We start from the raw sequence: 56,763 nt of genomic DNA, 5'->3' as shown, positions 1-56,763 counted from the left end.
AGAGGAAGACCGAGTGCATCGCGCGGCGCACCGGCTCGTTGCCGCGGAACGAGAAGCTGAGATTGGAAAGGCCGCCCGAGATGTGGGCGTGCGGGCAGCGCTTCTTGATCTCCCGCGTCGCCTCGATGAAGTCGAGCGCGTAGCGGCGGTGCTCGTCGATGCCGGTGGCGACGGCGAAGATGTTGGGATCGAAGATGATGTCCTCGGGCGCGAAGCCGTCGGCGACGAGCAGCTTGTAGGCGCGCTCGCAAATCTCGACCTTGCGCTCCTTGGTGTCGGCCTGGCCGACCTCGTCGAAGGCCATGACGACGACGGCAGCGCCATAGTCGCGGCAGAGACGCGCATGGGCGAGGAACTCTTCCTCCCCTTCCTTCATGCTGATCGAATTCACGATCGGCTTGCCCGACACGCATTTGAGACCCGCCTCGATCACGCTCCATTTGGAGCTGTCGATCATGAAGGGGACGCGGGCGATGTCGGGCTCGGCGGCAATCAGCTTCAGGAAGGTGACCATCGCCGCTTCGGAATCGAGCAGGCCCTCGTCCATGTTGATGTCGATGATCTGGGCGCCGTTCTCGACCTGCTGGCGCGCGACCTCGACGGCGGCGGCATAGTCGCCGGCCATGATCAGCTTCTTGAAACGGGCGGACCCGGTAACGTTGGTGCGCTCGCCGATATTGACGAAGCTTGCGACGGATTGTGCGGTCATGATTTTCTACGCGGCGAGGATCATCGGCTCGATGCCGGCGAGGCGGGTGCGCTGCTGGGGTTTTGGCAGCTGGCGCGGCGGAAGGCCGTGGACCCGCTCGGCGATGGCGCGGATATGGGCCGGGGTGGTGCCGCAGCAGCCGCCGACGATGTTGACCAGGCCGTCGCGCGCCCACTCGCCCACCTGGGTCGAGGTGGTTTGGGGACATTCGTCATATTCGCCGAGCTCGTTGGGGAGACCGGCGTTGGGATAGGCCATGATCAGCGTGTCGGCGGTGGCGGCAAGGGTCGCGACATGGGCGCGGAGCTGGGCGGCGCCGAACGAGCAGTTGAGACCGACCGACAGCGGCCGCGCGTGGCGGATGGAAGCCCAGAAGGCCTCGATCGAATGTCCGGAAAGGTTGCGCCCGCTAAGGTCGGTGATGGTCATCGAGAGCATGATCGGCAGCTCGCGACCGACGCGGCGGGCGGCATGGATCGCCGCCTTGGCGTTCAGCGTGTCGAACACCGTCTCGATCAGCACGATCTCCGCGCCGCCTTCGACCAGCGCCTCGATCTGCTCGACATAGACGTCGCTGAGCGCGTCGAAATCGATCTCGCGATAGCCGGGATCGTTGACGTTCGGAGACAGCGACAGGGTCTTGTTCGTCGGCCCGACCGCGGCGGCGACGAAGCGCTTGCGGCCGTCCTTCTGCGCGTGGCGATCGGCCGCTTCGCAGACGATCCGCGCGGCGGCGACATTCATCTCCCGGACCAGCGCCTCGGCGCCATAGTCGGCCTGGCTGATCCGGTTGGCGTTAAAGGTGTTGGTGGCGAGGATATCGGCGCCGGCCGCGGCGAAGCTCTCGACGATTTCGGCGATCAGCGCCGGCCGGGTGAGGCTGAGAAGGTCGTTATTGCCCTTCTGGTCGCGAGCGAGGTCGCGATCGCCGCGATAATCCGCTTCCTTCAAGCGGCGCGCCTGCACCTCGGTGCCGAAAGCGCCGTCCTTGACGAGAATGCGTCGCGCGGCTTCGTCTCTAAGCTGTTGAGCAGCGGTCATTTAGAAAACTCCGTTCGTGCCGACGAACGACCTTGTGGAATGTCGATCACGCCGCTTGTTCCTGCCGGTCGGCTCTAGGGCGCAGCCCCAGCAAGTGGCAGATGGCGTAGGAGAGCTCGGCCCGATTGAGGGTGTAGAAGTGAAAATGGCGGACGCCGCCGGCATAGAGCTGGCCGCAAAGCTCGGCCGCGACGGTGGCGGCGACGAGCTGGCGGGCGGCGGGGAGATTGTCGAGCCCCTCGAACAGCCGGTCCATCCAGGTGGGGATGGTGGCGCCGCACTGGCCGGCGAACTTGCGGGTCTGGGCGACGTTGGAGACCGGAAGGATGCCGGGCACGATCTCGGCGTCGATGCCCATCGCCGCCGCCTGGTCGCGGAAACGGAAGAAGCATTCGGGCGAGAAGAAGAACTGGGTGATCGCCCGGTCGGCGCCGGCGTCGATCTTGCGCCAGAGATTGTCGAGATCGGCCGCCTTGTTGCGCGATTCGGGATGGCATTCGGGATAGGCGGCAACCGAGATTTCAAAGGGCGCGATGGCCTTGAGGCCCTTCACCAGCGCGACGGCATTGGCATAGCCGTCCGGGTGCGGTTTGAAAGGCGTGCCCGGCTCCGGCGGATCGCCGCGCAAGGCGACAACGTGGCGAATGCCGGCCGCCCAATAGGAGCGGGCCACCTCGTCGATCTCGGCGCGGCTCGCCTCGACGCAGGTCAGATGCGCGGCGGCCTGGAGCGAGGTTTCGCGCGCGATCCGCTCGACGGTGGCGTGGGTGCGCTCGCGGGTCGAGCCGCCGGCGCCATAGGTGACGGAGACGAAGCGCGGACCGAGCGGCTCCAGCGTCTTCACCGACTCCCACAGCGTCTGCTCCATCTTCTCCGTCTTGGGCGGGAAGAATTCGAAGGAGACGGCGATGTCGCCGGCCACGTCCGCGAACAGCGGCCTGTTCCTCTGGCCGGACGCGGGCGCGAGGCTGCTCATGCGACCACCTTCAGCCGCGCTTCGGAAAGCTCGCCTTCCCAGATGGTGACGGTGAGCTCGCCGCCTCGCAGATGCTCGACGACTCGGCCCTTGAGGCCTGTCGCACTCATCCATTTGAGCACCGCCTCATCGGCAAAGCCGAGTCGGGCATGGGCATCGCGGATGCGCAGCTCCTCCCGCTCATGCGGGGCGAAATCGATGATGAGCAGGCGGCCGCCTGGCGCGAGCAACCGGGTCGCCTCGGCGATGGCGGCGGCCGGCTGCTGGGCGTAGTGCAGCACCTGATGGATGATGACGGTGTCGGCGCTCTCGGACGGCAGCGGCAGCGCGTACATGTCGCCCTGGCGAAGCTCGGTCGCCGGGATACCCGCCTCGGTCAGCTTGACGCGGGCGAGACGCAGCATCTCGGGCGAGCGGTCGATGCCGAGCGCGCTGTTGGCGGCGGGGCCGAACAGCTCGATCATGCGGCCGGTGCCGGTGCCGATGTCGACGAGGCGGCCGACCGGCCGCCCTCCCTCCTCATTGGCGCCGAGGGCGCGCGCGATCGCCGCCTCCACCTCGCTCTCGGCGATATGGAGCGAGCGAAGCTCGTCCCACTCCGAGGCATGCTGCGCGAAATAGCGTTCCGCCGCGGCGGCGCGATCGGCTTTGACCGCGGCCAGACGGGCCCGATCGGCCACCGCCCACGGATCCTCGCCCTCGACGGCCGCCCAGCTGTCAAGCAAGTGGAACAGCGGCTCGACGCGCTCGGGCGGACCGAGACTGAGGAACACCCAGCTCCCCTCCTTGCGGCGTTCGGCAAGTCCGGCATCGATGAGGATCTTCACATGCCGGGAGACTCGCGGCTGGCTCTGCCCCAGCACCTGCGCCAGCTCGCCGACCGACAATTCCATGGCGCGCAGCAGGAGCACGATCCGCAGTCGCGTCGGATCGGCAAGCGAGCGGAAGATTTCGGGCACCCAGGACATGAGATAAGGATATAAAGATATCTTTATATCAGGGTCAAGGCAGTTGTCCCCTTGCCGTGCCATGGCCGCTGTGGCACCCGTGAGCAGGGGCGGGCGATATTGAGAGGGGCCGATATGCGCTTGAGCCTGCTACTTCTCCTCGCCGCGATGTTGGGCGGTTGCGCGACCTCCGGCTCGGGCGGCGCGATGGCCGAGAACGACCCCTATGAAGGCTTCAACCGCGGCGTCTGGGAGTTCAACCAGGCGATCGACACCGTCGCGATCAAGCCGGCGACGACCGTCTATCGCACGGTGACGCCGGTGCCGGCGCGGCGCGGCATCAGGGGAATACTGGCCAACCTGTCCGAGCCGTTCAACTTCATCAACAACCTGCTCCAGGGAAAGCCGGACCGCGCCTTCAACTCGCTCGGCCGCTTCCTCGTCAACTCGACGATCGGCGTCGGCGGCCTCGCCGACCACGCCACCGATCTCGGCCTGCCACCGACCGATGAGGATTTTGGCCAGACCCTTGCCGTCGCCGGCGCTAAGGAAAGTCCCTATCTCGTGCTCCCCTTGTTGGGGCCTTCGACGGTGCGCGACGCCGTGGGAACCGCGGTGGAGTTCGTCGCGGATCCGGCGCGAATCGTCATCAACGAAGAGCTCACCGCGACTCAGGAATATGCGGTCACCGGCACCCGAGTCCTGAATGGCCGATCCCAGCTGATCGAAAGCGGTGCCGAGGAATTGTTGGACAGCAGCGCCGATCCCTATGCGGCCGCCCGCTCGGCTTATTTTCAGCGCCGCTCGGCGGCGATCCGCGACGAGGAAGCCGGCGCGGCGACGCTGACCCCCGAAGAAGAAAATCAGCTGCTCGACGAAGCACTTGAGGATCCGATCGCGATCGAGCCCGCCGACCCGGAGGATAGGCTGGAGCCTGATCCGACGGCTCCGCAAGAGCCCTCCCCTTCCGGCCCCGAAACGGCTTTACTGGACAGACTTCCCGATAATGTGCTTAGGGATGACGCGGTGAGCGGAGGGGAATAACAACTAAAACGGTAGACATACTGCTGTGCCTCTACTACACCGCGCCACCGCTGGATCGTAGGGAGGATGGTCCTTTCAACGCCTCGCCCAGCGTAACAGTTGCTCCAAATGGGAGGGAAAGTGCCCGTGAACAAAATTGCTCTGACGATCGCTGCCGTTGCCACGCTCGGCCTCGCCGCCTGCTCTGAGCCGGCCCAGGACGAAGTCGCCAACGACACCAACGCCGCCGTGACCGAGATGGACGCGACGACCGACGAGGCCCTGACCGACGTCAACGCCGCCGCCACCGACGCGATGAACGCCGCCGACGCTGCGCTCGACAACGCCGCTGCTGGCGTCGAGAACGCCGGTGAGGCTGTCGAGAACGCCGCCGAGGCCGTCGAAGAGAACGCTGCTCAGTAAGCTCTCTCGAGACGATATGAAGGGGGTCGCGAGCCAGTGGGCACGCGGCCCCTTTCTTTTGCCCGCGGTCGGCCTAGTCTTCCTGCTGCAATCAGGGAGGGTCGAATGAAGATCGTGATCGGGCTTGCTGCGCTGGCGCTGCTCGCCGCGTGCGGAGAGAAAGAGGACGCGGGCGGGCTTACGGCGGAGGAATCGCAGCAGCTCAACGAAGCGGCCGAGATGCTCGACGCCGCTCCGGGCGGCCTCGCGCCGCCGGACGAGACCGGGCTGGACAACGACGCCGGGCCGGCAGCGACAGGCGACGTGCTGGTCAGCGGCGACGCCAACGCTTCTTAAGGGGCGAGGCGAGCCGAAACAGAAAGGGCCGGGGAGGCGACTCCCCGGCCCTTCTTCGTGTCTGGCTCGCACGGGCAAAGCCCGTGCTGGCGTGGGACGGGTTCGGCGACGTTTCGCGTCGCCGCCCCGCCAGCCGGACTTCGACGAGTCCGTCTCGTTAGAAGTCCATGCCGCCCATGCCGCCCATTCCGCCACCGCCCATCGGCATGGCCGGCTTGTCCTCGGGCAACTCGCTCACCGCCGCTTCGGTGGTGATGAGCAGGCCGGCAACCGACGCGGCGTCCTGGAGCGCGGTACGAACGACCTTGGTCGGATCGATCACGCCGGCCTGGACCAGGTTCTCGTAGACTTCGGTCTGGGCGTTGAAGCCGAACTTGTCGTCATTGCCATCGGCCAGCTTGCCCGCGACGACGGCGCCGTCATGGCCGGCATTCTCGGCGATCTGGCGCACCGGAGCCTGCAGCGCGCGGCGAACGATGTCGATGCCGCGGGTCTGGTCGTCGTTGACGCCCTTGAGGCCCTCGAGCACCCTGGTCGCATAGAGCAGCGCGGTGCCGCCACCGGGGACGATGCCTTCCTCGACCGCGGCGCGGGTCGCGTGGAGGGCGTCATCGACACGGTCCTTGCGCTCCTTCACCTCGACCTCGGACGCACCGCCGACCTTGATCACCGCGACGCCGCCGGCGAGCTTGGCCAGACGCTCCTGGAGCTTCTCGCGGTCATAGTCGCTGGTGGTGTTCTCGATCTGCTGGCGGATCGCCTCGACGCGGCCCTTGATGGCGTCGGCTTCGCCGGCACCGTCGACGATGGTCGTGTTGTCCTTGTCGATGGTGACGCGCTTGGCCTGGCCGAGCATGCCGATGGTGACGTTCTCGAGCTTGATGCCGAGATCCTCGGAGATCATCTCGCCCTTGGTCAGGATCGCGATGTCCTCGAGCATCGCCTTGCGGCGATCGCCGAAGCCGGGCGCCTTGACGGCCGCGACCTTGAGGCCGCCGCGCAGCTTGTTGACGACGAGCGTGGCCAGGGCCTCGCCCTCGATGTCCTCGGCGATGATGAGGAGCGGACGGCCGCTCTGCACCACGGCTTCGAGGATCGGAAGCATCGCCTGCAGGTTGCTGAGCTTCTTCTCGTGGATCAGGATGTAGGGATCCTGAAGCTCGACCTGCATCTTCTCCGGGTTGGTGATGAAGTAGGGCGAGAGATAACCGCGGTCGAACTGCATGCCTTCGACGACGTCGAGCTCGAACTCGAGGCCCTTGGCCTCTTCGACGGTGATCACGCCTTCCTTGCCGACCTTCTCCATCGCCTCGGCGATCTTCTCGCCGACGACCGTGTCGCCGTTGGCCGAGATGATGCCGACCTGGGCGATCTCGTTCGAGCCCGAAACGTTCTTCGAGCGCGACTGGAGGTCCTCGACGACCTTGGTGACGGCGAGGTCGATGCCGCGCTTCAGATCCATCGGGTTCATGCCTGCCGAGACCGACTTCATGCCCTCGCGGACGATCGCCTGGGCGAGCACGGTAGCGGTGGTGGTGCCGTCGCCGGCGAGGTCGTTGGTCTTGGACGCGACCTCGCGGATCATCTGCGCGCCCATATTCTCGAACTTGTCCTTAAGCTCGATTTCCTTGGCGACGGTGACGCCGTCCTTGGTGATGCGGGGGGCGCCGAAGCTCTTGTCGAGCACGACGTTGCGGCCCTTGGGGCCGAGGGTGACCTTCACCGCGTCGGCGAGGATGTCCACGCCCTTGAGGATGCGCTCGCGGGCGTCACGCGAAAAGCGTACGTCTTTCGCTGCCATGTTGCTTAGTTCCTTTTATTGCGCCCCGGCGAAAGCCGGGGTCCAGCCAAACAAGAATATCTGGCCCCGGTCTGGGCCGGGGAACAGGCGAGTGAAATCAGCCGATGATCCCGAGAATGTCGGATTCCTTCATGATCAGCAGGTCCTCGCCGTTGACGCGGACCTCGGTGCCCGACCATTTGCCGAACAGGATGCGATCCCCGGCCTTGACGTCGAGCGGCGTGATCTTGCCGTCCTCGGCCTTCGCGCCGGCGCCGGCGGCGACCACTTCGCCTTCCTGGGGCTTTTCCTTGGCGGTATCGGGGATGATGATGCCGCCGGCCGTCTTTTCCTCGGCCTCTACGCGGCGCACGAGCACCCGATCATGGAGCGGACGAAAGTTCATGCGTCACCTTTCTCTGAAATGGCGTCGACCGCACGCTTGGATGGTGGGCCGATCGCTGCTGTTGAACCCTGTTAGCACTCTCGGATCGTGAGTGCCAATGGCGCGGATGTAGGCACCGTTCATCCGCGGTCAAGCCTCTCTTGAAGCTTTTTTCCCGCCATGCGAGCGGGCGTCCCCGGGGCGCCGCATTTACACGCTGGCGCGAGTGGACTAGCGCGAGGGCGAGGCTGAATCGGGAGTAAGCATGCGCTTCTTGGGCAAGGTCTGGCGGCTTCTGGTCGGCGTGAAGGACGGGCTGGTCCTGATCGTCCTGCTGCTGTTCTTCGGCTTCCTCTATGCCCTTCTCTCCGCCAATCCCTATGCCGGCAGCGCCGACAGGGGCGCGCTGCTGCTCGACATCGGCGGCGCGATCGTGGAACAGCCGGCGGAAGCCGACCCGTTCGAAATGCTTTCGGGCGCCGCGGTCGTCCGCGAATATCGTCTTCGCGACCTGGTCCATGCGCTGGAAACCGCCGCCGAGGACGATCGGGTGAAGGCGGTGGCTCTCGATCTCGACATCTTCCTCGGTGGTGGCCAGGCAGCGATCTCCCGCGTGGGCGAAGCGATCGACACGGTGCGTCGGGCCAACAAGCCGGTGATCGCCTACGCCACCGGCTATAGCGACGATGCGTACCAACTCGCCGCCCACGCCTCGGAAGTCTGGCTTCATCCCCTTGGCGGCGTGCTGATCACCGGGCCGGGCGGCTCGACCCTCTATTACAAGGGACTGCTCGACAAGCTCGGGGTCACCGCCAACGTCTACAAGGCGGGCAGCTACAAGGCCGCGGTCGAGCCCTTCACGCGCACCGACATGTCCCCCGAGGCGCGCGAGGCGAATGAAGCGCTCGCGGGCGCGCTCTGGGAAAATTGGCGCGACGATGTGCGGCGGGCGAGGCCGAAGGCGAAGCTCGGCGATTATGTGAATGCGCCGGTCGAGCGGATCGCGGCCACCAACGGCGACATGGCCCGCGCCGCCCTGGCCGCTGGGCTGGTCGACAAGATCGGCGACCGAACCGCCTTCGGGAAACGGATGGTGGAGCTCGTCGGCGCCGACAAGGAGGACGTGCCCGGCAGTTTCAAGGCGATCAAATACGAGGCCTGGATAGGGGCCAATCCCGCCAGCAATCCCGCGGGTCGCATCGGCGTCGTCACGGTCGCGGGAAGCATCGTCGACGGATCCGCCTCGCTCGGCACAGCCGGCGCCGAGACGGTGACGGAGAATATCCACAAGGGGCTGAGCGAGAAGAATTTGAAGGCGCTGGTCATTCGCATCGACTCGCCAGGGGGATCGACCCTGGCGTCGGAGCGGATCCGCCAGGCGGTGCTGGACGCCAAGGCGCGCGGGCTGCCGGTAGTGGCCTCGATGGGGTCGGTGGCGGCCAGCGGCGGCTATTGGGTGGCGACGGCAGCCGATCACATTATGGCCCAGCCGGAGACGGTCACCGGCTCGATCGGCGTCTTCGGCATCCTGCCGAGCTTCGAGGGCAGCCTTGAGAAGCTGGGGCTCGGCGTCGACGGCGTCCGCACGACTCCGCTCACCGGGGAGCCCGATTTCCTGCGGGGCCCCTCCGACAATGTGGACCGGCTGATCCAGCTCAGCGTCGAGAACACCTATCGTCGCTTCATCGGCCTCGTCGCCGAGGCCCGGCACATGCCCGTCGAACGGGTCGACCAGGTCGCCCAGGGCCGCGTCTGGGACGGCGGCACGGCCCGGCAGCTGGGCCTGGTCGACGGCTTCGGATCGCTGGAAGACGCCCTGGCCGAAGCGGCCCGGCGCGCCCAGCTCGATCCGGATCAGGCGGAGGCGGTATGGCTCGAAAAGGAGCCCGGCTTCATCGAGATGCTGCTCAGCAGCCTGACCGGCAGCGGTGAGATCGAGGGCAGCTCGCGCGACCTCTTCAGCCGCCTCGCACTTGGACCAGAGCGGCTGACGATGCGCGCGCTCTTCGACGCGCGGCAGATACTCTCCGGCCCGGCCATCCAGGCCCGCTGCCTCCAATGCCCTTCGAGCGCGCTGCCGCTGCCCGCGCGTGAGAAAGCGACGCTCGGCGCCTGGCTGGCCGGGCTCATCGCCGGATGAAGCGTTATCGGCCGTAAGCCGGCAACGACCAGCCTTTCCGAATCGCCGCGCCGCGGAGCGCGAATCCGGCGAGGGCGGCGATGGCGCCGGCGATCGGCCCGGGGAGGCCCAGCAGCAGCAGCCCCACCATCAGCGCCGCCGACAGGGCGGCGGCGGTGACGTAAAGCTCGGGCCGCATCAGGATCGAAGGCTCGCCGCTCAGCACGTCGCGAATGATCCCGCCGAGGCAGGCGGTGAGCACGCCCATGCCGAGGGCCGGGAGCGGGGCGACGCCATAGGCCAGCCCCTTGGCCGCGCCGAAGGTCGCGTAGGCGGCGAGACCGAAGGCATCGAGCCAGAGGAGCGCGCTGCCCTGCCAAATCCGGGCCGGAAGGAACCAGACGATGAAGCCGGCGGCGACGCAGAGGAAGAGGAAGAGGTTGGTCTCGATCCAGAAGACCGGGGCGCCGATCAGGAGATCGCGAACGGTGCCGCCGCCGACGCCGGTGATGACCGCAAAAAAGATGAAGGTCACCAGCGTCTGGCGCTTCGCCGCCGCGACGAGGGCGCCGGACAGAGCGAACACGGCGATGCCGGCATGGTCTAGATATTGGAGCCACGGCCCGACGGCGGCGACGGTCTCGTTCATGCCCGCTTCCGCCCGCGCAGAGAGGTCAGCCGAAGCGTTCGACGCATTGCCGCATCACCGCGACGGGCTGACCCAGCTTCGCCGCCTCGGCCAGCGCCGCCCGCCGCGCCTTCTGCTGCGCGGCAAGGCCCGAGCCGATGCGCGCGGGCATGCTGGTACCCAGAGACTCGTCGAGATTGCGCGCCATGTCGCGATAATCGCCGAGCTGCGTCGCATAATCCGCCTCCTGGCTCATCAGCGCGGTGGCGATGAAATCCCCAAGCTCGTCGCAGACCAGCTGAGCCTCGAAATTGTCGGAAGGCAGCGCCACCTCGGTCCGCTGGGTAGCCGGGAAGGCGGCGGCGCAGGCGGAAACCAGCGGCTGCCATTCGCCGCCGGTGATATTCTCCTGGAGGTCGGACATGCGCCGATTGACCGCTGTCGCCGTCTCCGCCGAGAACTCGTCACCCTCGGACCCCGCAAGCAGGGCATAATGGAGAATGCCGAGCTGCGCGGTGAAGGGCAGCGGCTGTTGGATATCGGGCGTCGCCGCCCGCGCCTCGGTGGCAGCGACCACCCCGCAGGTCGCGGCGCGGTCGACAGGCTGCTCGGGCAGGGTCAGTGCCTTCGGGCCGCAGGCCGAGAGCAGGAGCGCCGCGGCGGCGGCGGCAGCGGGGGCAATCTTCATCATAGTCGCCTCGTCGGGAAACCGTTTCGGCCTCTCAACGGGCGATGCAAATGCCTGTTCCGTGCGTCAGATGTGGATCGGCTTGCCGGTGACGGCCATCGCCGCTTCCTTGACCGCTTCCGAGTGGGTCGGATGGGCGTGGCAGGTGTAGGCAATGTCCTCGGACGTGGCGCCGAATTCCATCGCCTGGGCAGCCTGGGCGATCATGGTGCCCGCGACCGAGGCGACGATGTGGACGCCGAGCACGCGGTCGGTCTTCGCATCGGCGACGACCTTCACGAAGCCGTCGGGCTCGCGATTGGTCTTGGCGCGGCTGTTCGCCATCATCGGGAACTTGCCGACGTTCACCTCGCCCCGCTCCTTCGCCTCCTCTTCGGTGAGGCCGACGCCGGCGATTTCGGGCATCGTATAGACGACGCTGGGGATCACGTCGTGGTTCACGATGCCGGTGAGGCCCGCGATATTCTCCGCGACGGCGATGCCTTCATCCTCGGCCTTGTGGGCGAGCATCGGGCCGGGCGCGACGTCGCCGATCGCCCAGATGCCCGGCACCTTAGTGCGGAAATCATGGTCGATCTCGACCTGGCCGCGATTGTTCGTCTGTAGGCCCGCTTTATCGAGCGCCAGCCCGTCGGTGTTGGGGCGGCGGCCGATCGAGACGAGCACGGTGTCGGCCTCGATCGTCGTGGCCTCGCCGCCCTTCGCCGGCTCGACCGTCAGCACCACGCCATCGCCCTTGCGCTCCGCCTTGGTGACCTTGGTGCCGGTCTTGATGTCGAAGCCCTGCTTCTTGAAGATCCTGGCCGCTTCCTTGCGGACTTCCCCGTCCATGCCGGGCAGGATCTGGTCGAGGAACTCGACGACGGTGACCTTAGCGCCGAGACGCCGCCAGACCGAACCGAGCTCCAGCCCGATGACGCCCCCGCCGATCACGACCATGTGGCCGGGCACCTTCTTCAGCTCCAGCGCGCTGGTCGAATCGACGATCGCGTCATGGTCGATCTCGACGCCCGGGAGCGGCGTCACCGACGAGCCGGTGGCGATGACGATGTTCTTCGCGCGCACCTCGCGATCGCCGACTTTCACGCTGTCCTTGCCGGTGAAGGCGGCGTGGCCCTTCAACCATTCGACTTTGTTCTTCTTGAACAGGAACTCGATGCCGCCGGTCAGGCCCTTGATCGCTTCGAGGCGCGTGCCGTGCATGGCGTCGAGGTCGAGCTCGACCCCGCCGGTCTTCACGCCCCATTTGGCGAGGGTGCCGTGCGCCGCTTCCTCATAGAGCTCGGAAGCATGAAGAAGCGCCTTTGACGGAATGCAGCCGACGTTGAGGCAGGTGCCGCCCAAGGTCTCGCGGCTCTCGGCGCACGCGGTCTTGAGGCCGAGCTGCGCGGCGCGAATCGCCGCGACATAGCCGCCGGGGCCGGCGCCGATCACCAGAACGTCAAAGTCGAATTCAGCCATTCCCAAACTCCGTTCACCCTGAGCCTGTCGAAGGGCTTTCCTTTCAACCGCCTCCCAAGGGGAGAGAGGGCTTCGACAGGCTCAGCCCGAACGGGTTCTCGAAAATCTCGTCTAAAGATCGATCAGAAGCCGCGTCGGGTCTTCCAAGGCTTCCTTCATCCGCACCAGGAAGGTGACCGCCTCGCGGCCGTCGATCAGACGGTGATCGTAGCTCAGCGCGAGATACATCATCGGGCGGGCGACGATCTGTCCGTCCACGACCACCGGCCGCTCCTCGATCCGGTGCATGCCGAGCACCGCCGACTGGGGCGGGTTGATGATGGGGGTGGAGAGCAGTGAGCCGAACACGCCGCCATTGGAGATGGTGAAGGTGCCGCCCTTCATGTCCTCCAAAGTGAGCGTGCCGTCCTTGGCGCGCTTGCCGAAATCGGCGATCGTCTTCTCGATCGCGGCGAAGGACAGCGCCTGGGCGTCGCGCAGGACCGGCACGACCAGCCCGTTCGGGGCGGAGACGGCGATCGAGACGTCGACATAGTCGCGATAGACGATCTCGTCGCCTTCGATCGAGGCGTTGACCGACGGGATGTCCTTCAGCGCCAGGCAGGCCGCCTTCACGAAGAAGCCCATGAAGCCGAGGCGGATGCCGTGCTTCTTCTCGAACAGATCCTTGTAGCGGCTCCGCGCCTCCATGACGGCCGTCATGTCGACGTCGTTGAAGGTGGTGAGGAGCGCCGCCGTGTCCTGGGCTTCCTTGAGGCGCTTGGCGATGGTCTGGCGGAGGCGCGTCATCCGCACCCGCTCCTCGCGGCGCTCGCCCGTCGCGGCTGGCCGAGCCTGCTGCTGCGGAGCTGGGGCCGGCGCCGCGGCTTCGGCCTTCTCCGCCTTGGCGGCGGCGAGGACATCGTCCTTGGTGAGGCGGCCGTCCTTGCCCGTGCCCTTGATCTTGGAGGGGTCGAGGCCGTGCTCCAGAACGACGCGGCGCACCGCCGGCGAGAGGGTCAGCGGCCCGGCCTCGCCCGCCTCCTCGGCATGGGGCGCAGCCTCGTCCTCCTTCGGCATGGGCGTTTCGCCGGGGCCCGCGGGGTTGACCGCGCCCGCCGTTTCGGCGGCTGCCTTCGCCGGAGCGCCCGCGCCCTCTTCGATACGGGCGATCAGCGCGCCGACCTCTACGGTATCGCCTTCGGCCACCACCTGCTCGCCCATCGTCCCGGCCACGGGCGAGGGAACCTCGACCGCCACCTTGTCGGTCTCCAGGCTCGCAACGGGTTCGTCGGCCTGCACCGGATCGCCCGGCTTCTTCAGCCACTGACCGAGAGTCGCTTCGGTGATGGATTCGCCCAGCGTGGGGACAACTACGTCGGTAGCCATTTTCTTCCTCTCGTTCAGCTCGCCTTGCGCCGCGGTTCGGCGTCGCTGCTATGGCCCAGCGCTTCCGCGATCAAGGTCGCCTGTTCCGCCGCATGTCGCTTGGCGAGGCCCGTGGCCGGCGAAGCGGACGCCGCGCGGCCGGCATAAACCGGGCGCTGCGGCTTCACGCCCGCTTCGACGAGGCACCGCTCGATAATCGGCTCGACGAAGAACCAGTAGCCGTTGTTCTTCGGCTCCTCCTGCGCCCAGACGACCGTTTCGACATTGGTCATCCTCTTCAGGCGCTCGGTGAGCGGCTCCGACGGGAAGGGATAGAGCTGCTCGGTCCGCACGATCGCCGTGTTCTTGTCGCCGGCCTTGTCGCGCGCCTCCATCAGGTCGTAGGCGACCTTGCCGGTGCACAGCACGAGGCGCTTCACGTCCTTGTCCGCCGGAGCGGAGGGATCGGAGAGGATGCGCCGGAAGTGGCTGTCGCCGGCAAAGTCGGCAAGGCTCGACACCGCCATCTTGTGCCGGAGCAGCGACTTCGGCGTCATGATCACCAACGGCTTGCGGAAATCGCGCAGCATCTGCCGGCGCAGCAGGTGGAAGTAGTTGGCCGGCGTGGTGCAGTTGGCAACCTGCATATTGTCCTGCGCGCAAAGCTGCAGGAACCGCTCCGGCCGCGCCGAGCTGTGCTCCGGCCCCTGGCCCTCATAGCCGTGGGGGAGCAGCATCACGAGCCCGCTGGCCCGCAGCCACTTGGCCTCGCCGGCGGCGATGAACTGATCGATCATCACCTGGGCGCCGTTGGCGAAGTCGCCGAACTGGGCTTCCCAGAGCACCAGCGTCTTGGGATCGGCGAGCGAATAGCCATATTCGAAGCCGAGCACGCCATATTCGCTGAGCGGCGAATCCCTGACCTCGAAGCGCGCCCCACCCGGAATCTTGGTGAGCGGGATGTATTTGACGCCGCTCTTCTGGTCGACCCAGACCGCGTGGCGCTGGCTGAACGTGCCGCGGCCGCTGTCCTGGCCGGAGAGACGCACGCTATAGCCCTCGTCGACCAAGGTGCCGAAGGCGAGCGCTTCCGCGGTCGCCCAGTCGAAGCCCTCGCCCGTGTCGAACATGGCGCGCTTGGCGTCGAGGATGCGGAGCAGAGTCTTGTGGGCGTCGACATTGTCGGGGACGGTGGTCAGCGTCTCGCCGATCGCGCGGAGCTTGTCCTCGCCGACGGCAGTGTGGACGTTGCGGCGCTCGGTCTCGGGCGAGGCCGGCTTGCCGAGGCCGGTCCAGCGGCCGGCGAACCAGTCCGCCTTGTTGGGCAGATAGGATTTCGCCGCCTCGAACTCTTCCTCCATCAGATGGGTGAAGCGCTCGACGTCGGCGTCGATCCAGGCCTGGTCGACGACGCCTTCCTGGATCAGGCGCGCGCCGTAGAGGGCCGAGACCGGCGGATGCTTGCGGATCTCGGCATACATTTGCGGCTGGGTGAAGCTCGGCTCGTCGCCCTCGTTGTGGCCGAAGCGGCGGTAGCACCACATATCGATGACGATGTCGCGCTTGAACGTCTGGCGATAATCGATGGCGAGCTTGCAGGCGAAGGTCACCGCCTCGGGATCGTCGCCGTTGACGTGCAGGATCGGCGCTTGGACGCCCTTGGCGACGTCGGATGGATAAGGCGACGACCGGCCGAACTGAGGCGAAGTGGTGAAGCCGACCTGGTTGTTGATGATGAAATGGATGCAACCCCCGGTATCGTAGCCCGGAAGGTCTGAAAAGCCGAAGCATTCGGCGACAATGCCCTGGCCGGCGAAGGCCGCGTCGCCGTGCAGGAGCACGGGCAGGACCTGGTTGCCGTTGATGTCGCCGACCTGGGTCTGCTGGGCGCGGACCTTGCCGAGGACGACCGGATCGACCGCCTCCAAATGGCTCGGATTGGCGACCAGCGAGAGATGGACGGAAATGCCGTCGAACTCCCGGTCCGACGAGGTGCCGAGGTGATACTTGACGTCGCCCGACCCGCCGACATCCTCCGGATTGGCGGAACCGCCGGCGAATTCGTTGAAGATGGCGCGGTAGGGCTTGCCCATGACGTTGGCGAGCACGTTCAGACGACCGCGATGAGCCATGCCGAAGACGATGTCGCGGACGCCGAACTGGCCGCCATATTTGATCACCGCCTCGAGCGCGGGCACCATCGATTCGCCGCCGTCGAGGCCGAAGCGCTTGGTGCCGACATATTTGCGGGCGAGGAACTTCTCCCACTGCTCCGCCTCGATCACCTTGGCCAGGATCGCCTGCTTGCCTTCCGGCGTGAAGTGGATCTCCGCGTCGCGGCCCTCCATCCGCTCCTGCAGGAAACGCCGCTCCTCGGTGGCGTTGATGTGCATATATTCGAGGCCGAGATGGCCGCAATAGTTGCGGCGCAGCACCGCGACGATCTCGCGGACCGTCGCCTCCTCAAACCCCAAAGTGCCGCCGAGATAGATGGGGCGATCGAGCGCGGCGCCCGAAAAGCCGTGATATTCGGGCGTAAGGTCGGCGGGTAGCTCGCGCTGGGCGAGGCCTAGGGGGTCGAGATCGGCGGCGAGATGGCCGCGCACGCGATAGGTGCGGATCAGCATCATCGCGCGGATGGAGTCGTCCGCCGCCTGCTTCACCTCGGCGTCGGACCGTCCGGCGGCGACCGCCGCCTCCTTCGCCTTCGCCGCGATCTTCTCGATCGCCATCAGGGTCGGATCGAGGCCCGCATTGACCTCGTCCAGCTCACTCAAAGGCCAGTTGTCACGCGCCCAGCTCGGGCGCTGTTCAGGCTCGATCCCGCCGAAACTATCCACGATCACTCGCTTTCCTAGTCCGCGCGTCTCCCCAAGGACGCCGATTAACTGCCCGCCCCTTAGCTCTTCAAAAGCTCGGCCAGCGTGCGACCGAGCTCAGATGGGCTCGGGCTCACGCGAATACCAGCCTGCTCCATCGCCTCGATCTTGTCCTCGGCGCCGCCCTTGCCGCCGGAGACGATCGCGCCGGCATGGCCCATGCGCCGGCCCGGAGGCGCGGTGCGGCCGGCAATAAAGCCGACCATCGGCTTCTTGCGGCCGCGCTTCGCCTCGTCGGCGATGAACTGCGCCGCTTCCTCTTCGGCCGAGCCGCCGATCTCGCCGATCATGATGATCGACTGGGTCTCGTCGTCGGCCAGGAACATCTCCAGCACGTCGATGAAGTTGGTGCCGTTCACCGGATCGCCGCCGATGCCGACCGCCGTCGTCTGGCCGAGGCCCTCGTTGGTCGTCTGGAACACGGCCTCATAGGTGAGCGTGCCCGACCGGCTGACGACGCCGACCGAGCCCTTCTTGAAGATGTTGCCGGGCATGATGCCGATCTTGCACTCGCCCGGCGTCAGCACGCCCGGGCAGTTCGGCCCGATGAGCCGCGACTTGGAGCCCGAAAGCGCACGCTTCACCCGCACCATGTCGAGCACCGGAATGCCTTCGGTGATCGCGACGATCAACGGCACCTCGGCATCGATCGCCTCGAGGATCGAATCCGCGGCAAAGGGCGGCGGCACGTAGATGACCGACGCATCGGCGCCGGTCCGGTCGACCGCCTCGCGGACCGTATTGAAGACCGGAAGGCCGATATGCGTCTGCCCGCCTTTACCGGGCGTCACGCCGCCGACCATCTGCGTGCCGTAAGCCAGCGCCTGCTGCGTATGGAACGTGCCGGTCTCGCCGGTCATGCCCTGCGTGATGACTTTAGTGTTCGAATCGACGAGAATGCTCATTCGCTTGCGGGTCCTACAGTATCTGCTTTGAGGGCAACCCCGGTGAACTTCAACGTAGCAGTGACGGGGCTACCTGGGGGAACGTGGAAGAGCTGAAAGGAATCATGTCCCGGACGGAGTCCGGGCTCCCAGTCCGAAACTTGGATTTCCGGATAGGACTGCGTTTTGGTCGGCGCCCGGCCCAGCCACCGCTGAGCCTCTTCGGTAGTGATCGCCCGCTCTTCGCCAAGATCAAACAATCTACAGCCAGTCACCCGGACATTGCCGATCAAAACTTCCGAAAGAACGATATAAACGTCCTCGCCAGCGACACCGTTTCTAAAGACGCGCATTTGATTCGACCTGCCGCCCTGCGCTTGGGCGATCTTCTCGCCTTCAACTTTTGCAAATTGAAGAAACTCGATCATCTCTTGGGGCAAGGCGCCGTCGGCCGCGACCCAACCGGCGTTAGTCACGCTGCTCACAGCGCCTTCGATATTTGGTATCGCGCCGCAAGCCTGACTGAAGGCAGCAAGCAACTGTGTCGCAGGATAGTCGCCTGCAACCTGCTGTTCAGCAGGTGCGAGAGCACCCGCCGGTGCGGCAAGTGCGACAGATGCTATTAGCGCTGCTGCCGGGAGAGGGAGGCGACTCATGCGAGGCTTTCGTCGATACCCTTGCAGGCGACGAGCAGTTCCTTCACCGCGTCGACCGAGACCTCGAAATTCTGCTTGGCGGTCTCGTCCAGTTCGATCTCGACGATGCGCTCGACGCCCTTGGCACCGATCACCACCGGCACGCCGACATAGAGGTCGTCGACGCCGTACTGGCCGGTGAGGTGGGCGGCGGCCGGAAGCACACGCTTTTTGTCCTTCAAATAGCTCTCGGCCATCATGATCGCGCTGGTGGCGGGGGCGTAATAGGCCGAGCCGGTCTTCAGCAGCGCGACGATCTCGCCGCCACCGGAGCGGGTGCGCTGGACGATCGCGTCGATCTTCTCCTGGGTGGACCAGCCCATCTTGATGAGGTCCGGGATCGGGATGCCGGCGACGGTCGAATAGGCCGGAACCGGAACCATGGTGTCGCCATGGCCGCCGAGCACGAAGGCGGTGACGTCCTCGACCGAGACGTCGAACTCCTCGGCCAGGAAATGGCGGAAGCGGGCCGAATCGAGGACGCCGGCCATGCCGACCACGCGTTCGTGCGGCAGGCCGGAGAATTCGCGCAGCGCCCAGACCATCGCATCGAGCGGATTGGTGATGCAGATGACGAAGCTGTTCGGGGCGTGCGTCTTGATGCCCTCGCCGACCGCCTTCATGACCTTCAAGTTGATGCCGAGCAGGTCGTCGCGGCTCATGCCGGGCTTGCGGGCGACGCCGGCGGTGACGATGCAGACGTCCGCGTCCGCGATATCCGCATAGTCGTTGGTGCCCTTGAGCTTCGCGTCATAGCCCTCGACCGGACCCGCCTGGGCGAGGTCCAGAGCCTTGCCCTCGGGCATGCCCTCGGCGACGTCGAACAGGACGATGTCGCCCATTTCGCGGATCGCGGCGAGGTGAGCCAGGGTGCCGCCGATCATGCCGGCGCCGATCAGCGCTATTTTCTTCCGAGCCATGCGGAGGGAGCCTTTCTTCTCTACAAGCGGGATCGGCCGCGCGCGGCCGCAAGAATTGTGGCGACCGCTTAGACCCAAGGCGCATGAGGGGCAACCGTGATTCCCGCGATTGCGCGCTCAGGCGGCCTGCGCCTCCACGCCGTGGCCCTTGGCGAGATAATCCTCGGATTGCATCTCGACGAGACGCGAGGCGGTGCGCTCGAACTCGAAGGCGCCGTCGCCCTTGGTGTAAAGCTCCCCCGGAGGCGCGTCGGCCGAGGCGAGCAGCTTCACCTTGTGCTCGTAGAGCGCGTCGACCAGCGTGACGAAGCGCGCCGCCTCGTTGCGGTTTTCCGGCCCGAGCCTCGGGATGCCGACGACGATCACCGTGTGGTAGCGGCGAGCGACGGCGAGATAGTCGGGCGCCCCGCGCGCGGCGCGGCACAGCCGCTTGAAGGAGAAGACGGCAACGCCCTTGAGGCTCTTCGGCACGTGCAAAGAGCGGCCGCCCTGGACCGGAATGTCCTCTGAGGGAACATGCGCCCTGTCTTCCGGCGGAAAGTCGGTCAGGCGGAAGAAGGCATCGCGAAGGGCTACCGTAGCGAGAGGACCGTTCGGCACATGCCAGGTCGGCATGCCTCCCAGCCGCTCCAGCCGATAATCTGTCGGGCCGTTGAGCGGCACGACGTCCATCTCCTTTTCGATCAGATCGATGAAGGGGAGGAAAAGCTCGCGATTGAGGCCGTGCTTGTAGAGGTCGCGCGGCGGCCGGTTGGACGTGGTGACGACCGTCACCCCTTCCTCCAGCAGCTTCGAGAAGAGACGCGACAGGATCATCGCGTCCGCGCTGTTGTTGATCACCATCTCGTCGAAGGCGAGAAGCCTTGCCTCGCTCGCGATGGCCTCGGCGACCGGTGGGATCGGATCGCCGCCTTGCTTCGCCCGCTCCACCCGCAGGCGTTCGTGGACCTCCAGCATGAACTCGTGAAAATGCACCCGGCGCTTCGGCGAGACGTCGATCGTCTCGAAGGCCAGGTCCATCAGCATCGATTTCCCGCGCCCGACGCCGCCCCACATATAGACGCCGCGATGTCCGTTCGGCTTTGACCCGAAGACGCGGGCGAGGAAGCCCGGCTTGCTCTGGCGCTGGAGGTCGGCCGCGACCCGGTCGAGCACGGCGACGGCCCGGCGCTGGTCCTCGTCGGGGCGAAGCTCGCCGGAGGCCAGGAGGGCTTCATAGCGGCGGGAAACGGCGGTCATGCGGCCTCCCCACAATCGTTCGTCCCGAGCGAAGTCGAGGGGCGCATGTGATGACTCCGTGCCGACGCCCCTCGACTACGCTCGGGACGAACGAATCCGCAACGGTGACTCTAGACCGCCCGCTCCACCAGCATCTTCTTGGTCTCCGCGATCGCCTTGGCGGGGTTCAAACCCTTGGGGCAGGCGTTGGCGCAGTTCATGATGGTGTGGCAGCGGTAGAGGCGGAACGGGTCTTCCAACTCGTCGAGCCGCTCGCCGGTCATCTCGTCGCGGCTGTCGGCGAGCCAGCGATAGGCCTGGAGCAGGATGGCGGGGCCGAGGAACTTGTCCGAGTTCCACCAATAGCTGGGGCAGCTGGTCGAGCAGCAGGCACAAAGGATGCACTCGTAGAGCCCATCGAGCTTGGCCCGGTCCTCCGGCGACTGCAGCCGTTCCTTGCCCGAAGGCTCGGGGCTGACCGTCTTCAGCCAGGGCTGGATCGAGGCATATTGGGCGTAGAAATGGGTGAAATCCGGCACCAGGTCCTTGATCACGTCCATGTGCGGCAGCGGCGTGATGCGCACTTCGCCCTTCACATCCTCGATCGCGGTGGTGCAGGCGAGGCCGTTGCGCCCATCCATGTTCATCGAGCAGGAGCCGCAAATGCCTTCGCGGCAGGAGCGGCGGAAGGTCAGCGTCGGGTCCTGCTCGCTCTTGATCTTGATGAGCGCGTCGAGGACCATCGGGCCGCAGCTGTCGAGGTCCACCTCGAACGTGTCGTAGCGCGGATTCTCGCCCGTATCGGGGTCGTAGCGATAGACCTTGAACTTCTTCACGCGCGTGGCGCCGGCCGGAGCCTTGTGGTCGCGCCCCTTGCCCTTGATCTTGCTGTTCTTCGGAAGCGTGAATTCGGCCATGTCTTTTCCCTTGCTGCGGCGGGGATAGCGCCTCAGCGCCCGCCGCTCAATGGCTGCCTTGCGCGTTCCCCGGCGAAAGCCGGGGTCCAGGGGGGCGATCGAACCGGACCCCGGCTTTCGCCGGGGAACAGAAATACCTCAACCTTCCAGAAGACCGTGTCGCCTCAGGCTCTCGCACAGGATGGTCTCGATCAGCTGCTCCTGGGTCCAGCCGGCGGCCTTGGCGGAGCGGCCATAGACCTTCTCCGACCACAGATTGCAGTTGAGGTTGACCTCCAGCATCCTGACCTCGCCCGTCTCCTGATCGAGCCGGAATTCGTAGCGGCCATAGTCGAACGGCCGGAACACCTCGACCATCTTGCGGGTAAGTTCGTCGATCTTCGGCTGCCATTCGCCATTGGTGAACTCGACCAGCTGATATTTCTGGGCGCGATCGACGAGGTCGCGCTTCTCATAATAGGTGCGCAGGTGCGACGGATCCGCCTGCTCGAACAGCATCATCGGCATCACCACGGGCTCACCGTCAACGGTGATGACGGGCACTTCGACATCGCTGCCGTTGAGGAAGGGCTCGACGATGGCGTCATGGCCCATGTTGTGGATCTCGGCGATGGCGCGCTCGACGCCGGCCCAATCGAAGGCATCCATCACGCCCCAGCTCGCCGACGAGGCGTTGGGCTTGATCACCATCCGCTCCGCCATCGGCGCATCGGCCTCGCGCACCGGTGCACCGCGACGGTAGATCGCCCAGGGGCTGGTGGGCACGCCGCGCGCCACGGCTTCGAGCTTGGTGAGATGCTTGTCGTCGGAGAGGCCGCGCAGGATCGGGCTCGCACCGAGGAAAGGGATGCCGTGACGCGTGCACAGCAGCGGCAGCATCATCTCGCTGTTGAGGAAACCGCCGCGGTTCAAGAGCGGGAATACGAAGTCGACGTCGGGCTTCTCGAACAGCGCCTCGTAGCGATCGGCCAGGACCAGGTTCAGCCCCAGCCCCTGGAGTATCTCGCGCACCTCGACATGATAGAGGGCGTGGTTGCCGTCCTCGGGATGCAGACCGCCGGGCCACTTGGCGTGCTTGGCGATGAACATGATCTTCAGGCGCCGCTTGGCCTCCTCGGGGATGGTGAGCGGCCGGACGGACTGGAGCACTGGCTTGCCTTTCGTGGGTGACGGCTGCGGCAGGCAGCGCCGCGCCGACGACCGGCCTCATAATGCCGAGATGGACCGCCGCCAAGGCCCGCCCTATGTTCGCGCCGATGAACAGAGACAAGCCCGCCACCAAAGCGATGACGGAAGGCGGCGATGCGCGCCTTCACCTGGACCCGAAAACGGGTCTCAACCGCTACCATTCGGCGCCGCGGCCGAGCGACGTGCTCGCCTATGCGTCCTCCACCGCGAACGACATTTCGGCCGAGGCCTTCGCCCATGTCGAGGCGACGATGCAGGCGCTGGCGCCCGCCGGGAAGCTGTCGCCCCAAGCTTATGCGGCGCAGCTGGAGCAGCTGAGGCATCGGATTCGCCAAGCCTATTCCCTGGGCAATGACGTGGAGATCGTGTTCGCGCCCTCCGGCACCGATCTCGAATATGTCGCACTGGCCGCAGTGGCGGGGAAGGGAGCGGGCGGAACCCACAACATATTGCTGGGCGCCGACGAGGTCGGGAGCGGCTGCATCCACTCGGCCCACGGCCGCTATTTCGCCGACGAGACGGCGCTCGGTGTCGCGGTTCAGGTTGGCCAGACCGTGCCCGGCCTCGACGAAACCCACGTCGACCTGATCGACATACCGGTGCGCGACGCGCGCGGCTACGGCCGCCCTTCGTCCGAGATCACGGCCGCGATAGAAGCTGCCATCGCGGCCGCCGCCGCGGCCGGTCGGCACCCGCTCATCCACATTGTCCACGGCTCCAAGACCGGGCTGATCCTCCCGTCCCTCGCCGACATCGATCGCCTGCGCGCCGCCCATGGCGACGGGATCACCTTCGTCGTCGATGCCTGCCAGGCGCGGATCACCTCGGCCGCGATTGCCGATTACCTGGCCCGGGACGCCATCGTCTTCGTCACCGGATCCAAGTTCATGGGCGGTCCGCCGTTCAGCGGCTTCGCACTGGTGCCGCCGGCGCTCGCGACCGGGATGGCGCCTCTACCTGCCGGGCTTGCCACCATCTTCCGCCGTGCCGAGTGGCCGCAAGCCTGGCCCGGCGTCGATCAGCTGCCCGACGGCGCCAATCTCGGCCTGACGCTGAGGCTGGACGCCTCGATTTTCGAGCTGGAGCGGTTCCAGGCCCTCTCGCTGGAACAGGTGACGCGCGTCGTCCTCGCCTTCCACGCCGCGGTGCGCCAGGCCATGATCGGGCCGCTGCCCATTCGCCGCGTCGCCCCCTATCCACAAGGCGACCGAGCGGAGGCCGACAGCCACCCGATCGAGATGCGCACGCTTTCGACCCTCGATCTTTCCCACCTGGGCGAGCCCGCCACGTTCGAGGATGCCCAACGCTGGCACCGCGACCTGCTCGCCCACGACATCCGGCTCGGTCAGCCGGTCAAGTGCGTGAAGCTGCCGGACGGCCGCTGGGGCGCGACCCTGCGGGTCGGCCTCTCAATGCCCAACATCGTCGCGCGGGCGGCCTTGTCTGACGCGGCGCTCAAACGCGCGTTCGAGGCCGACATGGACCGCATCGAGCTGGCCCTCGCCGCCGTCTCCGGCCAGCACAGCGCTTCGCCGCTTGCCGAAGCCTGCTGACTGTTCATGCCTCAAGCGTTTGCCGCGCTCCCCAGTTGAGGTTGCGGGTGAGATACATCACCGCCGCCAGCGCCGCGAAGAGGAGCAGCGATCCGATCAGCAGCGAGAAGGCTTCGAGGCTGAGCAGGACGTAGAGGACGACGTAGAGCGCCAGCAGCAGCCCGGCGATAAACGAGGCTCGCCGCCAGCTCTTCAGTACCGCCGCCGAATAGGCCGTGTTGAGCCCGATGATGGCCGCGCTCGCCACGACATAAGCGGGCGTGAAGCCGATCACCTCGGCAAAGGCGAGCAGCAGCACGAAGAAAAGAACCAGGCCGGCCCCGACCAGCAGATACTCCACAGCCGACACGCGGACCCCACCGATTACGTCGAACAGAAGGTAGGCCAGGAAGGTGAAGCCGATGAACAGGAAGCCGTATTTGGTGGCGCGGTTGACGCGGGAGTAGAGGTCGACCGGCTGGACGAGATCGATCCGCGCCTCGTAGCCGCCCGCCGGGGCGGCGACGGCATAGGCGTCCATCGCCGGCCGCGGGGGCACGGGTTCGTCGCCCCGCGGCGCCCCGGTGCTCACCAACGATTGACCGAGCGCGAGATTGCCGACCTGATAGGTCGCGGTGAAGCCTTGCTCGGAGACGCTTCGATCGACCGGCAGGAAGCCGCCCTGGAAGGAGGGGTGCGGCCAGGGCGACGTCACCCGCCAGCGCGTATCGCCGGCGTGAGGCGCAAGGCTCAGCCAGCCGTTGCCGCGGAAATCATAGGCGAAATCGACGATGATAGGCGCACCCGTGAGCGGCGCGGCGTCTAGCCAGGCGAAAAAGCCGGAGCCGCCCGTCGCCGGCGTTCCGCCGCCAGGCTGCAGACGAAGCGGTCGCCCACCCACCGAAACGCGCGGCGGCTGGCCGAAGAGGCCGCGGGGATCGCTGACGCCGAAGCGGAGCTCCGCCCGATCGAGCGCCATGTCTGCCACCGCCACACCGAAGCGCGACAGATCCTCCGGCATGGCGAAGCGGGCCTTGCCGCTCATCGCCGCCTCGTAGACCACGGCCTCGTAGATCGAGCGCCGCCGCCGCTCCGGGCGAATGGCCGTCTGGATGTCCGCCACCTCCGGCGACAAGGTCAGCTCCTGCCAGACCTGCCTCGACCGCACGACGGGGCGTCCGCCCTCGGTAACCGTTTCCGTGACCGTCGCCCGATAGGGAATGACCAGCAGGGGGCCTGCCACCTGCTGCGGGCCGCCCCAGCCTTCTGCGATCGACGCGCGCGCCGTCTCCGACTGAGACTGGCGGTCGTAGACCAGCAGCCATACGGAGAAGAGGGGAATGGCCAGCACCAGGCCGATGAGAATGGTCAGTGCAAGCTTGGCGCCCGGCGAACGTTCGGCTGAAAACAGTCCCACGTGCGTCTCCTCTGCTCAACTCGTCGACGATGATGCACGCTTCGCCGACGAAAGGCGAGGCCCGATCTCAGACCTACCGGCAGAGCCCTCACCGATCCACCGCCCGAGGGACGGCGGAGCGGCGTTCAATAGACCCGTGCCTTCGGCTTGATGTAGGCGATGTCGTCCGTGAGGGTGTAATCGTGGACCGGCCGGTAGTCGATGCGCACCTTGCCCTGGTCGAACCAGGTGATGGTGTGCTTCATCCACTCGGCATCGTTCCGCTCGGGATAGTCCTCGTGCATGTGGGCGCCGCGGCTTTCCTTGCGGTTGGCGGCCGAGTGCATGGTGACGACCGCCTGCGGGAGCATGTTGTCGAGCTCCAGGGTCTCGATGAGGTCGGTGTTCCAGATGAGGCTGCGGTCGGTGACTTCGATGTCGCCGAGGCGCTGATACACCTCGTCGATCTTCGTCATCCCCTCGGCCAGCGTCTTCTCGGTGCGGAAGACGGCGCAATCGGCCTGCATCGTCCTCTGCATGTCGAGGCGCACCTCGGCGGTCGGGCTTCCGCCCTTGGCGTGGCGGTAGCGGTCGAGGCGCGCCAGAGCCATCTCCTCCGAGCCCTTCGGCAGCGGCCGCGGCTTGGCGGCGCGGTCGATCACCTCGCCGAGGCGATGCCCCGCGGCGCGACCGAAGACGACCAGGTCGATGAGGCTGTTGGAGCCGAGGCGGTTTGCACCGTGCACCGACACGCAGGCCGCCTCGCCGACGGCGAACAGGCCCGGCACGACGGTGTCCGGGTTGCCGTCCTTCAGGGTCACGACCTCGCCATGATAGTTGGTCGGGATGCCGCCCATATTATAGTGGACGGTCGGCACCACCGGCAGCGGCTGGCGGGTGAGGTCCACACCCGCAAACACCTTGCCGGTCTCGGTGATGCCCGGGAGCCGCTCGGCCAGGATCTTGGGATCGATATGGTCGAGGTGCAGGTAGATATGGTCCTTGTCCTTGCCGACGCCGCGCCCTTCGCGGATCTCCATCGCCATCGAGCGGGAAACGACGTCCCGGGAGGCGAGATCCTTGGCGGACGGGGCATAGCGCTCCATGAAGCGCTCGCCCTCGGAGTTGGTAAGATAGCCGCCCTCGCCGCGCGCGCCCTCGGTGATGAGGACGCCGGCGCCGTAAATGCCGGTCGGGTGGAACTGCACGAACTCCATGTCCTGCAAGGCCAGGCCGGCGCGCAGCACCATGCCGCCGCCGTCGCCGGTGCAGGTATGGGCCGAGGTCGCCGAGAAATAGGTGCGGCCATAGCCACCCGTCGCCAGCACGACCGCTTGGGCCCGGAAACGGTGGATTGTGCCGTCCTCCATGCAGAGCGCCATCACGCCCCGGCACTCGCCGCCTTCCATGATCAGGTCGAGCGCGAAATATTCGATGAAGAAGTCGGCGTCATACTTCAGGCTCTGCTGGTAGAGCGCGTGGAGCATGGCGTGGCCGGTGCGGTCGGCGGCGGCGCAGGTACGCTGCGCGGGCGGGCCTTCGCCCATATTCTGCATCATGCCGCCGAACGGGCGCTGGTAGATCTTGCCCTCGTTGGTGCGGCTGAAGGGGACGCCGGCATGCTCCAGCTCGTAAACGGCGGCCGGCGCCTCGCGGCAGAGATATTCGATCGCGTCCTGGTCACCGAGCCAGTCGGAGCCCTTGACGGTGTCGTACATGTGCCAGGTCCAATGGTCCGGCCCCATGTTGCCGAGCGACGCCGCGATGCCGCCCTGCGCCGCCACCGTGTGGCTACGGGTGGGGAAGACCTTGGTGATGTTGGCAGTCTTCAATCCCTGCTCGGCTGCGCCCATCGTCGCACGCAGCCCCGCGCCGCCGGCGCCAACGACGACGACGTCATAATCATGGTCAATGATTTTGTAGGCCTCGGCCATCGGGCTCCCCTTCATTGGTCAGTCGTGCTTTAGGCCGAATGCCGATTGTTGCAAGGGCAAGGGATGCGGTCGCGGCGTCTGCCGGACGCACCCAGCCGAAACAGCTTTGCCAGCATCAAGGCAGCGAGCACGACACTGGACTGTCGACCAAGTGTGTTATATCAATAATCCACCCGTAAGTCAGACCAGAAGGGAAAACATGTTGCGCTCGACGATCGGCGGCCTTTTGATCGCTTTTCTCGCTTTCGGGACGGCCGCGGCCCAGACCTATCGCCCGGCTTTCGATCCCGGCGCGCTCAAGGGACCGCGCGCCGGCGCCCCCAACATGGTGATGGTGCTCGGCACGCCGCATCTGTCGAGCTTTCCGGAAAGCTTCGATCCGGACCGTCTCGGCGGGTTGCTTGAGCGGCTGGAGGCGTGGGGGCCGCAGGCGATCGCGATCGAATCGCTGTCCGGGCCGCAGTGCGATTTCATGCGCCGCTATCCGGAGCGCTATCGCGATACGGTCGAAGACTATTGCTGGGACCCCGCCCCGGCGCGGGCGGCGACTGGCCTCGAGGTGCCGGCGGCGACGGCGGAGGCCAAGCGGCTGCTGGCAAGCTGGCCCGAGGAGCCGACGCCGAGCCAGCGCCGGCGGCTCGCGGCCGTCTTCCTGGCGGGGGGCGAGCAGGCCTCGGCGCTCGTCCAGTGGCTGCGCCTGCCCGAGACGGAACGCCAGGTCGGCAACGGGCTCGACGACGTTCTGGTCGCACGGCTCGAAACGCTGGAGGGACGACGTAACGAAAACACGCTCATCGCTGCCCCGCTGGCGGCTCGGCTGGGGCACGAGCGGGTTTACGCCATGGACGACCACACCGCCGACGCGGCGGTCAGCGACAAGGAGGCCTATGGCAAGGCGATCATGGCCGCCTGGGACAATCCGGCCGTGGCCAAGCGAAAGGCCCTCGACGACGCCCTCGCGGATGAGATTGGGACCGACGAAGGAGTCCTCGTCCTGTACCGCGCCTATAACAGGCCGGTGCTAGCGCAGCTTGCCTTCGAAGGCGATTTCGGCGCCGCCCTGGAGGAACCCTCACCGCAGCGGTTCGGGCGGCGCTACCTCGGCTATTGGGAGACCCGCAACCTGCGCATGGCGGCGAACATCCGCGAGATGTTGGGCTTCAATCCGGGCATGCGCGCGCTGGTCATCGTCGGCGCCTCGCACAAGGGGTATCTGGAGGCCTATCTGGACCAGATGCACGATGTGCATCTGGTCGACACGGACACGGTGCTGCATTGACCGCGGCGCGGGCGCCGAGCGCCCGACGCGTCAGTCACGAAGCCGCGCCTTGAGGATGCGGCCAGGCCTGGCCGGCGGCTCGCCCTTGGGAAGGGCGTCGACATGCTCCATGCCCTCGGTCACCTCGCCCCAGACGGTATATTGACCGTCGAGGAAGCGGGCATCGTCGAAGCAGATGAAGAACTGGCTGTTTGCGCTGTTGGGGTTCTGCGCGCGGGCCATGGAGCAGACGCCGCGGACATGCGGCTCGCGGCTGAACTCGGCGGGAAGGTCGGGCTTGTCGGAGCCGCCCATGCCGGTCCCGGTGGGGTCGCCGCCCTGGGCCATGAAGCCGTCGATGACGCGGTGGAAGACGACGCCGTCGTAAAATTCCTCCTCGGCCAGGGCCTTGATGCGCTCAACATGCTGGGGCGCTAGATCCGGGCGGAGACGAATGATGACGTCGCCACCCTGGTCGTTGCCGGTGTCGAGGGTGAGCACGAGGGTGTTCTGGTCGGCCATGATCGTCTCCTGAGAAGGTTCGAAGGGCGACTTAGGCGCGCGGGCGCGGGGACGCCACCCCGGCGCGCCGGAAATATCGACAGCGGCGGCGCGTGCGCCTAGGAACCGGTGACGGTTTCCGGCTTTAGGGAGAGGGCGATGAGCGACAGCGAACTCGAAACGCCCGCCACTCCCGCGCCCGACGAGGCCGAGGACCGGCTCGACGAAGACGACCGGCTGCGGCCGGATTTCGTCCGGCGCGTGCTCGAGCGGGTCCAGGCCGGCGATGCCGACGGCGCGCGCGAGTTGGTCGACCCGCTCCACCCGGCCGACATCGCCGACCTGTTTGAGATCGTCGATCGTGACGAGCGGCAGGCCCTGGCCGCCGCCATCGCCGACCTGCTCGACGCCGAGGTCTTCTCGGAAATGAACGACTGGGTGCGCGAGGAGCTGATCGACGCGCTCGAGCCGCACGAGATCGCCGACATCGCGGGCCAGCTCGAGACCGACGACGCGGTCGCCATCATCGAGGACATGGAGGAGGACGACCAGCGCGCCGTCCTTCGCGCGCTGGATCCTGACGACCGCGCCGCGATCGAGGAAGCGCTGACCTTCCCGGAGGAATCCGCCGGCCGCCTGATGCAGCGCGATCTGATCGCGGTGCCCGAGCATTGGAATGTCGGCCAGGTCATCGACTATCTCCGCTCCGGGGAAGGCCTCGCCACCGACTTTTGGGAAGTGTTCGTCGTCGATCCGCAGCATCACCCGGTGGGGACGGTGCAGCTCTCCTGGATCCTGCGCACAGCGCGCCACATCGCCATGGCCGACCTGATGCAGCGCGAGCAGACGCTGATCCCGGTCGACATGGACCAGGAAGAGGTCGCGCTTCGCTTCCAGAAATATGCGCTGATCTCCGCCGCCGTCGTCGACCAGGCGGGACGGCTGGTCGGCATGATCACCGTCGACGACGTCGTCCACATCATCCAGGAAGAAGCGGGAGAAGACGTGCTGCTCCTCTCCGGTGCCGGCGAAGGCGACATCAACGAGCCGATCCGCGACAGCTATCGCGCGCGCGTGCGCTGGTTGATCGCCAATCTTGGGACGGCACTGGTCGCCTCCTTCATCATCGCCCTGTTCGGCGCGGCGATCGAGGAGATGGTGGCGCTCGCCGTGCTGATGCCGATCGTCGCCTCGATCGGCGGCAATGCGGGCACGCAGACGATGGCCGTGGCGGTGCGCGCGCTCGCCATGAACCAGCTCACCCGCTCCAACACCTGGCGCACCATCGGGCGCGAGATCCGGCTGGCGCTGCTGAACGGCGCCACCATCGCGGTGCTGATCGGCTTCGGCGCCGGCCTGGTCTTCTCCAACCCGGCGCTCGGCGCGGTCATCGCCGCCGCCATGCTGATCAACATCGCCATAGCGGGCCTGGCGGGGGTCGCCGTGCCGGTCCTCCTCGAACGCCTCAAACAGGATCCGGCGGTCGCCTCATCGGTGTTCGTGACCATGATCACCGATTCGATGGGCTTCCTCGCCTTCCTCGGCCTCGCCGTCGCCAGCGGACTGGCCGGCTAGGCTCTAATCCTTTGCGGCATCCGCGAGTTCGCGCCGCACCAGATTCGCCATCGTGCCTTGCTGCATGTTGGCCTTCAGCCTATTGTTGCTGTCGTAAAGCGAGCGGACATAGGCGATGTCCCAATCGGTGAAGTCCGATGGCGCCGTTTCGGGGCTGTGGAATAGGTTGAGGATGGTGGGAGCTGCCACGATAGGGTTGGCGACATCAACCTGCGCTAGGGCAAGCATCGCAACATAAGCGGACAGCTGCTGCATCGTCTTGCCTTCGATCTGGTCCAGATCGATGGTGATGAAGCTCGCATAGAGATCTTGGCGCGTCGATTGCTCAATGGTGCTGTTAGTATACTTCCGATAGGCGCGGCCGGTGACGAGCCCCCCGAGGCGTAGATCGGCGACGCCTGAATCGGCCAGAGTGCTCTCGCCGGCGCCGTCAGCGGGCTTCGTCGCGACGCGGCTCCAGGTGCGGACTGCCTCGGTGCTCGCCGTCATGCGCTCGAGGTCGTGATGGCTCATAGAATCGAAGAGGTCGGAGCGGGTCTGGTTGAGGACCGTAATGAAATCGGCCGGGTCGGATTCGAACGCCACCACCAGATTGATCTTGCAGCCCGGCCTTGCGACTTCCGCTCTCACTTCATTAGCGAACGCGATAATCGTGCCTTTGATGTAGGCGCTATACTCCGGCTTCAGACCTTGGACGCGGAGACAGATCGGACCGTTCCAGCGCGCCAGCTGGCCATAGGCCGCTTCCACGGCGACTTCGCGAACGAAGCTGTGGGCCACTTCCTTCGTCACCTTTGTGCCCGTCACTGTGATGGGGTCGGATACCCGGTCTTCCGGTGTTTGAGAGGGAAGCTGGAGCGCCGCCTGATCCAGCGGCGGCAACGTGGCGCTCGAGACGGTCAAAGGTGACGCCGCAACAAGAAGCGCGAAGGCGGCTTTGGACGAATTCCTCATGTGACGAACCCCCTGTTTTGTTCATCCGCATGTTACGTTATCACAACTCCAACAATTCTTGAAATTGTCGCCTTGACCCTCATCTGGCGGGACCTCAAATCGGCGTCATGGGCACGCTCCATATCAGCAAGGTCGCCGTCGCCTGTGCCAGCTTCGAGGCGCTGAAGAAAAGGCAGGCGGGGCGGATCGCCGACGGCATCGTGCCGTTGACCACTCGTTTCCGGCCGAAGCGGGCGGACGAGTTGGTTGGGGGATCGCTCTACTGGATCATCAAGCATCGGATCGCCGCCCGGCAGACCATCCTTGGCTTCGCCGAGGGCGAGGAGCGGCGGACGATCATCCGGCTCGACCCGGCGCTCGTTCCGGTTCAGGCCCGGCCGAAGCGAGCCCATCAAGGCTGGCGCTATCTCGCCAATGACGATGCGCCCGCCGATCTCGCCAGCGAGGGCGACGGCCTGGCGGCCCTGCCGCCGCGGCTGGTCGTCGAATTGTCTTCGCTGGCGCTGATCTAGCCGTCAGTTGCCGCAGGCGACGGCGCCGACCCCGCGCGACTTGACCTTGCATGAGGGCGACCCACGAATGGTGGTGTCGCCGGAGCCGGTGGCGGTCACTTCGGCGGTCTCGCTCACGGTGACGGCGATGGCGCCCGCCGTATCGGCGGTGATTTCGGCCTGCTCGGCGGTGAGCCCGGCGGCGTCGAAGTCGCCGCTGCCGCTGATCGCCGCGGTGACGCTTTCCGCCTTCCCGGCCAGAAAAATGCGGCCTGAGCCGAGCAGGCTGACGAACAGCTTGTCTGCCTTGACGCCGCCGACGGAGAGAGCCCCGCTTCCCGTCACGGCGACATCGAAACGCATGGCGTCGACCTCGTCTATGACGAGCCGGCCCGACCCGTTGACCGTGGCGGCGCGCAGCTCATGGCCGGAGATCGCGATCTCGGTGGGGCCGGGGCTTTCCCCCGGATAGCCACCCCAGGCGGAGCGGTTGGGGGAGATGCGGAGGGTTCGGCCCTCGACGTCGATCGACACGCGATCCAGCGCCTGGCTGCTACCGGAGGCGACGGCGGACGGCGGCTTGCCGGTCACCATTGTCACGATGAAGGGACCTTCGACCCGGATGCGGTCGAAGTCGGTGACGGTGTAGCGCCGCTCGGCGGCATGAGCCGGCACGCACAGGGCGAGAGCGAGGACGGCGAGCATGATCCTGGTCATGGACGGACCATGCCGGGGAAATGGTTAACGCGCGGTAACGCTAGCGGGCCCGATGCGCGAGGAGTGGAGGGCGAGGCAATCCAACTTCCGGCGCATTTCCGGATCGCCTCGCTTGCTCGCAAACGCCGGAGGACAGCCTCAGCCGCCGCAGCGGACGTCGCCGGAACCCATCTTATTGACGGAGCAGCGGGCCGTGCCACTGATCACCACGTCACCCGAGCCCATGATCGACACGTCGGCGCTTTCCATCGCCCGAGCACTGACGTCACCCGAGCCCACGATCGACACGTCGGCGCGCCTGCTCTCCAGCTTGGCGAGGTCGATGTCGCCTGATCCGGCGATCGACACATTGGTGCGGCCGGCGGTGCCGGCGGCATGGATGCCGCCCGAGCCGGCGATCGAGAAGTCGGCCGAGTCGACGCGTAGCGAGGCGATGTTCATGTCGCCCGATCCGCCGATGGAAGCGGAGAAGCGGCTCCCTTCGACTGCGTCGATGCGCATGTCGCCGGAGCCCCCGATGGCGGCGGCGGCGAGGGTCGGCGTCGTCACATGGACGGTGACCGGTCGTCGGCTGTGCGTGGAGCCGAACCATTTGCGGTCCTTTTTCGTGCCGATGTGGAGATCGCCATCCTCGACTTCGATCTTGAGCCGGTCGATTTCCGAGGCTGGTCCTTCGGCGCGAACCGATGCGGCGGGCCCGACCGTCACCACCACATTGTGATGGCCACCAAGGGAAACGGAGTCGAAGCCGCCGACATCATAGGCGCGCTGGACGATCCGGCCGTCATACTCGCTCGACTCCCCCTCCTGGGCGTCGGCGCCGAAGCCGCAGGCGGCGACGGCGAGGGCGGGCAAAAGAACATAAAAGCCGCGCATGGCGATCCTCCTACTGTGTTGCTGTTGCAATACACTGTCGGTCCGCCTCCCGCAACATGAAAAGGGCGGCCCGTTTCCGGACCGCCCTTTCAAAAGTTTCAAGACCTGCGAAGCTTATTTCTCCGCGACCTTTTCCTTGTTGTAGATAGCCGCGGCCTTGTTGAGGATGTCGAGGATCTTCTCGAGTGCGGTCGGCTCGTCGACCTGCTCCATCGCCGCCAGCTCGCGGGCGAGGCGGCTGGAGGCGGCCTCGAAAATCTGCCGCTCCGAATAGCTCTGCTCGGGCTGGTCGTCGGCGCGGAAGAGGTCGCGGGTCACCTCGGCGATCGAGATGAGGTCGCCGGAATTGATCTTCGCCTCATATTCCTGGGCGCGGCGCGACCACATGGTGCGCTTCACCTTCGGCTTGCCCTTCAGCGTCTCCAGCGCGTCCCTCAGCGTCTTGTCGGACGACAGCTTGCGCATGCCGACGCTCTCCGCCTTGTTGGTCGGAACGCGGAGCGTCATCCGCTCCTTCTCAAAGCGCAGGACGTAAAGTTCCAGCTGCATGCCGGCGATATCGGTGCTCTGCAGTTCGACGACGCGGCCGACGCCGTGCTTGGGGTAAACGACATAATCGCCAACGTCGAAGTTCAACGCCTTCGTTGCCATGAATCACACCTTCCCGTGGAGAGAGCCGCAAAACCCGCCCAGCCGCATCGGCCCCATCAGACACAGCCCAAGTCGCGTCATGCAGCGACAATTTTCAGAATCGTCTCGTACGGATGCAAGCGGGCACCCGCTTCGATAAACGTCATATAACAGCAATGGGTCCGAAATGCTAGGGCCGCGAGGGCGCCTTTCATCGGAAATCGGCCAGAATCCGCCGTTTATGCGGGTATTACGGTATTGCCTTGGCTGGTCAGTCGCCCTCGCCCGGATCGGCCGAGAAATATTTTTCGAACTTGCCTTCCTCGCCCTTATGTTCGTCGGCGTCGGGCGGACTGTCCTTCTTGCGGGTGATGTTGGGCCATTCGGCGGAATAGGTGGCGTTCAGCTCCAGCCACTTCTCGAGGCCGGACTCGGTGTCGGGCAGGATCGCCTCGGCCGGGCATTCGGGCTCGCACACGCCGCAATCGATGCATTCGCTGGGATTGATCACCAGCATGTTCTCGCCCTCGTAGAAGCAGTCCACCGGACAGACTTCCACGCAATCCATATATTTGCAGCGGATGCAGGCATCGGTGACGACATAGGTCATGGGACAAGCTTCTCCTGAGACGTCAAGTCCCTAGTCTCGCTCCGCGGCGCTCGTCAATGATCACGCGCAGGACGAGCGCAAAGAAGCCGCCTGGATGCCGGCCGAGCCCTCCAGATACTGTCGAGCATCGAACTGGATTAAGGCTATTCAACCCCGACGTCGGAAGGCTGCTCGGCAGGCAACTCAACATAGAGCGCCCGAGCCTCGGCCGGCGGGCCGCGTCGCACGGGCAGCATGTCGATCCTGATCACCCGCACGGCGCCGCGCTGGGCGAAGCTCAGCACGTCGCCGACCCGCACCAGGGCGTGGGCGCGATCGATGACACGCCCGGCCATTCGGATCCGTCCCTGCTCCGCCATCGCCTGGGCTTGACCGCGCGTCTTCACAATCCGGGCGAACCAGAGGAACTTGTCGAGCCGCAAGCTGTCCGCCTCAGCCATTGCGGCGAAGCTCCGCCAGCGCGGCGAAGGCGTGGCCGGGATGAACCTTTCGCTCCGGCCTCGGCCTGCCCCGGCCCTTCCAGGTCCAGCCCTGCGCGTTCTTTGCCGGCCGGAAGCCCAAGTCGCGCATCAGCCGAGCAATGGCCGGCGGCTGAAGCCCCAGCGAGGTGACGAGGGTTTCGTCGACGGCGCTCGCCTGCTTGCCGTTCCGGGCTTCATGGGCGTGGCGCGCCAGCCGCTCGACGAGATCGACACGTAGCATCTGTGGGCCGAGTGGCCGAAAACCGAGCCGCGTGACCAGCGGGCGCGATCCGTCGTCCGGCGTGGGTAGGACGACGCTGCCGGGCGGCGGCAAAGCGGGCATCGGCTCCCCCGCCGCCGCCGTGCGAAGCGCCGTGCGCCAGCGCATCGCCTCCGGCTTCAGCATGTCGGGCATGAAAAGATCGAGAGCGCCGATCCGTACCTTCAGGCGGGACAGGACCCTTCGCTGCTCCCGCTCCAGGCTCGCCACCGGCTCGGCGACGGCGGCGCGGGCGACGATCCCGCCTTCGTCGACCAGCATGGCGAGCACCGAGCGGACCGCCGGCGGCGTCCCCGGATCGCGCGCCGCCAGTCCCGCGGCGCGGAGCGGCCTCAGCGATTGCTCGACCCGCGCCTTCACCCAGGTCTTCAGCCTTTCGATGACGGCCTCGCGGCTCCGATCCGACACCCGCTCGATCTTCTTGTCGAGGAGCACGCGCGGGCTGAGGAGGTTCTTGCCGGGGCCGAGCCGCGCCACCTCATGGCCGCGCCAAAGGATGGCGACCGGCTCCCCCGCCTCGGTGCGGAGTGAGAAATGATCGTCACTGTCGGCGACCAGCGCGCCGGCGCGCTTTTCATATTCGCCGCCGAGGCGCCGCTCCGCGGTGGCGAGCAGCATCTTGCGGTCGGCGTGGCGGGCGGCGGGATCGACCTGAAAGTCGAATCCGGTGAGGCGCCCGATCGCATAGCTGCCGACGCTGACCTCCCCCTCCTCGTCGATCATCACCGGGAACTCGCCGGCATTCTTGCCGCCGATGTCGCGCATAAGGACGGCAGTGCGCCGGTCGACGAAGCGCTGGGTGAGCCGCTCGTGCAGCGCGTCGGAGAGCTTCTCCTCGACCTCGCGGGTGCGTTCGGCCAGGTTGGCGGGATCGTGCAGCCAGTCGGCACGGTGGGCGATATAGGCCCAGGTGCGCACCCCTGCGATCCGATCGGCGAGTGTGTCGATGTCACCCTGGACATTGTCGAGCCGCGCCACCTGCTCGGCAAACCAGCCGGTAGGGATGCGGCCGTCGCCCTCGCTTAGATCGCCGTAGAGCCGCGCCACCAGCCGGGCGTGATGGTCCGCGCCCGTCTTGCGGAAATCGGGGAGACCGCAAGCGGCCCAGAGGCGGCGCACCCGATCCGGACCGGCCGCGCGACGCCGCACGTCCGGGTCCTCGGCGAGACGTTTCAGCACGGCGAGGTCGATCGCCTCGGGCGCGGCCCAGAGTTGCTGGTCGCCCGGGCGGCGCTCGAGCGACCGGATGAGGGCATCGAGGCTGCGGAAGTCGGGATCGCCCTCCCGCCAGAAGAGATGATCGAGCGGCGTGAAGCGATGCTCCTCGATGGCTTCGATCTCCTCCGGGCGAAACTCCGCGCCATGCTCGCCTTCCAGGGTCAGAGCGCCGAAGGTGCCGTCGCGCTGGTGACGGCCGGCGCGGCCGGCGATCTGGGCCATTTCGGCGGGGGTCAACCGGCGGCGGCGGCGCCCGTCGAACTTGGAGAGACCTGCAAAGGCGACGTGGCTCACATCCATGTTGAGCCCCATGCCGATCGCGTCGGTCGCGACCAGATAATCGACCTCGCCCGCCTGGTACATCGCCACCTGCGCGTTGCGGGTGCGGGGCGAGAGCGCGCCCATCACCACCGCCGCGCCGCCGCGCATCCGGCGCAGCATCTCGGCCACGGCATAGACCTGCTCGGCCGAGAAGGCGACGACGGCGGAGCGCGGCGGAAGGCGGGACAGTTTGGCAGGACCGGCATAGGAGAGCGTCGAGAAGCGCGGTCGGCCGATGATCTCGGCCTCGGACAGCAGGGCGCGGATCATCGGCTTCAGGCTCTCCGAGCCGAGGATCATCGTCTCCTCTCGCCCCCGCGCGTGGAGCATGCGATCGGTGAACACATGACCGCGCTCGGGATCGGCGCCGAGTTGGGCCTCGTCGAGCGCGACGAAGGCGAAGTCCCGCTCCATCGGCATCGATTCCGCCGTGCAGAGGAACCAGCGGGCGTCCTTCGGCAGGATTTTCTCTTCGCCGGTGATGAGGGCAACCTGGCTCTCGCCCTTGATCTTCACGACGCGGTCGTAGACTTCCCGAGCCAGGAGCCGCAGCGGGAAGCCGATCATCCCGCTCGAATGGGCGCACATCCGCTCGACCGCCAGATGCGTCTTGCCGGTGTTGGTCGGCCCCAAGATGGCCGCCAGCGGCGCCCGGGCGAAATCGCTCATGTCCATTAGATTGGGGCACGAGCGCCGCTTGGCAATGTCGGGTCGACCGACACGACTCGTCGACGCCGCGGCGCGGTTCATCGCAAGGCGCGGCCTGCACGGATTCACTTTACTTTACTTTAACCCTGTTTCCCCACAGTCCCTGGGCCCTGGCGCTAAGGCGCCGCGGGGTTTGAATTTTCCGGGGCCGCGGGGGCATCCGAATTGTATCAGTTCAACGACATGGGTGCCGGACAGGGCGGCGGAGCGGCGACTCTCAGCCTCGACCGTTCGATCGTCCGCTCGCCCACCGCGCCCGGCTTGGGCGACCGGCTCCAGGATCTGCGCGCCCGGATCGAGGAGCTCGATCTCGTCACCGACCTCGGCGTCCGCATCGGCTCGCGCGAATGGCTGCGCGGCCTCGGCACCTGCGCCGCGCTTTCATACGCCGCCTGGTCCTTCGCACCCGGCATCGAGCCGCTGCACGGCGCCACCCCTGCCCCAATGCCCGACGCCCATTGGGAGGAGGCCCGCACCCTCGCCATCGCGCCGCTCGCGCTCGGTGCCGATACCGGCCGCCGGATGGCGCCGACCGACGCCGTCGAGCCGCTCACCGATACGCCCGAGCGGCCGCGCATCGACCTGCTCGCAACCCTCGGCCGCGGCGACGGCCTTGCCCGCGTGCTTGAACGCGCCGGCGTCGCCGGTGCGGAGGCCGAAGCGGTCGCCGAAATGGTGGCGGCGGCCATTACACTCGATGAGATCAAGCCCGGAACGACGATCGACATCACGCTTGGCCGCCGCCCGAACAAGACGGTGGCGCGTCCGCTCGAGGCGCTCACCTTCCGCGCCCGCTTCGACCTGGAGCTGGGGGTCGAACGCATGAACGGCGCGCTGGCGCTGAAGCGCATTCCGATCGCCGTCGACGACACGCCGCTGCGCATCCAGGGCAAGGTCGGCTCCAGCCTCTACCGCGCCGCCCGCGCCGCCGGCGCGCCGGCCAAGGCGATCGAGGCCTATCTCCGCGCCATCGCCACCCAGGTCAGCATCGGCAGCATCGGTGCCGACGACGAGTTCGACATCATTATCGAGCATCGCCGCGCCGCCACCGGCGAAACCGAGACGGGCAAGCTCCTCTACGCCGCGCTCGAGCGATCGCGGGGCAAGGATATCGAGCTAATGCAGTGGGACCATGGCGGCCGGACCCAATGGTTCGAAGCCTCTGGTGTCGGCAAGTCGAGCGGCATGCTGCAGCGCCCCGTTCCGGGGCGCGTGACCTCCAATTTCGGCAAGCGCCGCCATCCGATCCTCGGCTATACCCGCATGCACAAGGGCATGGACTTCCGCGCCGGCCATGGCACGCCGATCCTGGCGGCGACGGATGGGCGGGTCAGCTTCGCCGGCCGCAGCGGCGGCTATGGCAAACAGGTCCGCATCAAGCATGATGGCGGCATCGCGACCTCCTATTCGCATATGAGCCGGATCGCGGTGAAATCGGGCGAGCGCGTCAAACAGGGCGAGGTGATCGGCTATGTCGGATCGACCGGCCTGTCGACCGGGCCGCACCTCCATTACGAGCTTTATCGCAACGGCGTCCCCGTCAATCCCGCCTCGGTGAAGTTCACCAGCCGGGCCCAGCTCAGCGGACGGGACCTCGCCAATTTCCGCAGCCAGCTGCGCCGCCTGCAATCCGTGCCCGTCGCCGGCAGCAAGGCGGAAGCGACGGCCGTCGCCGACGCCGGCAAGAAGCCGGACATCGCCTGACGACGCGGCCTGGCGGCCTCGGGCTTCAGACTGGGAATAGACGGTAGTCTCGGGGCGCCTAACGCCCCTGCGCGCGCCAGCGCTTGACGACGCGGGCGACCATCGTCTCCTCGTCGCCGCTCTGCTTCCAGAGCTCCGAGAAGGCCGGGTCGGACGAGGCGGGACGGCGATCGCGCTCCAGATCGTCGAAGGCGACGCGGATTGGAATCGACACACCCTCGCCGCAGACGATGCACTCGCGGTTGCGGAGCGCCGGAATGACGTCGAGGAAGCCGCGCGCGCCTTCCGGCATGGCGCTTTTCACGAAGGCCTGGTCGCGATCGTTGTTGAGGCGCATGGCGATGATCGTGCCGCACTGCGAGAGCACGCCCTCGGCCAGATCGGACGGCCGCTGCGTGATGAGGCCCAGCGACACGCCATATTTACGGCCTTCCTTGGCAATCCGCTCGAGGATCTTGCGCACCGCCTGGCCGCTCGAAGTCTTGTCGGCGGGGACGTAGCGGTGCGCCTCTTCGCAGACCAGGAGGACGGGCCGCTGCAGCTCGTTGCGCGACCAGATGGCGTAATCGAACACCAGCCGCGACAGCACGGCCACCACGACCGAGACGATGTCCGAGGGAACGCCCGAGACATCGACGATGGAGATCGGCTTGCCCTTGGCCGGCAGGCGGAAGATCTTGGAGATGAAGGCGCCCATGCTGTCGGCGACGAGCATGCCCGAAAACATGAAGCTGTAGCGCGGATCGGCCTTGAGCTCGTCGATCTTGGTCTTGAGCCGCATGTAAGGCGCGGTGTCGGTCGCCTTGTTCAAGAGCCCCATCTCGTTGGTGATGGCGGTTGTGAGGTCCGACAGCGTGTAGGGAATGGGCGAATCGACCGTGAGCTTGGTGATGCCCTCCGCGGCGCGGTTCTTGGAGCGCGCGAGCAACAGGCATTTGGCCAGGATGTCACTGTCGCGCTGCCGGTCGGCTCCGGTCGAGGTGATGATCACCTCGCAATGTTCCTCGAAGTTCATCAGCCAGTAGGGCATGGCCAGATTGTCGACGTTGAACAGCTCGCCATGGCCCTTGAACGCCGCCGAATATTCGCCGTGGGGATCGATCATGACGATATGGCCTTCGGGCGCCATGTCGCAGATACGGTGCATGATGAGCGCGGCCGAAGTTGACTTACCGGTGCCGGTCGAGCCCAACAGGGCGAAATGCTTGCCGAGCAGCGCGTCGATATAGAGCGAGCCGCGCACGTCCTTGGTCGGATAGACGGTGCCGATCTCGATATGCGGCCGCTCGTCGGCCGAGAACATCTGCTTGAGGTCGCTTCCCGACACCGGGAAGACGCGGTCGCCGGGGACCGGATAGCCGGTAATGCCGCGCTTGAAGTTGACGATCCGGCCGGTTGCAGGGTCCTGGTCGCCCTCGCCGAGGAAATCGATGTCGGCGACGACGACATCCCCCTCCTCGTCCGTCACGCGAAGGGTGCGGACGTTGGCGACCAGCCAGCGGCCGCCCGATTCGAGCTTCACCTGGCTGCCGACCTGGCCGGACATGGCGATGCTGGGATCGGCATCCGCCGCGAGTTCGCGCAGCCGTCGTCCGATAACCCGGGCGCGCGCGCCGCCACCCGTCACCTCCACGACGGAGCCGATCGCTTCATGCCGTCCGGCAGTCGGCGCCGGAGCGGCCGCCGGCACCGGCCTCGTCATCGCCATCGGCTGGTCTTCACGGGGCACGTCATGAAAGTTCATCATATCGGTCATCTCTCGGCCGGGCCCCTTCCAGTGGCGCTTTCGGTGGCGTGCCAACGAGATATGCCGAAAGGGTAAAGAACTTCCTTGCGCCGTCGCGCGGTCGTCACTTGCGGCGGAAGAGCGCGCTGCCGACCCAGCCGAGAAAGAGCGAGACGAGCACGGCGACGAGCCCGTAGGCGAGCGACCATTCCTCCGCCGACTCCGCGACGAACCGCTCGAAGCCGAGCTTCTCTATCTCGATCTCGCGCACCGCCGCCGCCATCACGCGCCCATCCTGTATGAGGAAAGTCTCGGCGGTGTAGGTGCCGACCGGAACGCGCGCGGGGATATTGATGCGGGCACGGTAGAGGACGCCGCCGGTGATCTCGACCCCGTCGGGCTTCTCGTAATAGAGCTGCTGACGCCGCATCAGATCGACCAGCCCGTCCTCGAAGCGCTGCTGCTCCTCGGGCGTGGCCCCCGCCCCGGGGGAGAGCTGGATATATTCGAGGCCGAGCTCGTAGATGGCGGCTATTCGCTCGTCGACCAGCTCCGACAAGGGGCTCGACGAAGCCACGGCATAGAAGGAGGGCGCGGAGCGGAAGCGCTCGCTCTCGACATTCATCCAGATGCCGGCAACCTTCTGCTTCTCGCGCACGATGATCGGCTGGGTCGGCCCCTTCACGACGACGGCGATGTCCGCCGGATCCTCCGGCACGACGCCACCGGGATAGATGATCGCGCCGAACAGCAGCAGCTCAGCGCCGGTGAAGGAATATTGGATCTGGATTTCCCGCTGCGACACGTCGGGCACCAGCAGCGGCTCGGCGGCGCCGAGCGACAGAGGCAGCGCGAGCAGCAGCGCGAGAGCCCGCATCCGCCTCAAAGGAGCTGCACCGTGTAGATCTCCGCCGGCCGCCATCCGAGCCCCAGGGCCATGCGGAAAGCGACGCCGAGCACCATGATCGCCAGCGCCAGGCGAAGCAGCTCCGGTTTCACCTTTTGCGCGAACTGAGCCCCGAACTGCGCGCCGACGACGCTCCCGACGAGCAGCAGCACGGCCAGAACGATATCCACGGATTTGGTGGTGGTCGCGTGGATGAGCGTCGTCGCGGCGGTCACGAACAAAATCTGAAGCAACGACGTACCGATGACGACCGAGGTCGACATGCCGAGCAGATAGATCATGGCGGGAACGACGACGAAGCCGCCGCCGACCCCGAGCAGCACCGTCAGCACGCCCGAAAAAAAGCCGAGCGCGAGCGGCGCCAGCGGCGAGATGTAGAGGCCCGACTGGTAGAAGCGCCAGCGCATCGGCAAGGCGGCGATGATCGGATTGTGCCGCCGCGTCGGCTTCTTCGCCTTCTCGCCCGGCTGTATGATGCCGAGCGCGGTCGCCGACTCCTTCGCCATCAGCACGCCCACGCTCCCTAGAAGGAGCACATAGAGAAGCGCGATCGCGGTATCGATCTGGCCGCTGTCCTGGAGCAGGCGGAAGAGACCGCCTCCCGCCAGCGTGCCCAGGAATCCGCCGGCGACGAGCACGCCCCCCATCAGATAATCGACGCCCCTGCGCCGGCGGTGCGCGAGCATGCCCGAGACGCTGGTGCCGGTGATCTGGGTGGCCGATGAGGCGACGGCGACCGCGGGCGGAATGCCGTAGAAGATGAGGATCGGCGTGGTGAGGAAGCCTCCACCGACGCCGAGCATGCCGGTCAGCAGTCCGACGAGGCCGCCCAAGCCGATGATCATCAGCGCGTTGACGGAGAGGCCTGCGACGGGGAGGTAAATATCCATGGGCGGCGCGAAACTAGCCGCTAAACGGCGGGGGCGGAAGGCGCAGACGCCACTCCCTGCGTCAGAAATCGGCGGACAGCGTCAGCGCCGGCCCGGAGGCGGGTTTGGCGGATCCCGCGACCCGCAGGCGCCACTCGGCGGTGAGGCGGGCCCGGACCGGCGACAACCGCGCCGACACATGGGGACCGATGTCGAGCCGGGAGAGGCCGGGCTGCGCCGCCCCCCACACCCCCAGACCGGCCTTCACCCTTCCCGAAGGGACGAGCGGCGCCGTGAGCAGCGCGGAGCCGTCGGCGAAGAAATCCCGGGACTTCAGCCCGACCACGCCGCCCTGGGCATAGGCGTCGAGTTGCACCGGCCCGAGCACGGGACGTTCCGAAACGCCGCCATAGGCGATGAGCGAGAAAGCCGAGCGGCCGTCAGGTCCCAGCGCCTGCCGCCGCTCCGCGAGTACCTCCACGGGCAAGCCGGCGACCGGCTTCCAGGACACTCCGAAAGCGGCCTCCGATGCTTCCAAACTGCCGAGAGGGGCATAGACGCGGCCGCTGAGAGCCAGCGGGCGAGCGGAGTCCCGGTTGAGCCTATAGGAGACGCGCGCGCCCGCCTGGCTCCCGCCCAGCAATCCCCCGGCCGCGAGTTGAGATGTCCCGCCGCGCCGCACGAAGATCCATGCCGAAGCCGACCAGCGGTTCCCGACCGAGGGACGTTCCGGAACCCTGTAGGGCGCGAGTTCCGGACGCCGGCGGTCGATCACCGGGCCGGCAGGCGGCGTTTCCACAGGAGCCGAGTGCGCCGCGACTGCGAGGAGGACAGGCTCGGGCGGACCTCCTTGTCGACCCGGGAACTCCATCAGCGGTGACGCCGCCGCAGCTCCGCCTTTCGCCAAAGGCGCAAAAACAGGAATCGGATGTGGCGTTGGTCGAGGCGGGAAGCGCTCGGGGACGGCCGCAGCCGTCGCCGCTGCGACGAGCGGCGTCGGCGTTGGGCCTGGATAGATAAGGGCCACCCTCATGCAGGCCCATCCGCCGACGATCAGCATCAGAAAGCGCAGCGGCGGAGGGGCGGACTTCATCAGCGCCGGAGGAGCATCGGAAAGGCGTGAGCGGTCTTGTCCCACCTCGGCCTCCCGCGCTTTCTCGCCCTGACATAACCGATCACGGCGCGCCGGGCTGCCAGCATGGCGATGGCGTTACCGACCACCACTCGTGGCACCGACCGCAGCCCTTCGCGCCAGCCATAGGCCTGAGTGACGAAGGCAAAGCGCAAGGCGAGCCGCCAGGCCAGCAGGACGAAGCTTAAGGTCAGCAAGGCTTCAAGCAACGGCGGGTTCGGACGGGGCGGGATGCCGAAAAAGATGTGGCGCAGGCTGAGCAGCGCCCAGAGCAGGAGGGCTACATAGGCCGCGACGAGACAGAGCGCGGCCAGCACCGATCGCCGGTCGCGCAGCCTCATCCACCGCTCCTCCACGCCTCCGCTCCAGCCCAGCCGATCCCAGCCGGAAAGAGCGATGCCCGTCATCCAGCGCGCCTTCTGCGCGACCGCGCCCTCGACTGTGCCCGGGAAATATTCCCGCGTCGCGACGAGCGGCCCTCCCTCGGACTCGGGCAGCCGCACGAAGGCCGCCCGTCCGCCCGCGAGCCGGATCTTGAGGCCGAGCTCATAATCCTCGGCGAGGCTCGCGGCATCGAAGGGGCCGGCGCCGGACCGCACGGCGATCCCCGCCAGCATGTCGCGCGAGAAGGCGCAGCCGACTCCGGCCGACGGCAGGCCGGCACCCACGGCCTCGCGCACGACCAGCTCCTTGGCGTGGGATTCGGCGAACTCATCGATATAGTGGCCCGCGATCCAGCGCGAATTCGGGTCGATCAGCGGCAGCACCGGCAGCTGGACGAGTTCGAACCGTTCGATCAGCCGGTCGAAGATCCGGAGCTCGGCTTCGTGAACCACATCTTCGGCGTCGTGGAGGATCACCGCCTTCACGCGCCGCCCCTCCGCGGCCTCGTCCGCCACCATCGCGGTCCATAGGCGATTGAGACAATCGGCCTTTGTCGTGGGCCCGTCCACCGGGCCGACGACGAGGCGGACACGCGGATCCTCGACCTCGCGTACGGCTCTGATGGTGTCGGGATCGTTGGGATAGCAGCCGACATAGAGACGATAGTCGCCATGGCGGAACGTCGCCAATGTGTGGCGGAGCATCGGCCCGATGACCCCGGACTCCTCCCAGGCGGGGATGAACACGGCCAGTCGCCCCGGCGAGCGGGCTTCCTCCAGCGTATCGGCCCGCGCCCGTTCGAAACGCCTGTAGACGGTCAGCCGGCGCCACGCGCTCCTCGCGATCCAGATCAGATCGACGACGACATCGCTAAAGCCCATGAAAAGGAAACCGCAGGCGGCGAAAAGTGCGGCCTCGTGCATGACGACGCCCAATCCCTCGAAAAGCAGCCCCCCGCTTTCCATGAATCCCCCCGATTCGATGTAAAGAGCATCTACATTGAAGCTGGCCAATGCAAGTCCGTGCCGGCCATGGAACAATTTTGAGAGATCGAACGCTTGCTTGCCGAGCGGTCGATGGGGAACTTAACGGTCCGGAGGTATCGGCCTTGTGATCGGCAGACTAGGCTCCTCGCCGCCCTTCATCCGAAACAGCACCCGGTCCTCATGAGTGAAACCGCGCGTCCACAGTATGATGCCGAAGACGCCGAGAATGGCCGGAATGCCGAAGATCAATTCAGCCCATTCGAGGCTTTGGGGCAGGAGGGTGAAGAAGGAGCCGACGACCGTCGCGCCGGCCGCCGCCCATATGAGCGGCCAGCGCCACCCCGACACGGGTGCGCCGAGCAACCGCCCGAGCAGCCGCGCCTTCAGCACCGAAGCCAGCCCCAGCGCCAGCGACAAGGCAATGGCCGGACCGGCCGCCTGGAAGATGGTCGGCCAACCGAGCTCCTGCATCGCCATGATGAGGGCGATCGACAGCGCGGCCTGCGCCCCGATCATGAAGGTCGAGATCATGAGATTGCGGTGCCGGGCGACATAGACCAGCGCGGCTTCCGAAACGGCGGCGGTGGCGGCCACGACCTCGGCGGCGAGCAGGAAGCCGAGGATGGCCGTGCCGCTGATGAACTCCTCGCCGACAATGCCCATCACCGCTTCGCCCGGAATGCCGAGTGCCAGCGCCACGCCCGCCTGGGCGGCGATGATCCAGAAGCCGACCTGCCGCACCTGCTTTGCTACCGCTTCCTTGTCGCCTTCGCCCAGCTTGTGGGTGATGACCGGGCCGAGGATCGGATCGAAGCTGGTCTTGAGCTTCTGCGGCAGCGAGGCGACCTGCTGGGCGACATAATAGATGCCGACGATGGCGGGCGAGAAGAAGAGGCCGAGAATGGCGATGTCGATGCGGCGCGAGCCCCATTCGATGGCATCGGCGGCGGCGAGGGGCGTGTTGCGCCGGGCAAGCGTCCAGAGCGCGCCGGGTTCCGGCCGCCAGCCCGATGGCCGGCCATAAGTCTTGAACAGTGGCCACAAGGCCGCCGCCAGCGCCGCCAGCATCGAGATCACATAGGCGATGATGAGGCCGTCGCGCTTCGACAGGGTGAAATAGAGGAGGATCGCGGCGATGCTGATCGTCCACGGCTCCACGATCGCCCGCGCCGTCACGGTCGCCCGCACATTGTGGAGATAGGCGAGCGCCGCCAGCGCCACGTCGGTCCCGGCGATGGCGAAGACGATCAGCGGCAGCAGCCATTCGACGCCGCGCACCTGGCTGTTCGGGAACATCGCCTGCGGGAACAGGGCGAGGAGGATCGTCGCCACGGCGGAGGCGAGGAAGGCGACCAGCATCGCGTCCCAGACGACATGGACGTGCGGCTTGTCGGTCGAGGACAGCTGCTGGGCGAGACCGCGCTTCAGCCCGAGCGTCGCAAGCTGCGCCGCGAACTCGACGATCAGCACGGCATAGGCAAAGCGGCCCAGCGCCTCCGGCCCATAATAGCGCCCGGCGACGATCAGGAAGGGAATGCGGGCGGCGAGGCGAAGCAGGAAGCCGAAAAAATTGGTGCGGCCGCCCTTCGCGAGCGCCGCGATATCCTCATTGCCCGGAGCGGGCTCACTCAATGCGCGGCGCCCCAATTGGGGCCGGTGCCGATCTCGACGCCGAGCGGCACTGCGAGCTTCACCGCCGGTTCGGCCGCCCCCTCCATGACGCGCCGGATGACCTCGCTCGCCCGCTCGACGTCCGCCTCGGGCACTTCGAAGAGCAGCTCGTCATGGACCTGCAGCAGCATGCGGGTCGAACCCAGCCCTTCCGCCGCCAGCGCCGGGCCCATCCTCACCATGGCCCGCTTGATGATATCGGCGGCGGTGCCCTGGATCGGCGCGTTGATCGCGGCCCGCTCGGCGCCCTGCCGCTCGTGCTGGATCTTGGCCTTGATGCGCGGGAAGTGCGTCTTGCGGCCGAACAGGGTGGTGGTGAAGCCGGTCTCGCGCGCCTTGGTGAGCGTCTCGCCGATATAGGCGCGAATGCCCGGGAAACGGTCGAAATAGCGGTCGATGATCGCCTGGGCTTCGTCGGCAGTGACGCCGAGCCGGCCGGCCAGGCCCCAGCGCGAGATGCCGTAGAGGATCGCGAAGTTGATCGTCTTGGCCGAGGCGCGGGTGTCGCGATTCACTTCGCCGAACAGCTCCTGCGCCGTCATATTGTGGATGTCGGCCCCTTGGGCGAAGGCTTGGCGGAGCTGCGGCACGTCGCAGATATGGGCGGCGAGCCTCAGCTCGATCTGGCTGTAGTCGGCCGAGACGACGACATGGCCGGGCTCCGCGATGAACGCGTCGCGGATGCGGCGGCCGATCTCGGTGCGGATCGGGATGTTCATCAGATTGGGGTCGGTCGACGCCAAGCGCCCCGTCTGCGCGCCTGAAAGACTGTAGCTGGTGTGGACCCGGCCGGTCGTCGGGTTGATCTGCTCCTGCAGCGCGTCGGTATAGGTGGATTTGAGCTTGGTGAGCTGCCGCCAGTCGAGCACCAACTGGGCGATCGGCACGCCGCCGCGGGCCAGCCGCTCCAGCTCCGTCACGTCCGTGGACCAGGTCCCGGACTTGCCCTTGCGGCCGCCCTCCAGGCCCATCTTGTTGAACAGGATATCGCCCAGTTGCTGGGGCGAGCCGATGGTGAACTTGCACCCGGCCTCGCCGCAGATCTTCTCCTCGAGATCGGCGATCTGCGCGTTGAACTCGGCCGAGAGGCCTTTCAGCACCTCGCGGTCCACCTTGACGCCGTCGCGCTCCATACGGCCGATCACCGCCACCATCGGCCGGTCGACCAACTGATAGACGCGGGTGGCGCGCTCGGCCGGCAGCCGGGTCTTGAAGCGCGTCCAGAGCCGCAGGGCAACGTCGGCATCCTCGCCGGCATATTCGGTGGCGCGGTCGAGCGGGACCTGGTTGAAGGTGATCTGCTTCTTTCCGGTGCCGCACAGCTCCTTGTAGGTGAGGCACTGGTGGTCGAGATGCTTCTTGGCGAGATCGTCCAGCGCATGGCTGTTGAGCCCGCCCGCGTCCAAGTTGAAGCTCATCACCAGCGTATCGTCATAAGGTGCAATACGGATGCCGCGGCGGTTGAACACGACCCAGTCGAATTTGAGATTATGGCCGATCTTGAGCACCGCCGGGTCCTCGAGCAGCGGCTTCAGCTTCGCCAGGACCAAAGCGGAGTCGAGTTGCGGCGGGCGGTCGGAAAGCAGGTCGTGCCCGCCATGCTCGAGCGGAATATAGCAGGCCCGGCCGCATTCGGTGGCGAGGCTGACGCCGACGAGCTCGGCGGTGACGCAGTCCCGACCGTCCGTCTCCGTATCGAAGGCGACGTGACCCTTGTCGAAGGCCTCGGCGATCCAGCGGTCGAGCGCCGCTTCTTCGGTGACGGTCTCATAGGCCGAGCGGTCGATGGGGGGTTCCGGCCTCACCTCCGCCTGCACCGGCACCGTCGCAGGCGCCGCCGCGGCCTGCGGAGCGGCCGCCCCGCCGGCGGCGCTGTTCAGGCGCGCGAGCAGCGACTTGAAGCCGTGATATTCCAGGAACTCGCGCAACGGTCCGTCCGGGATGCCCTTGATCGATAAGTCTTCCAGCGGCTCCGGGAGCGGAGCGTCGCAGATCAGCCGCACCAGCTCTCGGCTGAGCCTCGCCATCTCGGCATACTCGATCAGATTGGACTTGAGCTTGGGCTTGGTGATCTCCTCGACATTGGCGATGACATTTTCGACCGAGCCATATTGCTGGATCAGCTGCGAGGCGGTCTTCGGGCCAACGCCCGGCACGCCTGGCACATTGTCGACGCTGTCGCCCATCAGCGCCAGCACCTCGCCCAGCTGCTCGGGCGGCACGCCGAACTTCTCGATCACATAATCGCGGCCGATGCGGCGATCGTTCATCGTGTCGAGCATGTCGACGCTGCCGTCCTCGACCAGCTGCATCAGGTCCTTGTCGGAGCTGACGATGGTGACCTTCCACCCCGCCGCCTTGGCCGCCGTGACGTAGCAGGCGATGATGTCGTCCGCCTCCAGCCCTTCCTCTTCGATGCAGGGGATGGAGAAGGCGCGGGTGGCATCGCGGATCAGCGGGAATTGCGGCACCAGCTCGGGCGGCGGCGGCGGCCGGTGCGCCTTATACTGGTCGTACATCTCGTTGCGGTGCGTGCTCTCGGACTTGTCGAGGATCACCGCCAGATGGGTCGGGCCGTCCGCCTTGTTGAGGCTGTCGGCCAGCTTCCAGAGCATGGTCGTGTAGCCGTAGACGGCGCCGACATTGAGGCCGTGCCGGTTGGTGAGCGGCGGCAGCCGGTGAAAGGCCCTGAAAATATAGCTGGAGCCGTCGACCAGATAGAGATGGGGGGAGGACATGGGACGGTGGTCTAGCCGAAGCGAGGGCGGGAACAAACATCTTGTGCGCTCATCTGACGTTCAAGCCCGGCGTGGAATGAGGAACCCATGAAACGGAGGGACTTTCTCATATCCGCCGCGGCCGCGAGCGCGGTGACGCTGATGCCGCCGGCCTTCGCTGCGCCTGGCCGCTTCACGTCCGACCGCATCTCGGTGGTCGTGCAGGGAAGCGGACCGGACGTGATCCTGATCCCCGGCCTTACCGCCTCGCGCGACATGTGGAAGGGCACGGTCGCGGCGGTGCCGGGCTATCGCTATCACCTCGTCCAGGTGGCGGGCTTCGCCGGCGAGCCCGCGGGCGGCAATGCGCGCGGCCCGGTGGTGCAGCCGGTCGCGGCCGAGATCGCCCGCTATATCGACGTGGCGGGCCTCCGCGCGCCCTCTCTCATCGGCCATTCGATGGGCGGAACCCTGGCGATGATGATCGCCGCCCGCCATCCTTCCAAGGTCGGCCGGCTGATGGTCGTGGACATGCTTCCTGCTCCCGCCGGGCTGCTCGGCGCGTCCGCCGAGGGCATTCGCCCGCTGGCCGATGCGCTGGCCGGCGTGCTGACCTCGTCGCCCGGCGGCCGGCGCCTGCTGGAATCGCTGATCGGCGGGTTCGGCGCCAGCGACGGCGCGGGCCAAAGCGACAGCGATGTGGTCGCGACGGCCATGCACGAGCTGGCGCTGATCGATCTCAGTGCCGAGCTGCCGAGGATCACCGCGCCGATGACGGTGGTCTACGCAACCCCGCCGGCGGGAGGCGGGATCGATCCGGCTCAAGTGACCCGGGACTATCGGCAGGGCTATCGGCCCGCGCCGAACGCCAATCTGGTCGCGATTGCGAACAGCGGGCACATGATCATGTATGACCAGCCGCAGCGTTTCCGAGCCGAGGTGAAGGCCTTCCTCTCCGGCCGCTAATGGCGCTCGCCCCCGTCGCCGTCCCTCGCTATGGCTGGCGCACGGACCGGCTGGGGAGAGACATGATGTTCAAAGGGCCATTCCTTCAGGCGCTGACGGCGTTCGCCGGCTTGCTCGTCGCGGCGCCTGCCGCCGCCGAGACGCAAGGCTTCCAGTCCGACCGCATCACCGTCACCACCGAGGGTTCGGGGCCCGACGTCATCCTCATTCCAGGTATGACCTCCTCGCCCAGCGCGTGGCGGAGCGTGTCGGGCATGCCGGGCTATCGCTTCCACTATGTGCAGGTGAAGGGCTTTGCCGGCACCGTGCCGGAAGCCAACGCCAGCGGCAATGTCTCCGCGCCCGTCGCCGAGGAGATCGCGCGCTACATAGAGGCGGCCGAGCTGGAGCGCCCCGCCCTTGTCGGCCACTCGATGGGCGGCACCATGGCGCTGATGATCGCGGCGCGCCATCCCGGGGCCGTGTCGAAGGTAATGGTGGTCGACCAGCTTCCCTTCATGGGCATCGTCTACGGCCCTCCCGGAACAACGCCGGAAAGCGTCAGGCCCACCGCCGACAAGCAGCGCGCCAGCATGATCGAGGCTACGCCCGAGGAATTCCAGAAGCGGTTGGTGGCGATGACCACGGCGATGGTGCGCGACAAAGAGCAACGCACGCTCGTCCTCGCCGACGCCGAGGCGAGCGACCGCGAGACCGTCGCCAACGCCTTTCACGAGCTGATCGTCACCGACCTTCGGCCGGAGCTTCCGTCGATCAAGGTCCCCGCGACGGTGCTTTACGTGACGCCGCAAGGCGTGCCGCTGACCGATGCGCAGATGGACGCCGTCTACCAGGCCTCCTACGCTCCCCTTGAAGGCGTGAAGCTCGTCCGCGTGCCCGACAGCGCCCACTTCATCATGTCCGACAATCCGGAGCGCTTTCAGGCGGAGTTGAAGGCGTTCCTCGCCGAATGAGGCTCAGCCCTCGGGCGTGAGGATCGTGTCCACCGCGTCGGGCAGCATATCCGGATAATCCAGCGTGTAATGGAGGCCTCGGCTCTCCTTGCGCGCGAGGGCCGAGCGGACGATCAGGCCCGAGACCTCGACCAGGTTGCGCAGCTCAATAAGGTCGGGCGTGACTCGGAAGTTGCCGTAATAATCCTCCGTCTCCCGGCGGAGCAGGTCGACGCGGTGGAGAGCACGCTCCAGGCGCTTGGTGGTGCGCACGATGCCGACATAGTCCCACATGAAGCGACGGATCTCGCGCCAATTATGGTGGACCACGACCTCCTCGTCGGAATCGGTGACTCGGCTCTCGTCCCAGGGCCGAATGGCTGGCGGGAGCGGAAGGTCGTCCCAGTTGGCGTTGATGTGGCGGGCGGCGGCGAGGCCGAAGACCAGGCATTCGAGGAGCGAGTTGGACGCCATTCGGTTGGCGCCATGGAGGCCCGACTGAGTGACTTCGCCCGCGGCATAGAGTCCCTGAAGGTCGGTGCGGCCGTCGAGGTCCACGACCACGCCGCCACAGGTGTAATGGGCCGCCGGCACGACCGGGATCGGCTCCCTGGTGATGTCGATGCCGATGTCGGGCCGCGCCAATCGTTCGGCGATGGTCGGAAAGTGCGTCAGCACGAACTCGGGATCGCGGTGGCTGATGTCGAGATGGACATAGTCGAGGCCGAGCCGCTTCAGCTCATGATCGATGGCGCGGGCGACGACGTCGCGCGGCGCCAGCTCCTCGCGCGGATCGAACTCCGGCATGAAGCGGTGGCCCGTGCCGGGGATCTTCAGGTGCCCGCCTTCGCCCCGCATCGCCTCGGTGACGAGGAAATTCTTGACGTCATGATGGTAGAGGCAGGTCGGGTGGAACTGGTTGAATTCCATGTTCGACACCCGGCAGCCGGCCCGCCAAGCCATGGCGATGCCGTCGCCGGTCGAGCCTCGCGGATTGGTCGAATAGAGCCAGGCTCGGCTCGCGCCGCCGGTGGCAAGGACGGTGGCGCGGCCGGTGAAAAGCTCCACCCGGCCGCTCCGCCGGTTGACGGCATAGACACCCCAGACGCAGTCCTCGCGCGCACCATTCTCGCCGTGGCGGCCGGTGACCAGGTCGATCGCGGCCATGTCCGGCACCAGGGTGATGTTGGGATGCTCGGCGGCCGCCTTCTCCAGCGCCTCCTGGACCGCCCAGCCGGTGGCGTCGGCGACGTGGACGATGCGGCGATGGCTGTGCCCGCCCTCCCGCGTCAGGTGCCAGCGCTCCGATTCGCCGGGATTGAAGGGGACGCCGAGCGCGGCCAGCTGCTCGATCGCCGCCGGCGCGTTCTCGACGACGAACTCGACGGTGCGGCGGTTGTTGAGCCCCGCGCCCGCGATCATCGTGTCCTCGATATGGCTTTCGAACGTGTCGCCGGGCTCCAGCACCGCGGCGATGCCCCCTTGGGCGCGGGCGGTGGAGCCTTCCGACAGGGCGCCCTTGGCCAGGACCGCGACCTTCAGATGCGACGCGAGGTTCAGCGCTGCGCTGAGGCCGGCGGCCCCGGAGCCGATGACGATGACGTCATGGCGGTGATTAGCCATGCGCGTTGGCGGCGCGGGTGAGGTTCAGGAACACGTCCTCCAGGTCCGCCTCGCGGGTGGAGACGTCGACGATGCCGAGGCCGTCGCGCTGAAGAGCAGCCAGCACCTCGCCGGCGTTCACCCTATCCTTTCGGTAGGTGATGGCGAGGGTCCTGTCGGCGATGATCTCGATCTTGTCGAAGCAGGCGGCGTCGGGAACGGCGGTGAGATCGCGGTCCACCGTCACTTCGACCGCCTTCTCCTGCGCCATGCCGACGAGCGTCCGGGTCGGCTCGTTGGCGATGACCTGGCCGTGGTTGATGATCGCGATACGATCACACAGCTCCTCGGCCTCTTCGAGATAATGGGTGGTGAGGACGATGGTGACGCCCTGCGCATGGAGGCTCCGCACATAGTTCCAGAGCTGCTGGCGAAGCTCGATGTCGACACCAGCCGTGGGCTCGTCGAGCACGAGGATCGGCGGCGAGTGGACCATCGCCTTCGCCACCAGCAGCCGCCGCTTCATGCCTCCCGACAGGGTGCGCGAATAGGCATGCGCCTTGTCCTCCAGGTGCACCGCGCGAAGCAGCTCCATGCTGCGGCGCTTCGCCTTGGGGACGCCATAAAGTCCGGCCTGAAGCTCCAACGTCTCGACCGGGGTGAAGAAGGGATCGAACAGGATTTCCTGCGGCACGATGCCGATCGAGACCTTGGCGTTCCTGGGATGCTGATCGATGTCGAAGCCCCAGATGGAAGCCGTGCCCCCGCTCTTGTTCACGAGGCCGGCGAGAATGTTGATCAAGGTCGACTTGCCCGCGCCGTTGGGCCCGAGCAGCCCGAAAATCTGCCCGCGCGGCACGTCGAGGCTGACCCCGTCCAGCGCGCGCTTGCCGCCGGCATAGGTCTTCTGGAGGTCTCGGATGCTGATCGCTGAAAAGGTCTCGGCCATGCGCTCCCGCATAGCGGCGTTCCGGGCGGCGGGAAAGCGGCCCCGCCGGGCGCGTCTTTTCGATCAATTGTCGGCGGCGTTCGACCGCGGCTCTCCGCCGTAGCGGCGCCGGCGTTTATCGTGCCCCTGGAGGTAGCGCATGGCAAAATGGCTGCACGGACTCATGACGCCGCTGGCCGTGCTGCACGCCTTGCCTGCAGCAGCCGCTCCGCCGGTCGGGCCGGACGATGCCAAGGAGATTGTCGTCTCCGGAATTCGCGAGCCCAAACGGGCGGCGGCAGAGTTCGTGGCCGCGATCACCCTCGCCCATGAGGGCCAGATCGCCCGCTTCGAAACCGGCCTCTGCCCGGAAGTCTACGGCCTTCTCGATGACCAGAAGGCCGCGGTCGTGGCGCGGCTGCGGGAGGTGGCGGAGACAGTCGGGCTCGAGGTCCGGCGCCCGGGCTGTCGTCCCAATCTGGTGGTCACGGTCGCCGCCGATCCGCCGGATTTCATCCGCACCCTGCATCGAAAAAGGCCCTGGCTGTTCCGCGACCTCGATCGCGCCGAGATCGAGCGGCTGACCACGACACGCGCGCCCGGCCGTGCCTGGCATCTCATCGGGTGGCGCGAATCGGACGGCCGCCGCGCGCAGCATTTCACCGACACGCAGGGCGAATATCTCGACGCGCATCTGACGCCGATGCACCAATTCTCGCGGCTCAAGCGCTCGAAGCGCCCGACCCTGGACCTCGCCTTCGTCGTGCTCGATCTCCCCTCGATCGTCGAGCTGACGCTTCCCCAGCTTGCCGACTATGTCGCGATGCGCAGCCTCGCCATGACGCGCCCCGACGCCCCAGCCGCCGCCGAAGGTCGATCGATCCTCGGCCTGTTCGAGGACTTGCGCAGCGGGGACGCTCCGGCGGAGACACTAACCGCCCGGGACTTGGCCTATCTGAAGGCGCTCTATGCCGCCGGGAGACCGACGAGCGCCGCCCAGCAGCGCGCCACCATGGCGCGCATCGCCGGTGAAGAGCTGGCCGGGCGGGTTGAAGGCCGCTGATCAGGGCGGATTGTCGGTCGGCTCCGCCGTTGCTAAGGGCGCGGCATGAACGTCGACCGCTTCACGCCCGAGATCAGCTACGTCACCACGCCCCGCGTCGCCTGCGACGGCGCCAGCGACATCGCCCCCGCGCTCGGCCATCCCCGCGTCTATCTTCAGATCGACGAGAAGGGCTTCGTCGATTGTGGCTATTGCGACAAGCGCTTCATCCTGAAGGGCGGCCCGGCGGATGAGGGTGCAACGAAGGCATAACGCCCCTATATCGGCTGACATGACCAGTCTCGCCGATCCCCGCCGCTTCCTCTATCGTGCCGACGGCCTCTCGCCCGAAGCCGCCCAACGCCTCACCGCCGAGGCGCTTTCCCGCTGCGACGATGGCGAGCTCTATCTGCAATATACGGCGTCCGAATCCTTCGCCTTCGACGACGGACGGCTGAAGACGGCGGACTTCAACACCCAGGCGGGCTTCGGCCTGCGCGGCGTCTCGGGCGAGACGACCGCTTTCGCCCACGCCAACGAGCTCAGCGAAGCCGCCATCCGCCGCGCCGCCGAGACGATGCAGGTGCTGGATCCGAGCCAGAACGGCAAGGCGCGGCCGCCGCGCCGCACCAACGCGAATCTCTACACCGACGCCGATCCGCTGAGCCTGATCCCCTTCGCCAGGAAGGTCGCGCTCTGCCAGCAGATCGACGCAGCCGCCCGCGCCCGCGATCCGCGCGTGGCGCAGGTGTCGGTGTCGCTCTCCGGCTCATGGAGCGTGATCGACATCGTCCGCGCCGACGGCTTCGTCGCCCATGACGTGCGCCCGCTGGTGCGCCTCAACGTCCAGATCGTCGTCGAGCAGAATGGCCGCCGCGAAACCGGTTATCACGGCCTGGGCGGTCGCGACCTCTACGACCATCTGTTCGAGCCGGAGACCTGGAACCGGGCAATCGACATCGCGCTGGCCCAGGCGCTGGTGAATCTCGAATCGGTCGCGGCGCCGGCGGGCGAGATGACCGTGGTGCTCGGCCCCGGCTGGCCCGGCGTGCTGCTCCACGAAGCGATCGGCCATGGGCTCGAAGGCGATTTCAACCGCAAGGGCAGCTCCGCCTTTTCGGGCCGGATCGGCGAGCGCGTCGCGGCACCCGGGGTCACCGTGGTCGACGAC

Annotated in this window: 50 protein-coding genes (2 of these 50 cut by a window edge); 14 read left to right on the top strand and 36 right to left on the bottom strand. The window is 66.8% G+C overall.

The features are described 5' to 3' along the window. The 4 genes in view from metH to DF286_RS06705 are tightly spaced (at most 46 nt apart) and all read right to left on the bottom strand, a layout consistent with a single transcriptional unit that may run on beyond the window. A protein-coding gene (gene metH, locus DF286_RS06720; protein WP_109270730.1) for a methionine synthase crosses the window boundary here: on the bottom strand, positions 1 to 709 show its beginning. 1,901 nt of this gene lie to the left of the window's left edge; only the first 709 of its 2,610 coding nucleotides appear in the window; it begins with the start codon at positions 707 to 709; the stop codon falls past the left edge of the window. 6 nt (positions 710 to 715) lie between these two features. Further along, the gene (locus DF286_RS06715; RefSeq protein ID WP_109270729.1) at positions 716 to 1,750 is read right to left on the bottom strand and encodes a homocysteine S-methyltransferase family protein; all 1,035 of its coding nucleotides are present in this window, start codon (positions 1,748 to 1,750) and stop codon (positions 716 to 718) included. Between the two features lie 46 nt (positions 1,751 to 1,796). Next, a complete protein-coding gene (metF, locus tag DF286_RS06710) occupies positions 1,797 to 2,726 on the bottom strand; it encodes a methylenetetrahydrofolate reductase (protein WP_109270728.1) in 930 nt (309 codons plus the stop codon). After that, on the bottom strand, positions 2,723 to 3,694 hold the full coding sequence (locus DF286_RS06705) for an ArsR/SmtB family transcription factor (protein WP_109270727.1): 972 nt from the start codon (positions 3,692 to 3,694) through the stop codon (positions 2,723 to 2,725). The genes metF and DF286_RS06705 overlap by 4 nt, the downstream gene beginning before the upstream one ends. Positions 3,695 to 3,808: 114 nt before the next feature. Between DF286_RS06705 and DF286_RS06700 the strand changes: the two genes are divergently transcribed. From DF286_RS06700 to DF286_RS06690, 3 genes are all read left to right on the top strand, one after another. Continuing rightward, positions 3,809 to 4,717, top strand: coding sequence for an MlaA family lipoprotein (locus DF286_RS06700; protein ID WP_109270726.1), 909 nt, complete (start codon positions 3,809 to 3,811; stop codon positions 4,715 to 4,717). Positions 4,718 to 4,843: 126 nt separating this feature from the next. Then, complete coding sequence (locus DF286_RS06695; protein ID WP_109270725.1) at positions 4,844 to 5,119, top strand: hypothetical protein; 276 nt, start codon at positions 4,844 to 4,846, stop codon at positions 5,117 to 5,119. A gap of 105 nt (positions 5,120 to 5,224) precedes the next feature. Continuing rightward, on the top strand, positions 5,225 to 5,455 hold the full coding sequence (locus DF286_RS06690) for a hypothetical protein (RefSeq protein ID WP_109270724.1): 231 nt from the start codon (positions 5,225 to 5,227) through the stop codon (positions 5,453 to 5,455). Between the two features lie 157 nt (positions 5,456 to 5,612). On the opposite strand, the gene groL is transcribed toward DF286_RS06690, so the two are convergent. Both groL and groES read right to left on the bottom strand, forming a co-directional pair. Beyond that, positions 5,613 to 7,256: a chaperonin GroEL gene (gene groL, locus DF286_RS06685; RefSeq protein ID WP_109270723.1), complete on the bottom strand. Its 1,644-nt coding sequence runs from the start codon at positions 7,254 to 7,256 to the stop codon at positions 5,613 to 5,615. Between the two features lie 97 nt (positions 7,257 to 7,353). Then, the gene (gene groES, locus DF286_RS06680) at positions 7,354 to 7,641 is read right to left on the bottom strand and encodes a co-chaperone GroES (RefSeq protein ID WP_109270722.1); all 288 of its coding nucleotides are present in this window, start codon (positions 7,639 to 7,641) and stop codon (positions 7,354 to 7,356) included. Positions 7,642 to 7,885: 244 nt separating this feature from the next. Between groES and sppA the strand changes: the two genes are divergently transcribed. Further along, complete coding sequence (gene sppA / locus DF286_RS06675; RefSeq protein ID WP_109270721.1) at positions 7,886 to 9,760, top strand: signal peptide peptidase SppA; 1,875 nt, start codon at positions 7,886 to 7,888, stop codon at positions 9,758 to 9,760. 4 nt (positions 9,761 to 9,764) lie between these two features. Here sppA and DF286_RS06670 read toward each other — a convergent pair whose 3' ends face one another. The 11 genes from DF286_RS06670 to DF286_RS06620 form a co-directional block, all read right to left on the bottom strand. Then, on the bottom strand, positions 9,765 to 10,388 hold the full coding sequence (locus DF286_RS06670) for a trimeric intracellular cation channel family protein (protein WP_109270720.1): 624 nt from the start codon (positions 10,386 to 10,388) through the stop codon (positions 9,765 to 9,767). A 25-nt stretch (positions 10,389 to 10,413) separates the two neighbouring features. After that, positions 10,414 to 11,058 (bottom strand): hypothetical protein, encoded by a 645-nt coding sequence (locus tag DF286_RS06665; RefSeq protein WP_243444749.1) that lies wholly within the window; start codon positions 11,056 to 11,058, stop codon positions 10,414 to 10,416. A gap of 63 nt (positions 11,059 to 11,121) precedes the next feature. Beyond that, positions 11,122 to 12,516: a dihydrolipoyl dehydrogenase gene (gene lpdA, locus DF286_RS06660; protein ID WP_109270719.1), complete on the bottom strand. Its 1,395-nt coding sequence runs from the start codon at positions 12,514 to 12,516 to the stop codon at positions 11,122 to 11,124. A gap of 111 nt (positions 12,517 to 12,627) precedes the next feature. Further along, the gene (gene odhB / locus DF286_RS06655) at positions 12,628 to 13,884 is read right to left on the bottom strand and encodes a 2-oxoglutarate dehydrogenase complex dihydrolipoyllysine-residue succinyltransferase (protein WP_109270718.1); all 1,257 of its coding nucleotides are present in this window, start codon (positions 13,882 to 13,884) and stop codon (positions 12,628 to 12,630) included. A gap of 14 nt (positions 13,885 to 13,898) precedes the next feature. Continuing rightward, entirely contained in the window at positions 13,899 to 16,709 is a 2,811-nt protein-coding gene (locus DF286_RS06650; RefSeq protein ID WP_424141239.1) for a 2-oxoglutarate dehydrogenase E1 component, read from the bottom strand. A gap of 53 nt (positions 16,710 to 16,762) precedes the next feature. Next, positions 16,763 to 17,647, bottom strand: a complete 885-nt coding sequence (gene sucD / locus DF286_RS06645; protein WP_109270717.1) for a succinate--CoA ligase subunit alpha — start codon at positions 17,645 to 17,647, stop codon at positions 16,763 to 16,765. Continuing rightward, positions 17,644 to 18,282 carry a hypothetical protein gene (locus DF286_RS06640; protein WP_146193576.1) on the bottom strand — a complete coding sequence of 213 codons (639 nt, stop codon included), beginning with the start codon at positions 18,280 to 18,282 and terminating at the stop codon, positions 17,644 to 17,646. Before DF286_RS06640 ends, sucD begins: the two co-directional genes overlap by 4 nt. Beyond that, a complete protein-coding gene (mdh, locus tag DF286_RS06635; protein WP_109270715.1) occupies positions 18,279 to 19,241 on the bottom strand; it encodes a malate dehydrogenase in 963 nt (320 codons plus the stop codon). Before mdh ends, DF286_RS06640 begins: the two co-directional genes overlap by 4 nt. A gap of 117 nt (positions 19,242 to 19,358) precedes the next feature. Continuing rightward, positions 19,359 to 20,480 carry a cell division protein ZapE gene (gene zapE, locus DF286_RS06630; protein WP_109270714.1) on the bottom strand — a complete coding sequence of 374 codons (1,122 nt, stop codon included), beginning with the start codon at positions 20,478 to 20,480 and terminating at the stop codon, positions 19,359 to 19,361. A 110-nt stretch (positions 20,481 to 20,590) separates the two neighbouring features. Continuing rightward, positions 20,591 to 21,376 (bottom strand): succinate dehydrogenase iron-sulfur subunit, encoded by a 786-nt coding sequence (locus DF286_RS06625; protein WP_109270713.1) that lies wholly within the window; start codon positions 21,374 to 21,376, stop codon positions 20,591 to 20,593. 138 nt (positions 21,377 to 21,514) lie between these two features. Next, positions 21,515 to 22,525, bottom strand: a complete 1,011-nt coding sequence (locus DF286_RS06620) for a D-alanine--D-alanine ligase family protein (RefSeq protein ID WP_243444748.1) — start codon at positions 22,523 to 22,525, stop codon at positions 21,515 to 21,517. Between the two features lie 107 nt (positions 22,526 to 22,632). Between DF286_RS06620 and DF286_RS06615 the strand changes: the two genes are divergently transcribed. Beyond that, a complete protein-coding gene (locus DF286_RS06615; protein WP_146193575.1) occupies positions 22,633 to 24,117 on the top strand; it encodes a PLP-dependent aminotransferase family protein in 1,485 nt (494 codons plus the stop codon). A 4-nt stretch (positions 24,118 to 24,121) separates the two neighbouring features. Here DF286_RS06615 and creD read toward each other — a convergent pair whose 3' ends face one another. Together creD and sdhA are read right to left on the bottom strand one after the other, a co-directional pair. Beyond that, complete coding sequence (creD, locus tag DF286_RS06610; protein ID WP_243444747.1) at positions 24,122 to 25,513, bottom strand: cell envelope integrity protein CreD; 1,392 nt, start codon at positions 25,511 to 25,513, stop codon at positions 24,122 to 24,124. Positions 25,514 to 25,638: 125 nt separating this feature from the next. Continuing rightward, positions 25,639 to 27,426: a succinate dehydrogenase flavoprotein subunit gene (gene sdhA, locus DF286_RS06605; protein WP_109270711.1), complete on the bottom strand. Its 1,788-nt coding sequence runs from the start codon at positions 27,424 to 27,426 to the stop codon at positions 25,639 to 25,641. Positions 27,427 to 27,625: 199 nt separating this feature from the next. On the opposite strand from sdhA, the gene DF286_RS06600 reads away from it, so the two are divergent. Next, positions 27,626 to 28,705, top strand: a complete 1,080-nt coding sequence (locus tag DF286_RS06600; protein WP_109270710.1) for a DUF5694 domain-containing protein — start codon at positions 27,626 to 27,628, stop codon at positions 28,703 to 28,705. Between the two features lie 30 nt (positions 28,706 to 28,735). Here the strand turns inward: DF286_RS06600 and DF286_RS06595 are convergent, their stop codons facing one another. Further along, the gene (locus DF286_RS06595; RefSeq protein ID WP_109270709.1) at positions 28,736 to 29,206 is read right to left on the bottom strand and encodes a peptidylprolyl isomerase; all 471 of its coding nucleotides are present in this window, start codon (positions 29,204 to 29,206) and stop codon (positions 28,736 to 28,738) included. A gap of 138 nt (positions 29,207 to 29,344) precedes the next feature. Between DF286_RS06595 and mgtE the strand changes: the two genes are divergently transcribed. Further along, complete coding sequence (mgtE, locus tag DF286_RS06590; RefSeq protein ID WP_109270708.1) at positions 29,345 to 30,760, top strand: magnesium transporter; 1,416 nt, start codon at positions 29,345 to 29,347, stop codon at positions 30,758 to 30,760. Positions 30,761 to 30,763: 3 nt separating this feature from the next. Here the strand turns inward: mgtE and DF286_RS06585 are convergent, their stop codons facing one another. Next, entirely contained in the window at positions 30,764 to 31,714 is a 951-nt protein-coding gene (locus tag DF286_RS06585) for a hypothetical protein (RefSeq protein ID WP_109270707.1), read from the bottom strand. A 107-nt stretch (positions 31,715 to 31,821) separates the two neighbouring features. Between DF286_RS06585 and DF286_RS06580 the strand changes: the two genes are divergently transcribed. After that, positions 31,822 to 32,226 (top strand): DUF1489 family protein, encoded by a 405-nt coding sequence (locus DF286_RS06580; RefSeq protein WP_109270706.1) that lies wholly within the window; start codon positions 31,822 to 31,824, stop codon positions 32,224 to 32,226. A gap of 3 nt (positions 32,227 to 32,229) precedes the next feature. On the opposite strand, the gene DF286_RS06575 is transcribed toward DF286_RS06580, so the two are convergent. From DF286_RS06575 to DF286_RS06550, 6 genes are all read right to left on the bottom strand, one after another. Next, the gene (locus tag DF286_RS06575; protein ID WP_109270705.1) at positions 32,230 to 32,922 is read right to left on the bottom strand and encodes a head GIN domain-containing protein; all 693 of its coding nucleotides are present in this window, start codon (positions 32,920 to 32,922) and stop codon (positions 32,230 to 32,232) included. A 138-nt stretch (positions 32,923 to 33,060) separates the two neighbouring features. After that, on the bottom strand, positions 33,061 to 33,798 hold the full coding sequence (locus DF286_RS06570) for a head GIN domain-containing protein (protein WP_109270704.1): 738 nt from the start codon (positions 33,796 to 33,798) through the stop codon (positions 33,061 to 33,063). A gap of 114 nt (positions 33,799 to 33,912) precedes the next feature. Beyond that, a complete protein-coding gene (locus tag DF286_RS06565) occupies positions 33,913 to 34,449 on the bottom strand; it encodes a CarD family transcriptional regulator (RefSeq protein ID WP_109270703.1) in 537 nt (178 codons plus the stop codon). A gap of 250 nt (positions 34,450 to 34,699) precedes the next feature. Beyond that, on the bottom strand, positions 34,700 to 35,038 hold the full coding sequence (gene fdxA, locus DF286_RS06560; RefSeq protein ID WP_109270702.1) for a ferredoxin FdxA: 339 nt from the start codon (positions 35,036 to 35,038) through the stop codon (positions 34,700 to 34,702). Positions 35,039 to 35,181: 143 nt separating this feature from the next. Next, a complete protein-coding gene (locus tag DF286_RS06555) occupies positions 35,182 to 35,478 on the bottom strand; it encodes an RNA-binding S4 domain-containing protein (RefSeq protein ID WP_109270701.1) in 297 nt (98 codons plus the stop codon). Continuing rightward, positions 35,471 to 37,987 (bottom strand): helicase-related protein, encoded by a 2,517-nt coding sequence (locus tag DF286_RS06550; protein WP_109272058.1) that lies wholly within the window; start codon positions 37,985 to 37,987, stop codon positions 35,471 to 35,473. Before DF286_RS06550 ends, DF286_RS06555 begins: the two co-directional genes overlap by 8 nt. A 204-nt stretch (positions 37,988 to 38,191) precedes the next feature. Here DF286_RS06550 and DF286_RS06545 point away from each other — a divergent pair, with 204 nt between their 5' ends. Beyond that, entirely contained in the window at positions 38,192 to 39,730 is a 1,539-nt protein-coding gene (locus DF286_RS06545) for a M23 family metallopeptidase (protein WP_109270700.1), read from the top strand. A gap of 58 nt (positions 39,731 to 39,788) precedes the next feature. On the opposite strand, the gene DF286_RS06540 is transcribed toward DF286_RS06545, so the two are convergent. From DF286_RS06540 to polA, 7 genes are all read right to left on the bottom strand, one after another. Further along, on the bottom strand, positions 39,789 to 41,486 hold the full coding sequence (locus DF286_RS06540; RefSeq protein ID WP_109270699.1) for an ATP-binding protein: 1,698 nt from the start codon (positions 41,484 to 41,486) through the stop codon (positions 39,789 to 39,791). A gap of 94 nt (positions 41,487 to 41,580) precedes the next feature. Continuing rightward, on the bottom strand, positions 41,581 to 42,333 hold the full coding sequence (locus DF286_RS06535) for a TIGR02186 family protein (protein WP_170303942.1): 753 nt from the start codon (positions 42,331 to 42,333) through the stop codon (positions 41,581 to 41,583). A gap of 5 nt (positions 42,334 to 42,338) precedes the next feature. Continuing rightward, on the bottom strand, positions 42,339 to 43,253 hold the full coding sequence (locus DF286_RS06530) for a sulfite exporter TauE/SafE family protein (RefSeq protein ID WP_109270697.1): 915 nt from the start codon (positions 43,251 to 43,253) through the stop codon (positions 42,339 to 42,341). 61 nt (positions 43,254 to 43,314) lie between these two features. Continuing rightward, positions 43,315 to 44,031 (bottom strand): hypothetical protein, encoded by a 717-nt coding sequence (locus DF286_RS06525; RefSeq protein ID WP_146193573.1) that lies wholly within the window; start codon positions 44,029 to 44,031, stop codon positions 43,315 to 43,317. Between the two features lie 293 nt (positions 44,032 to 44,324). Continuing rightward, positions 44,325 to 45,713, bottom strand: a complete 1,389-nt coding sequence (locus DF286_RS06520) for a glycosyl transferase family protein (RefSeq protein WP_243444746.1) — start codon at positions 45,711 to 45,713, stop codon at positions 44,325 to 44,327. A 120-nt stretch (positions 45,714 to 45,833) separates the two neighbouring features. Next, complete coding sequence (locus DF286_RS06515) at positions 45,834 to 47,366, bottom strand: lipopolysaccharide biosynthesis protein (protein ID WP_109270695.1); 1,533 nt, start codon at positions 47,364 to 47,366, stop codon at positions 45,834 to 45,836. After that, positions 47,363 to 50,143, bottom strand: a complete 2,781-nt coding sequence (polA, locus tag DF286_RS06510; RefSeq protein WP_109270694.1) for a DNA polymerase I — start codon at positions 50,141 to 50,143, stop codon at positions 47,363 to 47,365. The genes DF286_RS06515 and polA overlap by 4 nt, the downstream gene beginning before the upstream one ends. An 87-nt stretch (positions 50,144 to 50,230) precedes the next feature. Here polA and DF286_RS06505 point away from each other — a divergent pair, with 87 nt between their 5' ends. Further along, positions 50,231 to 51,088, top strand: a complete 858-nt coding sequence (locus DF286_RS06505) for an alpha/beta fold hydrolase (RefSeq protein ID WP_109270693.1) — start codon at positions 50,231 to 50,233, stop codon at positions 51,086 to 51,088. Positions 51,089 to 51,153: 65 nt separating this feature from the next. Beyond that, positions 51,154 to 52,041: an alpha/beta fold hydrolase gene (locus DF286_RS06500; RefSeq protein WP_109272056.1), complete on the top strand. Its 888-nt coding sequence runs from the start codon at positions 51,154 to 51,156 to the stop codon at positions 52,039 to 52,041. Between the two features lie 3 nt (positions 52,042 to 52,044). Here DF286_RS06500 and nadB read toward each other — a convergent pair whose 3' ends face one another. Together nadB and DF286_RS06490 are read right to left on the bottom strand one after the other, a co-directional pair. Continuing rightward, positions 52,045 to 53,643, bottom strand: coding sequence for an L-aspartate oxidase (nadB, locus tag DF286_RS06495; RefSeq protein WP_109270692.1), 1,599 nt, complete (start codon positions 53,641 to 53,643; stop codon positions 52,045 to 52,047). Next, positions 53,636 to 54,571: an ABC transporter ATP-binding protein gene (locus tag DF286_RS06490; RefSeq protein ID WP_109272055.1), complete on the bottom strand. Its 936-nt coding sequence runs from the start codon at positions 54,569 to 54,571 to the stop codon at positions 53,636 to 53,638. The genes nadB and DF286_RS06490 overlap by 8 nt, the downstream gene beginning before the upstream one ends. A gap of 139 nt (positions 54,572 to 54,710) precedes the next feature. On the opposite strand from DF286_RS06490, the gene DF286_RS06485 reads away from it, so the two are divergent. The 3 genes in view from DF286_RS06485 to tldD are tightly spaced (at most 45 nt apart) and all read left to right on the top strand, a layout consistent with a single transcriptional unit that may run on beyond the window. Further along, complete coding sequence (locus DF286_RS06485) at positions 54,711 to 55,613, top strand: hypothetical protein (RefSeq protein ID WP_109270691.1); 903 nt, start codon at positions 54,711 to 54,713, stop codon at positions 55,611 to 55,613. Between the two features lie 45 nt (positions 55,614 to 55,658). Beyond that, positions 55,659 to 55,865, top strand: a complete 207-nt coding sequence (locus DF286_RS06480) for a zinc-finger domain-containing protein (RefSeq protein WP_109270690.1) — start codon at positions 55,659 to 55,661, stop codon at positions 55,863 to 55,865. A 19-nt stretch (positions 55,866 to 55,884) separates the two neighbouring features. Further along, positions 55,885 to 56,763, top strand: partial view of a metalloprotease TldD gene (gene tldD, locus DF286_RS06475; protein WP_109270689.1) — the 5' portion only. Its footprint extends 552 nt past the window's final position; 879 of the gene's 1,431 nt are visible here — the first part of the coding sequence; its start codon is at positions 55,885 to 55,887; its stop codon lies beyond the right edge, outside the window.

Source organism: Sphingosinicella humi, assembly GCF_003129465.1.
GTDB classification, from domain to species: domain Bacteria; phylum Pseudomonadota; class Alphaproteobacteria; order Sphingomonadales; family Sphingomonadaceae; genus Allosphingosinicella; species Allosphingosinicella humi.
This window is presented reverse-complemented; position numbering and strand designations above follow the sequence as displayed.

Excerpts from the sequence above, each read along its gene's own strand:
- DF286_RS06715 (WP_109270729.1), bottom strand. The coding sequence starts at position 1,750 with ATGACCGCTGCTCAACAGCTTAGAGACGAAGCCGCGCGACGCATTCTC.
- metF (WP_109270728.1), bottom strand. The coding sequence starts at position 2,726 with ATGAGCAGCCTCGCGCCCGCGTCCGGCCAGAGGAACAGGCCGCTGTTC.
- DF286_RS06705 (WP_109270727.1), bottom strand. The coding sequence starts at position 3,694 with ATGTCCTGGGTGCCCGAAATCTTCCGCTCGCTTGCCGATCCGACGCGA.
- DF286_RS06700 (WP_109270726.1), top strand. The coding sequence starts at position 3,809 with ATGCGCTTGAGCCTGCTACTTCTCCTCGCCGCGATGTTGGGCGGTTGC.
- DF286_RS06690 (WP_109270724.1), top strand. The coding sequence starts at position 5,225 with ATGAAGATCGTGATCGGGCTTGCTGCGCTGGCGCTGCTCGCCGCGTGC.
- groL (WP_109270723.1), bottom strand. The coding sequence starts at position 7,256 with ATGGCAGCGAAAGACGTACGCTTTTCGCGTGACGCCCGCGAGCGCATC.
- groES (WP_109270722.1), bottom strand. The coding sequence starts at position 7,641 with ATGAACTTTCGTCCGCTCCATGATCGGGTGCTCGTGCGCCGCGTAGAG.
- sppA (WP_109270721.1), top strand. The coding sequence starts at position 7,886 with ATGCGCTTCTTGGGCAAGGTCTGGCGGCTTCTGGTCGGCGTGAAGGAC.
- DF286_RS06670 (WP_109270720.1), bottom strand. The coding sequence starts at position 10,388 with ATGAACGAGACCGTCGCCGCCGTCGGGCCGTGGCTCCAATATCTAGAC.
- DF286_RS06665 (WP_243444749.1), bottom strand. The coding sequence starts at position 11,058 with ATGATGAAGATTGCCCCCGCTGCCGCCGCCGCCGCGGCGCTCCTGCTC.
- lpdA (WP_109270719.1), bottom strand. The coding sequence starts at position 12,516 with ATGGCTGAATTCGACTTTGACGTTCTGGTGATCGGCGCCGGCCCCGGC.
- odhB (WP_109270718.1), bottom strand. The coding sequence starts at position 13,884 with ATGGCTACCGACGTAGTTGTCCCCACGCTGGGCGAATCCATCACCGAA.
- sucD (WP_109270717.1), bottom strand. The coding sequence starts at position 17,647 with ATGAGCATTCTCGTCGATTCGAACACTAAAGTCATCACGCAGGGCATG.
- DF286_RS06640 (WP_146193576.1), bottom strand. The coding sequence starts at position 18,282 with ATGAGTCGCCTCCCTCTCCCGGCAGCAGCGCTAATAGCATCTGTCGCA.
- mdh (WP_109270715.1), bottom strand. The coding sequence starts at position 19,241 with ATGGCTCGGAAGAAAATAGCGCTGATCGGCGCCGGCATGATCGGCGGC.
- zapE (WP_109270714.1), bottom strand. The coding sequence starts at position 20,480 with ATGACCGCCGTTTCCCGCCGCTATGAAGCCCTCCTGGCCTCCGGCGAG.
- DF286_RS06625 (WP_109270713.1), bottom strand. The coding sequence starts at position 21,376 with ATGGCCGAATTCACGCTTCCGAAGAACAGCAAGATCAAGGGCAAGGGG.
- DF286_RS06615 (WP_146193575.1), top strand. The coding sequence starts at position 22,633 with ATGAACAGAGACAAGCCCGCCACCAAAGCGATGACGGAAGGCGGCGAT.
- sdhA (WP_109270711.1), bottom strand. The coding sequence starts at position 27,426 with ATGGCCGAGGCCTACAAAATCATTGACCATGATTATGACGTCGTCGTC.
- DF286_RS06600 (WP_109270710.1), top strand. The coding sequence starts at position 27,626 with ATGTTGCGCTCGACGATCGGCGGCCTTTTGATCGCTTTTCTCGCTTTC.
- DF286_RS06595 (WP_109270709.1), bottom strand. The coding sequence starts at position 29,206 with ATGGCCGACCAGAACACCCTCGTGCTCACCCTCGACACCGGCAACGAC.
- mgtE (WP_109270708.1), top strand. The coding sequence starts at position 29,345 with ATGAGCGACAGCGAACTCGAAACGCCCGCCACTCCCGCGCCCGACGAG.
- DF286_RS06585 (WP_109270707.1), bottom strand. The coding sequence starts at position 31,714 with ATGAGGAATTCGTCCAAAGCCGCCTTCGCGCTTCTTGTTGCGGCGTCA.
- DF286_RS06580 (WP_109270706.1), top strand. The coding sequence starts at position 31,822 with ATGGGCACGCTCCATATCAGCAAGGTCGCCGTCGCCTGTGCCAGCTTC.
- DF286_RS06575 (WP_109270705.1), bottom strand. The coding sequence starts at position 32,922 with ATGACCAGGATCATGCTCGCCGTCCTCGCTCTCGCCCTGTGCGTGCCG.
- DF286_RS06570 (WP_109270704.1), bottom strand. The coding sequence starts at position 33,798 with ATGCGCGGCTTTTATGTTCTTTTGCCCGCCCTCGCCGTCGCCGCCTGC.
- DF286_RS06565 (WP_109270703.1), bottom strand. The coding sequence starts at position 34,449 with ATGGCAACGAAGGCGTTGAACTTCGACGTTGGCGATTATGTCGTTTAC.
- fdxA (WP_109270702.1), bottom strand. The coding sequence starts at position 35,038 with ATGACCTATGTCGTCACCGATGCCTGCATCCGCTGCAAATATATGGAT.
- DF286_RS06555 (WP_109270701.1), bottom strand. The coding sequence starts at position 35,478 with ATGGCTGAGGCGGACAGCTTGCGGCTCGACAAGTTCCTCTGGTTCGCC.
- DF286_RS06550 (WP_109272058.1), bottom strand. The coding sequence starts at position 37,987 with ATGAGCGATTTCGCCCGGGCGCCGCTGGCGGCCATCTTGGGGCCGACC.
- DF286_RS06540 (WP_109270699.1), bottom strand. The coding sequence starts at position 41,486 with ATGACCGATATGATGAACTTTCATGACGTGCCCCGTGAAGACCAGCCG.
- DF286_RS06535 (WP_170303942.1), bottom strand. The coding sequence starts at position 42,333 with ATGCGGGCTCTCGCGCTGCTGCTCGCGCTGCCTCTGTCGCTCGGCGCC.
- DF286_RS06530 (WP_109270697.1), bottom strand. The coding sequence starts at position 43,253 with ATGGATATTTACCTCCCCGTCGCAGGCCTCTCCGTCAACGCGCTGATG.
- DF286_RS06520 (WP_243444746.1), bottom strand. The coding sequence starts at position 45,713 with ATGGAAAGCGGGGGGCTGCTTTTCGAGGGATTGGGCGTCGTCATGCAC.
- polA (WP_109270694.1), bottom strand. The coding sequence starts at position 50,143 with ATGTCCTCCCCCCATCTCTATCTGGTCGACGGCTCCAGCTATATTTTC.
- DF286_RS06505 (WP_109270693.1), top strand. The coding sequence starts at position 50,231 with ATGAAACGGAGGGACTTTCTCATATCCGCCGCGGCCGCGAGCGCGGTG.
- DF286_RS06500 (WP_109272056.1), top strand. The coding sequence starts at position 51,154 with ATGTTCAAAGGGCCATTCCTTCAGGCGCTGACGGCGTTCGCCGGCTTG.
- nadB (WP_109270692.1), bottom strand. The coding sequence starts at position 53,643 with ATGGCTAATCACCGCCATGACGTCATCGTCATCGGCTCCGGGGCCGCC.
- DF286_RS06490 (WP_109272055.1), bottom strand. The coding sequence starts at position 54,571 with ATGGCCGAGACCTTTTCAGCGATCAGCATCCGAGACCTCCAGAAGACC.
- DF286_RS06485 (WP_109270691.1), top strand. The coding sequence starts at position 54,711 with ATGGCAAAATGGCTGCACGGACTCATGACGCCGCTGGCCGTGCTGCAC.
- DF286_RS06480 (WP_109270690.1), top strand. The coding sequence starts at position 55,659 with ATGAACGTCGACCGCTTCACGCCCGAGATCAGCTACGTCACCACGCCC.